The organism is Curvibacter lanceolatus ATCC 14669 (assembly GCF_000381265.1).
Lineage (GTDB): Bacteria > Pseudomonadota > Gammaproteobacteria > Burkholderiales > Burkholderiaceae_C > Curvibacter > Curvibacter lanceolatus.
Genome location: NZ_KB906272.1, coordinates 55,732 through 112,433, shown reverse-complemented (window position 1 = coordinate 112,433; position 56,702 = coordinate 55,732). Strand labels below are relative to the sequence as shown.

The 56,702-nt window shown below is 66.2% G+C and carries 46 protein-coding genes and 1 tRNA gene (1 of these 47 running past the window's edge); 24 read left to right on the top strand and 23 right to left on the bottom strand.

Going from position 1 to position 56,702, the window contains the following annotated elements; genetic code table 11:
- Window positions 1-81: 81 nt before the first annotated feature.
- Window positions 82-1,268 (top strand): IS3 family transposase gene (locus tag F624_RS0125270; RefSeq protein WP_425387338.1). Its coding sequence is split into 2 segments (ribosomal slippage): window positions 82-337 and window positions 337-1,268, totalling 1,188 coding nucleotides; the frame shifts between segments, so codons are not numbered across the junction.
- Window positions 1,269-1,422: 154 nt separating this feature from the next.
- On the opposite strand, the gene F624_RS36550 is transcribed toward F624_RS0125270, so the two are convergent.
- From F624_RS36550 to F624_RS0125245, 6 genes are all read right to left on the bottom strand, one after another.
- Window positions 1,423-1,707, bottom strand: coding sequence for a zinc ribbon domain-containing protein (locus F624_RS36550; RefSeq protein ID WP_420536273.1), 285 nt, complete (start codon window positions 1,705-1,707; stop codon window positions 1,423-1,425).
- 8 nt (window positions 1,708-1,715) lie between these two features.
- Window positions 1,716-2,636: a thiolase family protein gene (locus F624_RS0125265; RefSeq protein WP_019577170.1), complete on the bottom strand. Its 921-nt coding sequence runs from the start codon at window positions 2,634-2,636 to the stop codon at window positions 1,716-1,718.
- Window positions 2,637-2,851: 215 nt separating this feature from the next.
- Window positions 2,852-4,459, bottom strand: coding sequence for an ATP-dependent acyl-CoA ligase (locus F624_RS0125260; protein WP_084679656.1), 1,608 nt, complete (start codon window positions 4,457-4,459; stop codon window positions 2,852-2,854).
- 435 nt (window positions 4,460-4,894) lie between these two features.
- Window positions 4,895-6,214, bottom strand: coding sequence for a tyrosine-type recombinase/integrase (locus F624_RS0125255; RefSeq protein ID WP_031256236.1), 1,320 nt, complete (start codon window positions 6,212-6,214; stop codon window positions 4,895-4,897).
- Between the two features lie 436 nt (window positions 6,215-6,650).
- Complete coding sequence (locus F624_RS0125250; RefSeq protein ID WP_019577166.1) at window positions 6,651-8,522, bottom strand: subtype B tannase; 1,872 nt, start codon at window positions 8,520-8,522, stop codon at window positions 6,651-6,653.
- A 250-nt stretch (window positions 8,523-8,772) separates the two neighbouring features.
- Window positions 8,773-10,059 carry an MFS transporter gene (locus F624_RS0125245; RefSeq protein ID WP_019577165.1) on the bottom strand — a complete coding sequence of 429 codons (1,287 nt, stop codon included), beginning with the start codon at window positions 10,057-10,059 and terminating at the stop codon, window positions 8,773-8,775.
- A gap of 130 nt (window positions 10,060-10,189) precedes the next feature.
- Here F624_RS0125245 and F624_RS0125240 point away from each other — a divergent pair, with 130 nt between their 5' ends.
- Window positions 10,190-10,822, top strand: a complete 633-nt coding sequence (locus tag F624_RS0125240; protein WP_019577164.1) for a TetR/AcrR family transcriptional regulator — start codon at window positions 10,190-10,192, stop codon at window positions 10,820-10,822.
- A gap of 7 nt (window positions 10,823-10,829) precedes the next feature.
- Here the strand turns inward: F624_RS0125240 and F624_RS0125235 are convergent, their stop codons facing one another.
- The gene (locus F624_RS0125235) at window positions 10,830-11,249 is read right to left on the bottom strand and encodes a Rap1a/Tai family immunity protein (protein ID WP_019577163.1); all 420 of its coding nucleotides are present in this window, start codon (window positions 11,247-11,249) and stop codon (window positions 10,830-10,832) included.
- A 680-nt stretch (window positions 11,250-11,929) separates the two neighbouring features.
- Between F624_RS0125235 and F624_RS0125230 the strand changes: the two genes are divergently transcribed.
- A tRNA-Arg gene (locus F624_RS0125230) sits at window positions 11,930-12,006 on the top strand.
- A gap of 154 nt (window positions 12,007-12,160) precedes the next feature.
- Here the strand turns inward: F624_RS0125230 and pap are convergent.
- Window positions 12,161-13,729: a polyphosphate:AMP phosphotransferase gene (gene pap / locus F624_RS0125225; RefSeq protein ID WP_019577162.1), complete on the bottom strand. Its 1,569-nt coding sequence runs from the start codon at window positions 13,727-13,729 to the stop codon at window positions 12,161-12,163.
- Between the two features lie 30 nt (window positions 13,730-13,759).
- Window positions 13,760-14,011 (bottom strand): hypothetical protein, encoded by a 252-nt coding sequence (locus tag F624_RS0125220; RefSeq protein WP_019577161.1) that lies wholly within the window; start codon window positions 14,009-14,011, stop codon window positions 13,760-13,762.
- A 230-nt stretch (window positions 14,012-14,241) separates the two neighbouring features.
- Here F624_RS0125220 and greB point away from each other — a divergent pair, with 230 nt between their 5' ends.
- Window positions 14,242-14,811 carry a transcription elongation factor GreB gene (greB, locus tag F624_RS0125215; RefSeq protein WP_031256232.1) on the top strand — a complete coding sequence of 190 codons (570 nt, stop codon included), beginning with the start codon at window positions 14,242-14,244 and terminating at the stop codon, window positions 14,809-14,811.
- 17 nt (window positions 14,812-14,828) lie between these two features.
- Here greB and F624_RS0125210 read toward each other — a convergent pair whose 3' ends face one another.
- From F624_RS0125210 to F624_RS0125195, 4 genes are all read right to left on the bottom strand, one after another.
- Window positions 14,829-17,102, bottom strand: coding sequence for a RelA/SpoT family protein (locus F624_RS0125210; protein ID WP_019577159.1), 2,274 nt, complete (start codon window positions 17,100-17,102; stop codon window positions 14,829-14,831).
- A gap of 96 nt (window positions 17,103-17,198) precedes the next feature.
- On the bottom strand, window positions 17,199-17,399 hold the full coding sequence (rpoZ, locus tag F624_RS0125205; protein WP_019577158.1) for a DNA-directed RNA polymerase subunit omega: 201 nt from the start codon (window positions 17,397-17,399) through the stop codon (window positions 17,199-17,201).
- 16 nt (window positions 17,400-17,415) lie between these two features.
- On the bottom strand, window positions 17,416-18,036 hold the full coding sequence (gmk, locus tag F624_RS0125200) for a guanylate kinase (protein ID WP_019577157.1): 621 nt from the start codon (window positions 18,034-18,036) through the stop codon (window positions 17,416-17,418).
- Between the two features lie 34 nt (window positions 18,037-18,070).
- Window positions 18,071-18,988, bottom strand: coding sequence for a YicC/YloC family endoribonuclease (locus F624_RS0125195; protein ID WP_031256230.1), 918 nt, complete (start codon window positions 18,986-18,988; stop codon window positions 18,071-18,073).
- Between the two features lie 71 nt (window positions 18,989-19,059).
- Between F624_RS0125195 and F624_RS0125190 the strand changes: the two genes are divergently transcribed.
- The 5 genes from F624_RS0125190 (at window position 19,060) to hemW (ending at window position 23,712) form a co-directional block, all read left to right on the top strand.
- The gene (locus F624_RS0125190) at window positions 19,060-20,070 is read left to right on the top strand and encodes a serine/threonine protein kinase (protein WP_019577155.1); all 1,011 of its coding nucleotides are present in this window, start codon (window positions 19,060-19,062) and stop codon (window positions 20,068-20,070) included.
- Window positions 20,067-20,969: a PP2C family protein-serine/threonine phosphatase gene (locus F624_RS0125185; protein ID WP_019577154.1), complete on the top strand. Its 903-nt coding sequence runs from the start codon at window positions 20,067-20,069 to the stop codon at window positions 20,967-20,969. Before F624_RS0125190 ends, F624_RS0125185 begins: the two co-directional genes overlap by 4 nt.
- Window positions 20,970-21,120: 151 nt before the next feature.
- Entirely contained in the window at window positions 21,121-21,861 is a 741-nt protein-coding gene (gene rph / locus F624_RS0125180) for a ribonuclease PH (RefSeq protein WP_019577153.1), read from the top strand.
- Window positions 21,862-21,895: 34 nt separating this feature from the next.
- Window positions 21,896-22,510: an RdgB/HAM1 family non-canonical purine NTP pyrophosphatase gene (gene rdgB, locus F624_RS0125175; protein WP_019577152.1), complete on the top strand. Its 615-nt coding sequence runs from the start codon at window positions 21,896-21,898 to the stop codon at window positions 22,508-22,510.
- Window positions 22,511-22,533: 23 nt separating this feature from the next.
- Entirely contained in the window at window positions 22,534-23,712 is a 1,179-nt protein-coding gene (gene hemW / locus F624_RS0125170) for a radical SAM family heme chaperone HemW (RefSeq protein WP_084679660.1), read from the top strand.
- A 14-nt stretch (window positions 23,713-23,726) separates the two neighbouring features.
- Here hemW and F624_RS0125165 read toward each other — a convergent pair whose 3' ends face one another.
- Entirely contained in the window at window positions 23,727-24,149 is a 423-nt protein-coding gene (locus tag F624_RS0125165; RefSeq protein WP_019577150.1) for a YidB family protein, read from the bottom strand.
- A gap of 98 nt (window positions 24,150-24,247) precedes the next feature.
- The gene (locus F624_RS0125160) at window positions 24,248-25,156 is read right to left on the bottom strand and encodes a LysR family transcriptional regulator (protein WP_019577149.1); all 909 of its coding nucleotides are present in this window, start codon (window positions 25,154-25,156) and stop codon (window positions 24,248-24,250) included.
- A 77-nt stretch (window positions 25,157-25,233) separates the two neighbouring features.
- On the opposite strand from F624_RS0125160, the gene F624_RS0125155 reads away from it, so the two are divergent.
- From F624_RS0125155 to F624_RS0125120, 8 genes are read left to right on the top strand one after another with little or no spacing between them, the layout of a single operon-like run.
- Complete coding sequence (locus tag F624_RS0125155; protein WP_019577148.1) at window positions 25,234-26,454, top strand: CaiB/BaiF CoA transferase family protein; 1,221 nt, start codon at window positions 25,234-25,236, stop codon at window positions 26,452-26,454.
- A gap of 13 nt (window positions 26,455-26,467) precedes the next feature.
- Window positions 26,468-26,956, top strand: coding sequence for a MaoC family dehydratase (locus tag F624_RS0125150; protein ID WP_019577147.1), 489 nt, complete (start codon window positions 26,468-26,470; stop codon window positions 26,954-26,956).
- A gap of 29 nt (window positions 26,957-26,985) precedes the next feature.
- Window positions 26,986-27,978, top strand: a complete 993-nt coding sequence (locus F624_RS0125145) for a Bug family tripartite tricarboxylate transporter substrate binding protein (RefSeq protein ID WP_019577146.1) — start codon at window positions 26,986-26,988, stop codon at window positions 27,976-27,978.
- Between the two features lie 26 nt (window positions 27,979-28,004).
- Window positions 28,005-29,009: a Bug family tripartite tricarboxylate transporter substrate binding protein gene (locus F624_RS0125140; RefSeq protein WP_019577145.1), complete on the top strand. Its 1,005-nt coding sequence runs from the start codon at window positions 28,005-28,007 to the stop codon at window positions 29,007-29,009.
- Window positions 29,006-30,268, top strand: a complete 1,263-nt coding sequence (locus tag F624_RS0125135; RefSeq protein ID WP_019577144.1) for a CaiB/BaiF CoA transferase family protein — start codon at window positions 29,006-29,008, stop codon at window positions 30,266-30,268. Before F624_RS0125140 ends, F624_RS0125135 begins: the two co-directional genes overlap by 4 nt.
- 37 nt (window positions 30,269-30,305) lie before the next feature.
- A complete protein-coding gene (locus F624_RS0125130) occupies window positions 30,306-31,481 on the top strand; it encodes an acyl-CoA dehydrogenase family protein (RefSeq protein WP_019577143.1) in 1,176 nt (391 codons plus the stop codon).
- A 37-nt stretch (window positions 31,482-31,518) separates the two neighbouring features.
- Entirely contained in the window at window positions 31,519-32,541 is a 1,023-nt protein-coding gene (locus F624_RS0125125) for an acyl-CoA dehydrogenase family protein (protein WP_019577142.1), read from the top strand.
- Window positions 32,542-32,560: 19 nt separating this feature from the next.
- Window positions 32,561-33,364 (top strand): crotonase/enoyl-CoA hydratase family protein, encoded by an 804-nt coding sequence (locus F624_RS0125120; protein WP_019577141.1) that lies wholly within the window; start codon window positions 32,561-32,563, stop codon window positions 33,362-33,364.
- Window positions 33,365-33,382: 18 nt separating this feature from the next.
- Here F624_RS0125120 and F624_RS0125115 read toward each other — a convergent pair whose 3' ends face one another.
- The 4 genes from F624_RS0125115 to F624_RS0125100 all read right to left on the bottom strand — a co-directional run bounded on the left by F624_RS0125115 (window position 33,383) and on the right by F624_RS0125100 (window position 42,130).
- Complete coding sequence (locus F624_RS0125115; RefSeq protein WP_019577140.1) at window positions 33,383-34,864, bottom strand: efflux transporter outer membrane subunit; 1,482 nt, start codon at window positions 34,862-34,864, stop codon at window positions 33,383-33,385.
- Entirely contained in the window at window positions 34,861-36,186 is a 1,326-nt protein-coding gene (locus F624_RS0125110; RefSeq protein ID WP_157443632.1) for an efflux RND transporter periplasmic adaptor subunit, read from the bottom strand. Before F624_RS0125110 ends, F624_RS0125115 begins: the two co-directional genes overlap by 4 nt.
- Window position 36,187: 1 nt before the next feature.
- A complete protein-coding gene (locus F624_RS0125105; protein WP_019577138.1) occupies window positions 36,188-39,409 on the bottom strand; it encodes an efflux RND transporter permease subunit in 3,222 nt (1,073 codons plus the stop codon).
- 222 nt (window positions 39,410-39,631) lie between these two features.
- On the bottom strand, window positions 39,632-42,130 hold the full coding sequence (locus F624_RS0125100) for an EAL domain-containing protein (protein ID WP_051107514.1): 2,499 nt from the start codon (window positions 42,128-42,130) through the stop codon (window positions 39,632-39,634).
- Window positions 42,131-42,613: 483 nt separating this feature from the next.
- Between F624_RS0125100 and ccoG the strand changes: the two genes are divergently transcribed.
- On the top strand, window positions 42,614-44,050 hold the full coding sequence (gene ccoG, locus F624_RS0125095) for a cytochrome c oxidase accessory protein CcoG (protein ID WP_031256220.1): 1,437 nt from the start codon (window positions 42,614-42,616) through the stop codon (window positions 44,048-44,050).
- Here the strand turns inward: ccoG and F624_RS0125090 are convergent, their stop codons facing one another.
- From F624_RS0125090 to thiD, 4 genes are all read right to left on the bottom strand, one after another.
- Window positions 44,051-45,430 carry a sigma-54 interaction domain-containing protein gene (locus F624_RS0125090; RefSeq protein WP_019577135.1) on the bottom strand — a complete coding sequence of 460 codons (1,380 nt, stop codon included), beginning with the start codon at window positions 45,428-45,430 and terminating at the stop codon, window positions 44,051-44,053.
- Window positions 45,431-45,531: 101 nt separating this feature from the next.
- On the bottom strand, window positions 45,532-45,711 hold the full coding sequence (locus F624_RS0125085) for a hypothetical protein (protein ID WP_019577134.1): 180 nt from the start codon (window positions 45,709-45,711) through the stop codon (window positions 45,532-45,534).
- 125 nt (window positions 45,712-45,836) lie between these two features.
- Window positions 45,837-47,153 carry a glutamate-1-semialdehyde 2,1-aminomutase gene (gene hemL, locus F624_RS0125080; RefSeq protein WP_019577133.1) on the bottom strand — a complete coding sequence of 439 codons (1,317 nt, stop codon included), beginning with the start codon at window positions 47,151-47,153 and terminating at the stop codon, window positions 45,837-45,839.
- Window positions 47,137-48,069: a bifunctional hydroxymethylpyrimidine kinase/phosphomethylpyrimidine kinase gene (gene thiD, locus F624_RS0125075; RefSeq protein WP_019577132.1), complete on the bottom strand. Its 933-nt coding sequence runs from the start codon at window positions 48,067-48,069 to the stop codon at window positions 47,137-47,139. Before thiD ends, hemL begins: the two co-directional genes overlap by 17 nt.
- 92 nt (window positions 48,070-48,161) lie before the next feature.
- Here thiD and F624_RS34380 point away from each other — a divergent pair, with 92 nt between their 5' ends.
- The 6 genes in view from F624_RS34380 to F624_RS0125050 are tightly spaced (at most 50 nt apart) and all read left to right on the top strand, a layout consistent with a single transcriptional unit that may run on beyond the window.
- Entirely contained in the window at window positions 48,162-48,335 is a 174-nt protein-coding gene (locus F624_RS34380; RefSeq protein WP_084461699.1) for a rubredoxin, read from the top strand.
- A 50-nt stretch (window positions 48,336-48,385) separates the two neighbouring features.
- Window positions 48,386-48,784 carry a response regulator gene (locus tag F624_RS0125070; RefSeq protein WP_019577131.1) on the top strand — a complete coding sequence of 133 codons (399 nt, stop codon included), beginning with the start codon at window positions 48,386-48,388 and terminating at the stop codon, window positions 48,782-48,784.
- A complete protein-coding gene (locus F624_RS0125065) occupies window positions 48,784-49,149 on the top strand; it encodes a response regulator (protein ID WP_019577130.1) in 366 nt (121 codons plus the stop codon). The genes F624_RS0125070 and F624_RS0125065 overlap by 1 nt, the downstream gene beginning before the upstream one ends.
- 23 nt (window positions 49,150-49,172) lie before the next feature.
- On the top strand, window positions 49,173-49,718 hold the full coding sequence (locus F624_RS0125060; RefSeq protein WP_019577129.1) for a chemotaxis protein CheW: 546 nt from the start codon (window positions 49,173-49,175) through the stop codon (window positions 49,716-49,718).
- Window positions 49,719-49,743: 25 nt separating this feature from the next.
- A complete protein-coding gene (locus tag F624_RS0125055) occupies window positions 49,744-52,062 on the top strand; it encodes a methyl-accepting chemotaxis protein (RefSeq protein ID WP_019577128.1) in 2,319 nt (772 codons plus the stop codon).
- A gap of 38 nt (window positions 52,063-52,100) precedes the next feature.
- Window positions 52,101-56,702, top strand: partial view of an Hpt domain-containing protein gene (locus F624_RS0125050; protein ID WP_019577127.1) — the 5' portion only. It continues 1,911 nt past the right edge of the window; 4,602 of the gene's 6,513 nt are visible here — the first part of the coding sequence; the start codon lies at window positions 52,101-52,103; its stop codon lies off the right edge, out of view.

Genomic DNA, 56,702 nt, shown 5'->3' with positions numbered 1-56,702 from the left:
TGAGGTTGCCCTCGAATTTCGGAGTTCATAGCTCAGCCCGGAGAATGCCGGGAAAGGAGAGAAGAGATGAACGCTGGAGTGATGAGCAGAGCCAAGTACACCTTGGAGTTCAAGCAAGAAGCCGTCAGGCAGGTCAAGGCAGGACGGCCTGCTGCAGTGGTGGCCAAGACCCTGGGCATGCCCAGCGCTAGCTTGACCAACTGGGTTCGGGCGGACGCAAAAGGGCAGCTTGGGGTGTCGACAGATGGCAAACCTGCCGCGGTGGTGAGCCCCGAACAGGCCGAGATTGCACGGTTGAAGGCTGAAGTTGCTCGCCTGAAGATGGAGCGCGATATTGCAAAAAAAGCGGCGGCGTACTTTGCACAGGATGTGCTGCAAAGTACGCCTGGATTCACTCGATGAAGCAACGCTGGCCGATCACGCTGATGTGTGAGGTTTTGCAGGTCAGTCCCAGTGGGTATTTCAGCTGGGACAGGGCTGGCAAGAGAGGCCACGGTGGGCCCACGCGATTTCACAGCGACGAGGCCTTACTCGCCCACATGCGAGCCATCCATGCCCAGGTCAACGGCGAATACGGCTGGCCACGCATGCACAAGGAGTTGTTGGCCAGAGGCATCAGGGTCGGCAAAGACCGGGTGCGCAAGCTGATGCACCGACACGGCATCCGAGCCAGGACGAAGCGCAAATTTGTTGTCACAACCGACAGCAAACATCGGTTGCCAGTGGCGGCCGACCTGGTTCAACGCCAGTTCAATCCACAGACCCCAAATCGCTTATGGAGCGGAGACATCACGTATATCGCCACGGGCGAGGGGTGGTTGTACCTGGCGGCAGTGCTGGACCTGCACAGCCGTCAGGTGGTGGGCTGGAGCCTTCAAACGCACATGCAAACGAGCCTGGTCAAAGATGCATTGCTGATGGCCTGCTGGCGTCGCCGACCTGCCAAGGGCCTGATCTTTCACAGCGACAGGGGCAGTCAATATTGCAGCGATAGCTTCCAGGCCACACTCAAGGAGTGGGGCATTGTCAGCTCGATGAGTCGCAAGGGAAATTGCTGGGACAACGCCCCAACTGAGAGTCTGTGGGGCCATTTGAAAACGGCGTGTGTTCATGGTCGAAAGTTCGCGACCAGAGCCCAAGCAAGGCAGGTGATTTTGGAGTGGATCGGGTTCTACAACCATTCCCGGCTACATTCGACGTTGGGCTACATGAGCCCCATGCAGTACGAAAATCGCTGGTTGGCGGCGCAGCACAAATCTGCCGCTTGAAGACCGGTTATGCACTCCGATTTTCAGGGGCAACCTCAAGATTTCTTGCAGCACCAGCAGCAAGGGGCCGGTGCCCGCTGCGGGACGCGCCACGTAGGCGCTCAAGCCTTGAGGGTTGATGGCAGTTAGGTGATTCATAACGAACGCTCTCTTTTCAATGGGAGGGAATGAAAACGGCTCCATCGGCCTGTTGGGTAATGGGCACCAAGGAGTGCAATGTTGGGGGCACTTGCGCCACTGCCATGACCGTCACGCCAGCCTCGGTTTGAAGTTCAACCAAGCAGTGCCAAGGGCAGTCTTCGGGTACGCGGTGCACTGGCACGACGCCGCTCACGCGGGCCGTGTAGACGGCTTGGTCTAGGAATTGGTACCCGCCGCAGCGGTGGCAGCGCAGCCGCGCTGGAAAATACGAGACGCCACAGTCGGCGCATACGGTCATCAACAGCGTCATGATGTGGCCTCCAAGATGACGGCATTCGCGCACATGCCATAGCGGTACTCCACCATGCCATAGCCCGACACGATGGCGGTTCGGGCGTTCGGCTGCGAGCGCACTCCACACCGCCCAGTCAACTGGCGCACCACTTCCACCAGCCCATGCATGCCCCCTGCTGTACCAGCCTGACCGGCAGACAGTTGCCCGCCTGAAGTGTTGAGGGCCAGGCGGTCTTCTGCCACGGTGTCGCGCAGAAATTGCTGCACGCTGCCTTTGATGAAGCCCAGGTCTTGCAATTGCACCAGTGACATGACTGGGTAGTCGTCGTAGACGGATATCAGGTCGATGTCTTGCTGACGCAAACCGGCTTGACTGAACAGGCGGCCCTGGATGTGGGCCAGGCCCGTGCTTAGGCCATCGCCTTCTTGATGGTCCATGTTTTGGCAGGTCTGCATGGCCTTCACCCGCACGCCGGTTTGCCCTGGAGGCAGTTCATCCACATGGCGTATCAAAAGGGCATTGGCGCCCGAGACCACTGGCACACAGTCGAAGATGCCCAGTGGGTCCGCCACGAGCGGGGCGTTCAGGTAGTCGTCCTGCGTCATCTCGCTGCGGTAGAGAGCCTGAGGGTTGCGGCTGGCTTGACGGCGTTGCGCACGCACCAACTGCCCGTAGTCGCTGCGGGTCAGTCCGTGTTGCGCCATGTGACGCTGGGTTAGCAGCGCAAACAGCGAGTTGGGGTTGGCGATGCGCAGCGGCCGCAGCAGGGTTTGGGTGGTGCGGTTGTAGTTGGCGACCAGGTCCTGGAAATCAGCCGGCTGGAATGAATCACCCGCCAGCAAGACAATGTTACGGGCCAGCCCGCACTCGATGGCTGCCACAGCGTGCTGCAGCAGGTTGATACCCGACACCCCCCCGTTGGAGTCATCCATGAACCATGATAGTTGCAGGCCTAGGCGCCATGACAGGTCTACACAGCGGTCAGGTTTGAGCGTGAAAGAGGCTACGCCCAGGCCGTCAATACGGTCCGCACTGAGTCCCTCTTGCGTCAGCAAAGCTTCAAAAGCTTTACCCAGCCAGGCGGTCGTTGATTCGGGTGACCGTCGCACATATGGCACCTCGACGGCACCTTGGAGGATGGCTTTGTTCATCGTTGGATCACATGGCCCGTGGTGGCGAGGTCCCAGGTGTCGGCGGTGCGACCCTCGGCGCGCAGCTTGTACTTTTGCACCTTGCCGTTTTCAGTTTTGGGCAGCTCCTTTTGATACCGCAGGAACCGTGGGATCGCGAAGTACGGCAGGCGTGGTTCGCACCACTGGATCAGTGAAATCGGTTCGATGGCCTCACCGTCGCGCAGCACGACCGCGCACATCACCTCGTCTTCAGCCAGTTCTGACGGCACGGCAAACGCGGCCACTTCGGCCACGGCCGGGTGGGCGCTGACAACTTGTTCGACTTCAAAGGACGAGATGTTTTCGCCGCGGCGGCGAATACTGTCCTTCATGCGATCCAGGAAGCGGAAGTAGCCATCTTCGTCGCGCAGCACGCGATCGCCGGTGTGGAACCAAAGGTTACGCCAGGCTTCACCGGTCTTTTCGGGCATCTCGAAGTAGCCCGAGGCGAACGCGAAGGGTTCATCGTTGCGCAGAACCAACTCGCCAGGCGTCCCGTGCGGAACTTCGTTGTCGAACTCGTCGACCACGCGGGCCTGAAAGCCCGCTGCAACTTTGCCCATCCAACCGGGGCGGGGTTGGTCGAGCGGCGTGCAGATCACAAAGTTGGACTCGGTTGAGCCGAAGCCATCTAGTACCTGGATGCCCGTGCGCTCCACAAACTGTTCGTAGTGCAGTGCTAGCGCCCCCGGTGCCAGGGCCACACGCACTTGGTGAGCGCGCTCTGATGCGTCGGTGTCGCGTGACAACAGCATGGGCACCATAGCGCCCAGCAAAAAGGTCACGGTGGCCTCCGCGGCGATCAGGTCATTGAAGAAGCGGGATACCGAGAACTTGGCCCCAATCACCATGCGTCCTCCCGACAGGAGGGCTTGGTAAAAGGTGTTGAGGGCATTGATGTGGAACAGTGGCAGGCAGGTGTACAGAACGTCCTTTGCGTTCACACCGATGTTCAGAATAGAGTGGTGTCCCCACCAGTAAAGCTGAGCGTGGGAGCAGATGACGCCTTTCGAGGGACCCGAGGTTCCAGAGGTGTAGATCACCACCGCGGCATCGGTGGCATGGCCCGGATTGGCTGGTTGCACCTGTGCGCGAGGCGCGTCGTGGAAAGCCGTCACCTGCGGCAGCTCGTTATTCGTGTCGCCGCCGTCCAGTGACCAGATGGCTTCCAGGTTCTCCAGGCTGGCGGCCTCTGCAAACTGCGCACTGGCGATCTGGTTCAGCAGGGCCGTCTCGGTGATGAAAACGCGGGCGCGGGAGTTCTTCAGGTAGTAGGCAAGTTGCGAACCGCGGGATGCCGTATTGACGGGGACCAGTACCAGGCCAGACAAAGCGCATCCAACCAATACTGCGATGAACTCGGGGCGGTTGGTGCATTGAAGCGCCACGCGATCGCCGGTGCGCAGGCCTTTGGCACTGAACGCTTGGCTGAACTCTCGGCCTGCTGCAAGCAGGTCTTCTGCAGTATGTTTTTTGTCACCGTGTGCCAGTAAAACAGTGCCTGGCATCGTTTCGACGCGATGTTTCAGCAGCGCAATGAGGTGTCTTTGGTTTGGGGTTGGGAGCCAAGGATGGGTGGGCATTGCGGAAGTCCTGCGTGTAAAAGTATATTGTATATTGTATGTTATTAAAAAGTTTTACCCCCTAGAGCAAGAATTGCTGTTTTGGGCGGGCAGGTCGGCGCTCACACCCGGCGACACACGAGGTTGACAATGAGGCTGTTGGCGAAGGCCGCCTTCGCGGTGGAAACTTCGTGGCTTTGCTGGCGACAACGATGTCGGCCTTGACGGAGTCGCGGTGGCTGCGTCAGGGGCGGCTACAGGACAGAATGATCATGATCTCGCCTGCTGAGTCTTCTCGTCCCGTGGCCACCTACATTGAGGGGACACTCGAGCCGGTTCCAACATGCCTCGGGTTTTGTTAGGGGGCATCCTCTGCCACTCTGTCCCAACAGTGCCGTGCTGACGTTTGGCCGTCCGATTTGGGCTGCCAGGGACGCGATGATCCGGGGCGCCGAGTTAAGCCGGATTGGGCGCTTTCACCTTACCTTGTTCAAGAATCCACGACTCGATACGCTCGTGATGAACCCGCAACAGATCGAGCGGGCGCACTGTGTAGTGCTTTTCTGCTGTGGCACTTGGCTTGTGGCCCATGATCTGGGCAACAACCCCTGCAGGGATGTCCAGCCACTCGGTGAGAGATCTGAACGAGCGGCGAAGGCCATGCAAAGTCAAATCCTCGATACCTGCGGCTGCACAGGCTTTGTCATGCGCGTTGCTGGGCTCGGACATGGGGATGCCATCCACTTTGCCGCTGGCGAAAACGAAGTCACTGCGGCGCGGAAGCGCCTCCAGGAGGGTTCGGACATACGGCGTCAACGGTATCAATCGCTCACCCTCTACCTTGTCACGGATCGTTAGGCTGTTCCACTTGGTGTCGAGGTCTTTCCATTGCAGTGACCGAATTTCACCCGGTCGAGCGCCCGTCAACAGCATAGTTTGTAGGTAAGCCGCCGGTGCTGCTCCACTCATCCCTCGGACAGCCTCGAACCACGCCGGCAGTTGTTCGCGTAAGAGTGCATCTTGTTTGACGCCGGGTTTGCCGAGTGCCTCTCTTGCCTTCTTTGTCTTTGCTGGATTGCGTTCCGAGACCAGAGCGGAGAACTCTGGGTGTTCGGCGCACCAAGCGAGAAAGGCTCTTAGAAGGCGCCATGCCAACCGAGCTGTTGTGGGGCGAGTCGTTGCTTCGTTTTTTGCCCAGTTCTCGATGGTCGCACTGTCCAAGGTCCTGAGTGGGCGAGCCAAGAGATCAAACAAAGGGCCAGGTTGGGTAATGCCTCTGCCGCGGGTGCCGCGGGATGCTGCGATGCCACCTGCTTTGCTCAACCGTTGGTGATCGTTGCGATGGTGTTCTCCCCAGAGCGGACTGCGCTCCTCGATGTAGGTTGTCCAGGCTTCTTGCGCGGTGGTCGCAAGAGTTACCGCTGCAGCCTTTTGCTTCGCCTTTTCTGCCTCGCGTTGACGAGCAAGTTCTCGCGGATCGTCACCGTTGTCCAATGTGACCGCCAGACGGCGCGCCTCGGCTCTTGCCTGGTCGATAGTCCATGTCTTCACGTCGCCGATCGTTCGACGGATGGTCTGACGGTCTAGTTTGGCCTCGAAGACGAAAGATTTGGCACCGGTGTTGGTGACCCTGACCCTCAAGCCCGGGACCTCCGAGTCGCGGAGGAAGGCCTGTGCTTTTTGGTCTGTTCGGCAAGTGAGTCGCTCGATGACTCCGACTGTGAGATTGATGCGCTTGCTCAGGTCGGGCGCTTCATTGTTTCTAGGGCGAGCCATGTTGAAGATTCCTGCTGTGTTTGGCTACACGGCGTTCCGTGTAGCCACTGTGTAGCCAGAATACAGCAATTTTGCGGAATATTGATCAACAAAAATTTTGTGCTTTAGATGAGGTGTTTCTTGTAAGGTGTTGATTTTTATAGATATCATCAATCTATTGGAATGCCTATCAACACAGGTATAGCGGGACTCATAATCCTTTGGTCGCGGGTTCAAGTCCCTCACGCCCTACCAAGCTAGATAAGGAAACCGCGCTATCGAATAGGTAGCGCGGTTTTTTCTTGGGTGGGCCGTGTAAGGCGATTTGTAAGTTGCTTGGACGGATGGGGTGGCAGGGCAACGTCCAGGGCGGCTACTTGGTCACGATTTGGCCGGGGCTGGCTGGCGCCCCGGGCCCATCAACGGCCTGGCTGAGTTGCTCCGCCGCACTCCAGCCTCAGTTCCCTGTCGCCAGCCGCTGGTCAATCCAGCTGAAAGCGTCCTGCACGTCGTAGTTGCCTGCGTGGCCCTGGTCCCAGAACAGGGCGTAGTCCACGTTCTTGACCTTGGTGTCGGCCTTGAGGGCGCGGCTGATGTTGTAGGCCACGGTGAAGGAGGTGTCGCGATCGCGTGCGCCTACGCGGATGCGCCAGTGGGGGGTGATGCCGTCGGTCTTGCCGATGTAGGGCAGGGCGTTGATCAGCTTGTACTGGTTCAGCAGGTAGGCCTGTTGCGGGTTGTTGGCCCAGGTGTAGCCGGTGCTTTTCAGGCCCACGTTGCTTTGCGCCGCGTTGATGGCGTCGCCGCCGTTGTTGTTGTTCCAGGCGTACTCGGTGAAGTTGGAGTACACCTGGGCCGCCGTGCCGAACAGATTGGATTCACCGCCGCTGTAGTTGCCGTAGATGGTGGCGCCGGCCTTGGTGGTGTCGCTGGTCGCGGTGGTGGCCAGGGCCGGGGTCTGGCCCAGTTGGTCGAAGGCCGGTACGGCCTTGAGGCGGGCTTGCTTGGCGACGAACTTCAGGTAGTTCGAAAAGTTGAAGAACGTGACGGCACCGCTGGCATCCACATTGATGAAGTCGTTCTTGTAGTACAGGGTGCCGCTGCCGCCGGCCACGCCATTGGCCGCTGCGCTGCCGTTGGCGTTGTAGGCAACCAAGGTCTTGCCCGACTTGACGTAGGCACTCGCCGCTTTCGTGATCTCGTTTTGCAGGGCGGCCAGCATGTTGTCGGTGGTCAGTGCGCTGCCATCGTCGTTCTTCAGGCCCAGGCTGGCCTGGTAGGCGACAAACTTGTTCATGAGGGTGGCGCTGCCGCTGGGGTCGGGGTTGGAGGCGCGCACCAGTTCATTGCCGTTGGCATCCACGATCAGTCCAGTCTTTTGGTCTGCCGACACCAGGCTGCGGGTGTTGAGCACGTTGAACATCCACTCGTAGGCCAGGTCGGCGCTGCCCAAGTCCTGGATCGGGCAGTAGGCCACGATGGCGTAGACCTTGTCGCTGAGGGTGGTGCTGTTGCCATTGAGGTCGATGCCCGCGGCACCCACGGCCTTGAGGTAGGGCAGGTAGTCGGTGCTGTCGCCGGTGGCACCGAGTTGGGTGCTCTGGGCGCCACCGCCACTGGTGCCGTTGACCACGATGCGGCTGGCATTGCCGGGCATCAGGCTGTCGTTGAGGCGAAGGTAGCGCACGGCAGCCTTGGCATCCACGATGGCAGCCGGTGCCTTGCCCTGGTAGAGGCCGTCGGTGTAGACGCCCGCGGGTGCCAGCGCGCCCCGGCTGCGCGACGCCATGTTGACGTACACAAAGCCACGCGCCAGCGCAGCGCCTTTTTTGTCGGTGTCGCTGTTGCTGACGTAGCTGCCGCCGTTCACGATGTCGGCGCCGCTGTAGTTGGCGCTGGTGATCGCGTCCGTGCCGTTCCAGCCCCCCTTGCCCCCTTGGTAGCTGGCCAGCCAGCCGGCGTTGTTGACGTTCAGCAAGATGGCGTTGTCCTGCCGGGCGGCATCAACCTCACGCACAAAGATGTTCATGTTCTGGTAGCCGCAGGTCAGGTTGTCGACCGCACCGGCAGATTGCGTAGGCGCCAACTGCATGGGCTTGGCGACATAGCAGACCTCGCGGTACCAGCGCACCGGCGTGCTCACGCCGTCGAGGGTGACGGTGATGGTCGTGTATTTGGACTTGTCGAAGGCCAGTTGGCTGTCGTAGACGCCGCCGAACAAGCTGCTGCCGCCACCGCCACCGCCGCCACCACAGGCGGTCAGGATGCCGGCGGCCGTGAGGGCCGCGACGGTGCCGGCCAGGGTGCGCAAGGGAAAGTGCTGGGTCATGTTTGTCTCTTCAGATGTTGTGGTGGTCGGGCATCACGGCCCAGGGCGGGCCCGGGTGGGGCTGGCCGCTGGTGTGCTCTCCGTCTTCTTGCTCGGGTGCTTGTGCCCTGCAAGTGGACGGATTCTTGAGAGATGCCGAACATCTGAAAAGATGCCGAAACAGTGGGCGTGAACTCCCTTGGTTATCGCGCCGGGGTGGGGGGCAGGATCGGCCCTGGTGCGGGGGCGCTGCCGCTGGCCTAACCGGGGGTCAGCGCTGGGGTTTGCTGGCGTGCGGGACCGCAGGCTGCAGCCGCATGATGATCACGGCCGCCATCAGGCAAGCCCCGCCGGCCACGAACAGGGCCGGGGTGTACGAGGCGAGCACCGAGCGCGACAGCCCCGCGCCGTAGGTGGCGGTAGCAGCCCCCAACTGGTGGGCGGCAAAGACCCAGCCAAAGACCACGCTGGCGCGTTCGGGGCCGAACTCGGCGGCGGCCAGCTTCACGGTGGGCGGTACGGTGGCAATCCAGTCGAGCCCGTAGAACACGGCAAACATCGACAGACCGACCAGGGTGAACTCGGAGTACGGCAGCCAGAACAGCGAGAGCCCGCGCAAGCCGTAGTACCAGAACAGCAGCTTGCGGCTGTCGTAGCGGTCAGACAGGTAGCCCGACAGGGTGGTGCCCACCAGGTCGAACAGCCCCATCATCGACAGCACCGACGCAGCCGGCACCGCCCCCAGGCCGTTGTCGCCGCACAGCGAGATGAAATGGGTCTGGATCAGGCCGTTGGTGCTCAGCCCGCAAATGAAGAAGCTGGCCGCGAGCACCCAGAACGAGGGCACCCTGGAGGCGCTGGCCAGCGTGCGCAGCGGCAGGCCCCAGTCGGCTTTGGCTGCAGGGGGCTGGATGGGCTCACCTGCGGGGGCGCCGTAGGCATTGAGCTTCAGGTCGGACGGGTGGTCGCGCATGAACAGCAGCATCAGCACAAACACCCCCAGCGAGGCCGCGATCACCGGGGCCAGGGCCCAACGCCAGCCGTATTGCTCGATGAGCCAGACCACCAGCGGCAGGAACACCAACTGCCCGGTGGCACTGCTGCCGGCCAGCAGGCCCATCACCAGGCCCTTGCGCTGCACAAACCAGCGGTTGGCCACCGTGGCGCCCAGCACCATGGCGGTCAGGCCGGTGCCCACGCCCAGCAGCAGGCCCCACAGCGCAAAGGCCTGCCCCAGGCTGTGCATGAACACCCCCAGCAGCAAGGCGCTGGCGATCACCGCCGCAGCAATGGCCACCATGCGCGACACGCCATAGCGCATCAGCACCATGGCGGCAAAAGGCCCCAGCAGCCCATACAGTGCAAAACGGATGGCAAAGACCGATGACAACTCGGTGGTGGTCCAGCCAAACTCCTGGCCCAGCGGCTGCATCAAGGCGCCGGGCAGCCCCAGGGCGGCCGAGGTGACCAGCATGGCCAGAAAAGTCAGTGCCGCGATCACCCAGGCGTAATGGATGCCCAGGTGTTTCAGATACAAAGCCAGACGGGGTGCGAGCATGCGGTGGCGTCCTTCAGGGTGAAGGGCTGCTTCGCCGATGGTTGAGCGAGGCGGCTGGCTTCAGGTTGTGTGGGTTGAGGGTGTTTATGATAATGGTCGATATCAAAAAGTGTCAACGAGGTGTTCAGCCATGAAAGTGACCAAGGAGCAGGCGCAGCAAAACCGGCAGGCCTTGCTGGATGCGGCCGGCAGGCTGTTCAAGAAGCACGGGATCGACGGCATCGGCGTGGCCGAGGTGAGCCGGGAGGCGGGCTTGACGCCCGGTGCGCTGTACAAGCACTTTGCCGACAAGCAGGACCTGGCGGCCCAGGCTTTCAGCCATGCATTCCGGCGGGGCTTTGACCGGGTCAATGCGCCACGGCCCGGGGCGGAACGCGATGTGGAGACCTACCTCAAGGCCTACCTCAACCCACGCCGGCGAGACGACCTGGAGGCCGGGTGCCCCTTGATCGCCACGGCCTGTGAGACCGGGCGCCAAGGCGAACAACTGAGCCAGAGCTTTGCCGAGGCCTTTGTCGAGTTCCGTTCCGGCGTCGAGTCGGTGCTGCCTGACACGATGGATACAGCCCAGCGGGCCGCGCTGGCCAGCGTGTTCGTGGCCGCCTTTGTCGGGGCCAACGCGATCTCGCGCGGCGTGGTCAAGGCCGATCGCGCCCTGGCCGACGAGGTGCTTGATCAGGTTCGTGGTGTGCTGGCTTCGCTGGCACCGACACCCGGCTGCGCCGAACCCGGCGCGTTTTCACCTGAATCCGAACCCCGCTGAGGCAGGTTCAGTTCTTGTTTTTGCAGCGATAGGTGCGCAGGGCGGCTTCGCGGATCAGGTAGTCGGCTGGCAGGCCCCATTTCTCGGGGTGATCGCGCACGTGTTTGGCGACGATCTGGTACATCTGCATTGACGCAAAATCGTCGGGTGTACACAGAAAGTCGCGGTCCCCCAGGGTGGCGTCCCAGACGCCCATGACATAGCCCATGAACATCAGGATGTCGCGCCCATCCTTGGCGCTTTGAAGGCCCTGGCGCTGCCGCTCGTAGGCCTCTGACCAGCGATTGAGTTCGGCGCCATCGATAAATTCGGCGCACGCCCCCGTGCATAGCAGGCCTCCGAGCAAGGCGGCGAGCCCTTGGCGTAACCAGGTTCTGGTGGGGCGGGTGGCATGGGCGTTGGCGTGGCGGACAAAACGTGGGGGCATGAGTGCTCGGTCAATCAGGGCGAATGCCCAGGGGCGGGGCTGGGCTGAGACATCGGCATGCCATTGCCATCTGTCTTGCCATTGGAGGCTGCTACGGGGGCGGTGTCGGCGTGGGCCAGTTCCTGGGCAGGGGGGCGGCTGGTCTCTGGTGGGCGGGCTGAGGGCAGAGGGGTTGAGTTCCAAAGCAGCATCAGCCCGACGGTGCACATCAGTGTGGCGGCCATCAAGGCGATCGCCACAGTCTGAAGAATGCGGTTGGTCGGCTCGTTGCTGGGGTGAGCGCCTGTGCCGGCTTCCCCACGCCAGGCTTTGCAATGGGGGCATACGAACGCATCGGATGCGAACTCCGTACCACATTCACGGCAAGTCACCGTTGCCATCGACCGCTCCCTGTCTGGCTCATTTCGCCACCTCCTTGTGAGGCTCGATTTTGCCCAATTCCGGCGCCTTCAGGGCCTTGTGGTGCAGTATCGCTGGTGACATCTGCGACCGAACTGGCGCCGGCAGGGAGGGGCAAAAAAATTTCGGGTTTCCCCGAAGGGCCTCGAAAGTCGTGCATAATAGCGGTCTTCGCACAACGAAGCGCTTCTGGCCTGAAGCAACGCGATGCAAAGCAAGTAAGAAAAAATTTTCAAACTTCGCAAAGCACGCTGAAAAATCAGGTTAGAATACAAAGCTCAGCGGCTGTAGCTCAGTTGGATAGAGTACTTGGCTACGAACCAAGGGGTCGTGGGTTCGAATCCTGCCAGCCGCACCAAACGACAAGCCCTAGAACAGAAATGTTCTAGGGCTTTTTCGTTTCTGCCTTCAGCTTGGGCCCTGTGCTGCAGCCCGGGTCAGGTGCAAGCCCGGGTCATCCGGGGCTTGGCTCGTTGGCCGGGCATGGCCGGCCCGGCCTGGCTTCTCGGGCGTCAGTCCTTCTTGGGTTTCTTGCGGGCAGCGGCCAGGGGTTTGGCCTCGGCCTTGCGTGTCTTGGCCTTCACCGCTTTGGCCGGCTCCAGTTCGGCCTCGAGCCGCTCGCACAATGTCCGCAGCACCTTCACGCGGGCGTGGTTCTTGTCATTGGCTTCCACCAGGGTCCAGGGAGCGTTGCCTGTGCTGGTGCGCTCCACCATGTCGCAGATGGCCTGCTGGTAGGCATCCCATTTTTCGCGGTTGCGCCAATCTTCTTCGGTGATCTTGAAACGCTTGAAGTCAATCAATTCGCGCTCTTGGAAGCGGCGCAGCTGTTCCTCCTGGCTGATCTGCAGCCAGAACTTCACCACGATGGTGCCGGCATCGGCCAGCTCGTGCTCGAAATCATTGATCTCGGAGTAGGCGCGCTGCCAGTCGGCCTCGCTGCAAAAGCCCTCAATGCGTTCCACCAGAACGCGGCCGTACCAGGTGCGGTCAAAGATGCTGACGTTGCCCTGGCGGGGCAGGTGGCGCCAGAAGCGCCACAGATAGGGTTGCGCGCGCTCTTCCTCGCTGGGGGCTGCCACCGGGATCACCTGGTATTGGCGCGCATCCAGGGCCGCGCCGATGCGGCGGATGGCGCCGCCCTTGCCCGCCGCATCCGGCCCCTCGAAAGCGCAGACCAGGGCACGCTGGCGAAAGCTGGGGTGGCGGACCAGCTCGGCCAGGCGCCCCTGCCAATGTGCCAGCTCGGTCTTGTAGGACTTGGCGGCCAGGGTGCGGGCCAGGTCGAGTTGCGACAGCACATTGCGCCCGTCGGTGTCCACCCGCAGCAAGGGCGCTGCGGGCGGCGGTGGTGCGGTGATGGCGGCGGGCTGGCCCAGGCGCTTGCGCAGCGCCTTGAGCACCAGTTGCCCCACGGTCAGTGAGCGGTAGCGGTCGTCATTGCCTTCCAGCACGATCCAGGGCGCCTGGGCCGTGTTGGTGATGCGCAGCAGGTGGCCAGCGGCATCCTGCAGCTGGTCGTAGGTTTTGAGTCGATCCCAGTTCCAGCGGCTCACCCGCCAGGCCGTGCGCGGGTCACTCTCCAGGGCTTTGAGGCGCTCGCGCTGCGCGTCCTTGGTGAGGTGGAACCAGAACTTCAGGATCAGGGCGCCCTCCTGGGCCAGCATGGCCTCGAAGCGGTTGATCTGGGCGGCCCGCGCATCCAGCTCGGGCAGGGTGATCTCGCCGGCGATGCGTTGTCGGATCGGGTCGGAGTACCAGGATCCGGCAAAGATGCCCAGCCTCCCCTTGGGCGGCAGCGAGCGCCAATATCGCCACATCGGGGGGCGTTCGCGTTCTTCGTCCGTCGGCTCCGAAAAGGCCAGGGTCGACAGGAACCGCGAGTCCATCCATTCGTACAGCAGGTTGATGGCTTCGCCCTTGCCGGCGCCGTCCTGACCGCTGATCAGCAGCAGCACGGGGAAGGGCTTTTTCTCATACAGCTCAGCCTGGGCCTGCAACAGGCCTGTGCGCAATTCGGGGACGGCCGCCTTGTAGGCGGCTTTGCTGATCTTGTGGCCCAGCTCGGCAGATTCAAACATCGGGACAGGCTCCTGTGGGCAAGAAGGGGGTCAGGGCTTGCCGATGGGGCGCCCCTGAGGTGGCAGGCGCTTGGCCGTCATCACCAGCACCAGGCAGTCCTGGGCGCTGAGCATCGGAAACCGCTCTTTCAGCGCCCGGTAGGCCAGGTGATCGTGGGAACTGGCGCTGCCCCAGCCATTTTGCTGCGAAAAAAACGGCGTGAGCATCTCAAAGGCTTCGAGGAAGATGACGCGCAGATCAGCCCGCGCGCGGCGCTCTGCTTGAGTGGCTTCGGTGGGCATGGTGTTCTTTCCGGGGCGCAACGCCATCCAGGGACAAGGTCAGCACTGACTGTATCGAGTGCAGCCCGGCCTGTGTGGGCTGCCGGATTGATGTGGGGCAAGCTCGGGACAAATCGTTCTCGGCCGGGTGGATTGTTCTGGACGGGCGGTGGATTCGTGCACACTCGGGCCCATGCGGCCCAGCACGGGCCTGGGGCCAAGAAATGGCCGCGATGGTTGAAGAGGAGATCATGAGCAAGGCGTTCACGCGAGAGTCGGATGCAGGGGCAGACGATGACGAAGACCTGGGTCTGCCGGCCCTGCCTGCGGGCACACGCAACTACATCACGGCCGCGGGCTACCAGCGCCTGCGTGACGAACTGTTCCAGTTGATCGACGAAGAGCGACCCAAGGTGGTCGATGTGGTGCACTGGGCGGCCAGCAATGGCGACCGTTCGGAAAACGGTGACTACCTTTACGGCAAAAAGCGCCTGCGCGAGATCGACCGCCGCATCCGCTTTCTGACCAAGCGCCTGGAGATCGCCGAGGTCACCGACCCAAGCGTGCACCACGGCAGCGATCAGGTGTTCTTCGGTGCCACGGTCACCTACGAAGACGACGAGGGCGTACAGCGCACGGTCACCATCATGGGCATCGATGAGGCCGACAGTGCCTTGGGGCAGGTGAGTTGGATCTCGCCGGTGTCGCGCGCCTTGCTCAAGGCCCGTGAGGGTGACGTGGTCAAGCTGATCACGCCCTCGGGGCCGCGTGATATCGAAATCCTGCAGGTGGTCTACCCGGCGCCGGCACCGGCCGCCTGAGTCGGCCTTGAAAAGCCTCAGGCCCCGGGCTTGATGCGCGCGGCCCGCAGCACGGTGGGCGTGCGCTGCAGATGGCGCAAGGCAGCATCCAGGTGCGGTGTGTCCTGCACCGACACCAGAAAGCGCAGCTCGGCGGTGCTGGCCGGGCCCTCATCGCCCATGTCCACATGGGTGATGTCCACCTCGGAGGCGGCCAAGTCGGCGGCCACGCGGGCCAGCACGCCCTTGCCATTGGTCACGGTGACCACCAGCCCGGTCTCGAACGGGCGCACCGGTTCGTCGGCCCAGTCCACCGCAATGAAGCGTTCGCTGTCTTTGTGCTGCAGGCGCTTGGCGGTGGCGCAGTCGGCGGTGTGCACCACCAGGCCCTCGCCACGGCCCAGGTAGCCGACGATGGCGTCGCCCGGGATGGGACGGCAACAGGGGGCGTACTTGACCGAGGCGTTTTCGCTGCCATCGAGCAGCACGGCGCCCTGCGACAGCTTTTCATGCGAGGTGTAGCGTTCGCGCGTCAGCAGCAGGGCATCGCGCTTTTCGCCGCCCTCGGTCATCAGCACGGTCAGGCGCTTGGCCACCATGCTGGCAATGCGCTTGCCCAATCCGATGTCGGTCATCAATTCGCTGCGCGTCTTGTTGCCGGTGAAGCGCAGCAGCTTGTCCCAGATGCCCGGGAAGTGCGGGTCACGGGTTTCCGGCAGGCGGTCGATGCCCTCGGCACGCAGGGCCTGGATCAGCAGCTTTTCGCCCAGCGATTCAGACTCTGTCTGGGCCAGTGTCTTCAGGTAATGGCGGATTTTGGAGCGAGCCCGCCCGGTGCGCACAAAGCCCAGCCAGGCCGGGTTGGGCGAGGACACGGGCGCCGTGACCACCTCGACCACATCGCCGTTCTTGAGTTCGGTGCGCAGCGGCACCTGCTCGCCATTGATCTTGCCCGCCACGGTGCGGTCGCCGATGTTGCTGTGGATGGCGTAGGCAAAGTCGACGATGGTGGCGCCCCGCGGCAGCGCCATGATCTGGCTTTTGGGTGTGAACACATAGACCGCGTCGGGGAACAGGTCGACCTTGACGTGGTCCCAGAACTCGGCGGCATCGCGGGTTTCGTTCTGGATGTCGAGCAGCGACTGCAGCCATTGGGTGCCCAGGCGCTCGGACGGATCGCCTTCGTGGTCGGAGGCCTTGTACAGCCAGTGGGCGGCCACACCGGCTTCGGCCACCATGTGCATCTCCTCGGTTCGCATCTGGAACTCGATGTTGATGCCCGAGGGGCCCACCAGCGTCGTGTGCAGCGACTGGTAGCCGTTCACCTTGGCAATCGCGATGTGGTCCTTGAACTTGCCCGGCACGGGCTTGTACATCTGGTGCAGCACGCCGAGCGCCGTGTAGCAGTCGGTGATGCCCGGCACGATGATGCGAAAGCCGTAGATGTCGGTCACCTGGGCAAAGCTCAGGTGCTTCTCGTCCATCTTGCAGTAGATCGAAAACAGGGTTTTTTCGCGCCCGGCCATGCGGATGCGCATGCCCAGCGTGGCAAAGGCGGCATCGACATCGGCCTGCACCTTCTGGATCAGGTCACGGCGTCGGCTGCGGGCCTTGGCCACGGCCTTGGCCAGGATGGCGTAGCGCCAGGGGTGCAGGTGGCGAAACGACAGGTCTTGCAGTTCGCGGTAGGTCTGGTTCAGCCCCAGGCGGTGGGCAATCGGGGCGTAGATCTCGAGCGTCTCGGAGGCGATGCGGCCCCATTTGCTCTTGGGCATGTCCGACATCGTGCGCATGTTGTGCGTGCGGTCGGCCAGCTTGATCAGGATCACCCGCACATCGCGCGCCATGGCCAGCAGCATCTTGCGGAAGGACTCGGCCTGGTTCTCTTCGCGGGTGTTGAACTGCAGCTTGTCCAGCTTGGTCAGTCCGTCCACCAGTTCGGCCACCTGCAGGCCGAAGCGGTCGACCAGTTCGGCCTTGGTCACGCCGCAGTCTTCCAGCGCGTCGTGCAGCAGGGCCGCCATCAGGGCCTGGGCATCGAGCTTCCAGACGGCGCACTGGGCCGCCACGGCGATGGGGTGGGTGATGTAGGGTTCGCCACTGTTGCGCAACTGGCCCAGGTGGGCGGCGTCGGCAAAGCGGTAGGCCTGGCGCACCTGCTCGATGCCGGCGGGGCCGAGGTAGCCCAGGCCGTCGACCAGGGCGGCAAAGCTTGCGGCGGCGGCATTGGCGGCAGCCGTCGTGGCGGAGCCGGCGGCCGCGGCAGCACTTTTCGGGGGCGTGGCAGAGGAAGAGGGCAGCACCGCAGTCATGCTTCTAATGTAGCGCTGTCAGAGATGAGTGGGAGAAAGGGCAAAAAAAAGCACCGCGGCTGCGGTGCTTTTTCGGCGCCAGGGGCGCGAACAGGTTCAGGGAACCTTCTTGAGCATTTCCAGGCCGATCTTGCCTTGAGCGATTTCGCGCAGGGCGGTGACGGCCGGCTTGTTCTTGCTTTCGATCTTGGGCGAGTGGCCCTGGCTCAGCATGCGGGCACGGTAGGTGGCCGCCAGAACCAGCTGGAAGCGGTTCGGGATATTGACCAGGCAATCTTCAACGGTAATGCGTGCCATGAGGGTTCTCCGCCGGCTAGGCTATGTTCAGTGAGTGGAAGGTGTCAGCCCGGGCGCGTCGCTGGGCTGCATACTTGAGACGCTGGGCGTGCACCACGGCTTTCATGTCGAAAAGGGCGCGCTCAAACAATTCGTTGATTATAACGAAGTCGAATTTCGAGGCCTGCGCCATCTCGACCGCGGCGTTTTTCAGGCGCAGTTCGATCACGTCCGGGGCGTCTTCGCCGCGGCGCTCCAGGCGCGAGCGCAGCTCTTCCCAGCTGGGGGGCAGGATGAAGATCAGGATGGCGTTGGCAAACGCCTTCTTGATCTGGATCGCGCCCTGGAAGTCGATCTCCAGCACCACGTCGGCGCCTTCGGCAATGCGCTCTTCGATGGCCTTTTTCGAGGTGCCATAACGGTTGCCATGCACATGGGCCCACTCGATGAAGGCGTTGTTGGCCACCATCGAATCAAATTCGGGCTGGGACACGAAGAAGTATTCGCGTCCGTGCTTTTCCTGGCCGCGCGGCGGCCGGGTGGTGTGCGACACGGACGGCTGGACACGCGAGTCCAGCTCCAGCAGTGCCTTCACAAGGCTGGACTTGCCGGCCCCGCTGGGGGCGGCCACGACAAACAGGTTTCCTGGGTAATCCATGATGAGGTCAGGGTCTGGGTTGGGCTCGGGGGGCTTATTCGATGTTCTGGACTTGTTCGCGCATCTGCTCGATCAGCACCTTCATGTCCACGCTGATGCGGGTCAGTTCCAGGGCGGCCGATTTCGAGCCCAGGGTGTTGGCCTCGCGGTGCAGTTCCTGAATCAGGAAGTCGAGCCGTTTGCCCAGCTCGCCGCCCTTGCCGAGCAGGCGCTCAAGTTCGTCCAGGTGCGAATCCAGGCGGGTGATCTCTTCGGCCACATCGATGCGGATGGCAAAGGCCGTGGCTTCGGACAGGGCGCGGTCCTGGGCGGCCTCGGGCAGGGTGCTGCCCTCGGTCAGGTTCATGGCCTCCTTCCAGCGCTCCAGAAAGCGCTGGCGCTGCTGTTCCACCAGCTGCGGCACCAGCGGGGTGGCCTGGGCCGCCAGGGCCCGCAACTGGCTGATGCGGTCTTGCAGCATGGTGCTCAGGCGGGCGCCTTCGCGCTGGCGCGCCGACAGCAGCTCCTTGACCACCTTGGCGGCCAGGGCCTGCACCTCTTCGGCGCTGGGCAGCAGGGTATGGGCGTCCGAGCCGCCCAGGCGGATCACGTCGGCCACGCTCAGCGGCGTGGCCTGGGGCAGCCAGGCCCGAACCTGGTCCTGGATGGCATTGAGCTTTTGCAGCTGGCGGGTGGTCGGCTCTTTCAGGCCGTCGCCGCCTTCTTGCTCCAGCGCGGCGCGCACCTCGACCTTGCCGCGCTTGAGCTTGGCGGTCAGCAGCTCGCGCAGGGCGGGCTCGTGCTGTCGCAACTCTTCGGGCAGCCGGAAGCTCAGGTCCAGAAAGCGGCTGTTCACAGCGCGAATTTCCAGGCCAAACCGGGTGGTGGCACTGCTTTTGGCGTCGCCGCCGACCTCAGGGGTGGCCACGTCCTGCTGGGCAGTGGCGTAACCGGTCATGCTGTAAACTGGCATTGGGTTCTATTACATAAATCAATACAGGGATTATCCCGCCTGGACGGGGTGCCCGTCCCGTCTATCTCCACATGTCGAAGGTCAAACCGGCACCGCTTCCACCGGATACCGTCATCGGTGGCTACCGCGTGGTGCGTCGTCTGTCTGCGGGCGGCTTCGGTGTGGTGTACCTGGCCCTCGACATGGAAGGCCAGCAGGTCGCCGTCAAAGAGTACTTGCCTTCATCGCTGGCCACACGCGGCGCTGGTGAGTTGCTGCCCCGGGTGCAGCCCGAAAAACTCTCGCTGTACCGGCTCGGCCTGAAAAGCTTTTTTGAAGAGGGGCGCTCGCTGGCCCAGATCTCCCACCCCTCGGTGGTGAGCGTGCTGAATTTCTTCCGCGAGAACGAAACCGTCTACATGGTGATGAACTACCTGGAGGGCGCCACCCTGCAGGACTTCATCATCACCGCGCGCGACCTGAAAACCCAGAAGGTGTTTCGTGAGTCGACCATCCGCTCGCTGTTCGACGAGGTCTTGCGCGGCCTGCGCATCGTGCACCAGCACAAGATGCTCCACCTGGACATCAAGCCCGCCAACATCTTCATCACCGACGACAACAAGGCGGTGCTGATCGACTTCGGTGCCGCCCGCGAAGTGCTGTCCAAAGAGGGCAACTTCATCCGCCCGATGTACACACCCGGCTTTGCCGCCCCCGAGATGTACCGGCGCGATGCGGCCATGGGCCCCTGGACCGACATCTATGCCATCGGCGCCTGCATCTACGCCTGCATGCAGGGCTACCCGCCCAACGAGGCGCCTCAGCGCATCGAAAAAGACCGCCTCTCGCTGGCCCTGTCGCGCCTGCGCGGGGTTTACTCCGACAACCTGATCGAGGTGGTCGAGTGGTGCATGGCGCTCGATCCGCTGGCCCGTCCGCAGTCGGTGTTTGCGCTGCAAAAAGAGCTCAGCCGCGAGGGCGAGCGCCGCTACACCAAGCTCTCCGTGGGCGAGAAGGTGCGCTTGCAATTCGACACCCTGGTGTCCGACAACAGGAAGAAATCCGGCCGTGAAGCCACGGACGTGGGTGTCAAACCGAAATGAAATTCTCAGTTTTCCAGGTCAGCCGCCGCGGAGGTCGTGAAAAGAACGAAGACCGCATGGGCTATTGCTACACCCGTGACTCGGCCCTGTTCGTGCTCGCCGATGGCATGGGCGGGCACCCCGAAGGCGAGGTGGCGGCCCAGATCGCCCTGCAGACCATCTCGGCGCTGTTCCAGCGCGAAGCCCAACCCCGCCTGGCCGACGTGACCGAGTTCCTGACCACCGCACTGATGGCCGCGCACCACCAGATCCTGCGCTACGCCGCCGACAAGGGCATGCTCGACACCCCGCGCACCACCCTGGTGGCCGGGGTGGTGCAAAGCGGCAGCGCCAGTTGGGTGCACTGCGGTGACTCGCGCCTGTACCTGGTGCGCGACGCCGAACTGCTCACCCGCACCCGCGATCACTCCTACCTGGAGCACCGCAGCCCGACCATGATGTTGCCTGAGCGCATCAACCGCAACGTGCTGTTCACCTGCCTGGGCTCGCCCACCAAGCCCGTCTTCGACGTCACCGGGCCGGTCATCCTGCAGCAGGGCGACAAGATCATGTTGTGCTCCGACGGCTTGTGGGGCAGCGTCCATGACGAAGACATCGTGCGCCACCTGAGCCGCCTGCCAGTTTCCGAGGCGGTGCCCGAGCTGGTCGAGACCGCCTTGCGCAAGGCTGGCGACAGCAGTGACAACGTCACCGTGATCGCGCTCGAGTGGGAAACCCCCGACACCTTCGAGTCCACCCGCGGCATCTCGACCGACAGCATCAGCGAAGGGGTGTTCGCCTCGACCATCCAGTCGGGTGCCCTGGATAATTTTGTCGACGATCTGGACGATGCCGCCATCGAGCGCTCCATCGCCGAGATCAACGAAGCCATCCGCCGCTCGGCCCAGCGCAAGCACTGAGCCACGCCACGAATGCCCTGGATGGCCCTGGATTGCCCCGGTGCCACGGCAGGGCATCCCGGCCCGGGCTTGAACCCGGGCCTGCGGCGGGTTCCAATCACGCCCTGCCGGCCGCCTGGCCGGCCTGTTTCATCTCAACGGATTCTTCACCATGACGGCCACCCCCACCTCTTTCCAACGCAGCCAGCAGCGTGCCGCAGCCCAATTGCGCCCGGTGCGCATCACGCGCGGCTACACCATGCACGCCGAAGGCTCGGTGCTGATCGAGTTCGGCCACACCAAGGTGCTGTGCACCGCCTCGGTCGAAGAAAAAGTGCCCCCGCACAAGCGCGGCAGCGGTGAAGGCTGGGTGACTGCCGAGTACGGCATGCTGCCGCGCGCCACCCACACCCGCAGTGACCGCGAGGCCGCCCGCGGCAAGCAGACCGGCCGCACCCAGGAGATCCAGCGTCTGATCGGGCGCTCGTTGCGCGCGGTGTTCGACCTCAAACGCCTCGGTGAACGCACCCTGCACCTCGATTGCGATGTGCTGCAGGCCGACGGTGGCACCCGCACCGCGGCCATCACCGGCGCCTTCGTGGCGGCCCAGGACGCGGTCAACGGCCTGCTGGCCGCGGGCAAGATCAGCCAGTCGCCCATCCTCGACCAGGTGGCCGCCATCTCGGTGGGCATTGTCGAAGGCACGCCTTTGCTGGACTTGGAGTACACCGAAGACTCGGCCTGCGACACCGACATGAACGTGGTCATGACGGGCGCCGGCCACTATGTGGAAGTGCAAGGCACCGCCGAAGGTGCGGCCTTCACCCGCCGCGAGATGGACCAGCTGCTCGGCCTGGCCGAAGCCGGCATCGCCGAGCTGGTCCAGCTGCAGAAGCAGGCCCTGGCGGCCTGAAATCGCGATACCCCCAAGATGTGAGAACGCTGTCATGAAACTGGTCCTGGCCTCCAACAACCAAGGCAAGCTGGCCGAACTGCAAGCCCTGTTCGCCCCCCTGGGCGTCGAACTGGTGCGCCAGGGCGAGCTCGGCATCCCCGAAGCGGCTGAGCCCTTTCGCACCTTTGTCGAAAATGCGCTGGCCAAGGCACGCCATGCCAGCGCCCACAGCGGCCTGCCGGCCCTGGCCGATGACGCCGGCCTGTGCGTGGACGCCTTCGGCGGCCTGCCCGGTGTCGACACCGCCTACTACGCCACCCAGTTCGGCTACCCCAAGGGCGACGACAACAATGTGCGCGCCCTGCTCGAGCAGATGCAGGGCATCGAACAACGCCGTGCCGCCCTGGTCAGCACCCTGGTGGCCGTGCGCTCGCCCGAAGACCCCGAGCCCCTGATCGCCGTGGGCCGTGCCGTGGGCCAGATCACCCGCCAGCCGGTGGGCGAGCATGGCTTTGGCTTCGACCCGGTGATGTTCATCCCCGAGTTCGGCCAGACCTTTGCCCAGTTGCCCCCCGAGGTCAAGAACGCCCACAGCCACCGCGGCCGGGCGGCCCAGCAGATGCTGCAGCTCATGCGCGCCAACTGGCTGCCGGAGGCCACCGCGTGAGCACCCCCGACCTGGCCCACTACATGCGCCCGGGCACCCTCAGCCTGCCCGCGCTGCCACCCCTGTCGCTGTACGTGCACCTGCCCTGGTGCCTCAAGAAGTGCCCCTACTGCGACTTCAACTCGCACGAGTTCCGAGGCGAGGGCGGTGAACCCGCGCCCGCGCCTGAAGCGCGCTACATCGCCGCCCTGATGGCCGACCTGGAGGCCTCGCTGCCCCTGGTCTGGGGCCGCTCGGTGCACAGCATCTTCATCGGGGGCGGCACGCCCAGCCTGTTCTCGCCTGAATCGATCGACCAGCTCATCAGCGGCCTGCGGGCCCGCCTGCGCCTGGAGGCCGAGTGCGAGATCACCCTCGAGGCCAACCCCGGCACCTTCGAGAAAGACCGTTTCCGCGCCTTCCGCCAGGCCGGCGTGACCCGCCTCTCGGTGGGGGTGCAGAGCTTCAACGACCAGCATCTCAAGGCGCTGGGGCGGGTGCATGACCGCGCCCAGGCCCTGGCGGCGGTGGAAGAGGCGCGCAGCGCCTTCGACACCTTCAACCTCGACCTGATGTACGCGCTGCCCGGCCAGAGCCTGGACGATTTCTCGCAAGACCTGGACACCGCGCTGGCGCTGGCGCCCCCACACCTCTCGGTCTACCACCTGACCATCGAACCCAACACCTATTTCGCCAAGTACCCGCCCGTGGTGCCCGAAGACGACACCGCCTACGCCATGCTGGACCTGATCACCGAGCGCACCGCCAGCCGCGGCATGCAGCGCTACGAGGTGTCGGCCTATGCCCAGCCCGGCCATGGCTGCTTCCATAACACCAACTACTGGCAGTTTGGCGACTACCTGGGCATCGGCGCCGGGGCGCACGGCAAGCTCAGCTTCGCCCACCGCGTCGTCCGCCAGGTGCGGGTGCGCGAGCCGCGCTTGTACATGGACAAGGCCCTGGCCGGCGAGGCCATCGCGCAAGAGACCGAAGTCAAGCGCAGCGAACTGCCGTTTGAGTACATGCTCAACGCGCTGCGCCTGCGCGAGGGTTTTGCCCTGCAGGATTTTTGCGACCGCACCGGCCTGCCCCTGTCGGCCATCGCTGCCGGCCTGGACGAGGCCGAACGCAAGGGCCTGATCGAGCGCGACTTCGCCCGCGTCAAGCCCACCGAGCGGGGCTTTGATTTTCTGAGCGACCTGCAGGCCTTGTTTCTGGCCTGAGGCTTCAGAACGGATCAGCCCAGCAGGCCTTTGAGCAGGCTCAGCCCTTCGGCCACCAAGGGCGACTCGCCCTGGGCCGGCAACTGCCCCTGGGGCGTCAGCCGATCGACGATCTGGGGCAGCCACTGCGCCAACTGGCCCGACAGCTCGGCCGGGTTCAGGCCCAGCTGGCCGGCCAGGCGCTGCACCGTGTCACTGCCCAGCACGGCCTGCAGCTGATGGGCATCGATGGGCAGGTTCTGCCCATTCGAGATCCACGAGGCGACCACATGGGCCATCCCTTGCTGTTCAAACGTCTTCACCAAGCCGGACAGGCCGCCCGTCTGCGGGTCATTGAGCCAATGCAGCACCACCTCGGGCAAGCCGCCTGCCGCGCCGCCGCCCTGCTGGGCCGCCAGGCCCCCGACGGTGCTCAGTACCTGATCGAACAAACCCATGGTGATCCTCTCTTGGCCCGCAGGCGCTTGATTAACGTGAGATCAGTCTAGTTGGAAGGTCTTGACGCGCCTGTGAACAAATTCCGCAAACCTGTGTTTCATGGCGCGTCGGTGGCTTCCTGGGCCACCCGCATGGCGTGCGCCGCAAACGTGCTCACCAACTGGTTGCCGTGGTCCGGGCGGGTGGCCAGGGCCATGTCGAGTCGGGCGTCGGCCGGGGTGTCGGTCAGGCGCAGCAGCTTCACGCCCCGGCGCATCTGGTGCCGCGCCACGCCCGCCACCAGGGCCAGGCCCAGGCCGCTTTCCACCAGGCTCAGGATGGTGGCCACCTGCATCGCCTGCTGGGCCACGCGCGGGCTGAAGCCCGAGTGCTGACAGCGCAGCATGGCCAGCGCAAACAGCCCCGGCACCCGGGCCTGCTCGTAAAGAATGAAGGGCTCTTGCGCGACCGCCGACAGGGCGATCGCGCTGCGCCGGGCCAGCGGGCTGTTGCCGGGCACGGCCAGCATGAATTCGTCGCGCTCCAGCACGGTGAATTCGCAGTCGCCGGGCGTCAGCACCGGGTAGCGCACCAGGCCCACGTCCAGCCGCCCGGCGGCCAGGCCATCGAGTGCGGCCTGGGTGGTCGACTCGGTCAGCTCCAGCTCGATCTTCGGGTAATGGGCGCGAAAACTCGGGATCAGCCGTGGCAGCAGCGAGTAGGTGGCCGTGCCGATGAAGCCCACCCGCAGCAACCCCCCCAGCCCATGCAAGGCCGCCGTCACCCGTTGGCGGCACTGGGCCGCGTGGGCCAGCGCCTGGCGGGCATCGGCCAGCATGGCCTGGCCGGCCGCCGTCAGCACCACGCCGGCCGGCGTGCGGTCGAACAGGGCGCCGCCCAGCTCGTCCTCCAGCTTGCGGATCGACACCGACAGCGGGGGCTGGGCCATGTGCAGGCGCTCGGCCGTGCGGTGGAAGTTGCCGGTTTCGGCCAGATCGACAAATTGGGCCAGTTGCCTGAGGTTCATTTTGATACTCGAACGGTATTGGAACGACGCTAATCAATATTGGACGCCCTGACAAGCGATTCCTACAGTCGATCGCCATGACGGAGACAAACAAAGCGGCCCAGCCACTGGCGGGCCTGCGCGTGGTGGATGCCAGCGCGGTGGTGATGGGCCCCTACGCCAGCCAGTGGCTGGCCGACCTGGGCGCCGAGGTGATCAAGGTGGAGCCGCCCGAGGGCGACTCCACGCGCCACACCGGCCCGGCCGCCGAGGCCGGCATGGCGGCGATCTTTCTGGGCGTGAACCGCAGCAAGCAAAGCGTGGTGATCGACCTCAAGCAGGCCGGCGGCCGGGCCGCGCTGCAGGTCCTGATTGCCGGGGCTGATGTGTTCATGCACAGCATGCGGCCGCAGAAGCTGGCCCCGCTGGGGCTGGACCCGGCCACGCTGTGCCAGCGCCACCCGCGCCTGGTGTTTGCCGGCCTGCATGGCTTTGCCGACGGCGGGCCCTACAGCGGCAAGCCGGCCTACGACGACATCATCCAGGGCCTGTCGGGCAGCGCCGCGCTGATGCAGGCGCAAAGCGGGGTGGCGCGCTACCTGCCCACCATCGCCGCCGACAAGACCTGCGGCCTGGTGGCCGCCCTGGCCATCGTGGCCGCGGTGGTCAAGCGGCAGGCCACGGGGCGGGGTGGTTTTGTCGAGGTGCCCATGTTCGAGACCATGGTGGGCTTCAACCTGGTCGAGCACTTCTATGGCGAGCATTTCGAGCCGCCGCGCTCGGCCCCGGGCTACCCGCGCGTGCTGGCCGACTGGCGCCGCCCCTACGCCACGGCCGACGGCCACGTCTGCCTGATGCCCTACACCGACGCCCACTGGCGCCGCTTCTTCGAGGCGGTGGGCGAGCCCGCTCTGGCGGTGGACCCGCGCTTTGCCAGCATGGCGGCCCGCACCCGCCACATCGAGGCCTTGTACGAGACCACCGGCCGCCTGGTGGCACGGCACGACACCGCCCACTGGCTGGCCCTGTGTGAGCGCATCGAGGTGCCGGTGGCGCGCATGAACCAGCTCCAAGACCTGCAGCGTGACCCGCACCTGCAGGCCACCGGCTTTTTCGAGCCGATCGACGACCCGGCCATGGGCGCGCTGCGCTTTCCCGGCGTGGCCCCGCGTTTTGATGGCCAGCGCGCCCCGGTCGGCCTGCCACCGCGCCTGGGGGCCGACACGGTGCAAGTGCTGCGCGAGGCCGGCGTGCCACCCGACACCTTGAACGATTGGCTGGCCACCGGCGCAGTGCAGGCCCCTCCAACCCATGCTTGAAACAGGACTCGCCATGCCTCACAACACGCCCCCATCGCCACCCCCTCCACCACCGCTTCTGGGCCAGGGCTTCCACTGGCAGGACCTGTCGGTGGGTCAGGCCTTTCGCACCTTCCGGCGCACCATCACCGAGACGGATCTGGTCAATTTCATCTCGTGCACCGGCATGCTGGAGGCGATCTTCATCGATGCCGAGTTCGACGGCGGCGCCATCGCCGGCCGCCCTGTGCCCGGCGCGCTCACCTACACCCTGATCGAGGGCTTCATCCTGCAGACCCTGATCCAGGGCACCGGCCTGGCCATGCTGGAGCTGCACCAGAAGATCCTGCACCCGGTGCGGGTGGGCGACACCATCCACGCCCGCATCACCGTGACCGAGGTGCGCCCCACCTCGGCCAAGGGTCGGGCGGTGGTCAGCTCCGACATCATGGTCTTCAACCAGCATGAGATCGAGGTCATGCACTACACCGCCAAGCGCCTGTTGGCCGGGCGACCCGAATGACGCATCGAATGACACCCAGGAGCCCCGGCATGCAGCCCAGACCCTTTTTGCGACGCACCCTGGCCGGCCTGGCGCTGGCCGGCTTGTCCTCCCTGGCCCTGGGCCAGGCGGCCCCGGCGTCTTCCCGCTACCCCGACAAGCCCTTGCGCCTGGTGCTGGCCTTTCCGCCCGGCGGCCCGACCGATCTGGTGGCCCGCGTGCTGGCGCAGAAGCTGGGCGAGCAACTGGGGCAGTCGGTGCTGGTCGACAACCGCCCCGGCGCCAACGGCAACATCGCGGCCGAGATGGTGGCCCGCGCCCCGGCCGACGGCTACACCCTGTTCTACAACACCTCGGCTGTGGCGCTCAGCCCGGCGCTGTACAAGAAGCTCAGCTACGACGTGCGCGCCGACTTTGCCCCGGTGGCCCTCACCGCGGTGATCCCCCTGGTGCTGGTGGTGCACCCCTCGCTGCCGGTGCACACGCCTGCCGAGTTCCTGGCCTACGCCCGGGCCCAGGGCGAGCGGCTCACCTTCGGCTCGGCAGGCAACGGCAACATCACCCACCTGGGCGCCTTTCTGCTGCTCAAGGGGCAGGGCCTGCAGGCCACCCATGCGCCCTACAAAGGCAGCGCGCCGGCCCTGACCGACCTGGTGGGCGGGCAGCTGCAGTTCATGACCGACACCGTCAACTCGGCCTTGCCCTTCATCCGCGACAAGCGCCTGCGCGCCCTGGCCGTCACCAGCCTCAAGCGCACCAGCGTGCTGCCCGAGGTGCCCACCCTCAGCGAGACCGTGGCCCCGGGCTTCGAGGTGGGCGCCTGGCAGGGCCTGCTGGTGCCGGCGCGCACCCCGCCCGAGATCGTGAGCCGGCTCAACGCCGAGCTGCTCAAGGCCCTGGCCAGCCCCGATGTGCGCGCCAAGCTGGCCCAACAGGGCGCCGAGCCCCTGGGCTCGACCCCGGCCGAATACGGCGCCTACATCGACAGCGAAATCCGCCGCTGGACCGAGGTGGTGCGCCAGACCGGCGCCGCCCTCGACTGAGCGATGCCGAACTCTGGAGACCCTCCATGCAACGCAAAACCCTGCTCGCCCTGGGCCTGGCCCTGGGCACCTGCCTGGCGCTGAGCCACCCTTGGGCGCGCGCCCAGGCGAGCGCGCCCCATCTCACCCCCTTGCCCGATGCGGCCAACCGGCCCATCCGCTTCGTGGTGCCGTTTCCGCCCGGCAGCGGTACCGACACCTCGGCGCGCTACTTCGCCCGCAAGCTCACCGAACTCAGTGGCCAGCCGGTGGTGGTCGACAACCGGGCCGGCGGCAACGGTTTCATCGCGGTGCGCGCCGTGCTGGCGGCCCCGGCCGATGGCAGCACGGTGTTCGTGGGCAGCAACTCCACCCTGGCCGTGAATGCCGCCTTGTTCAAGTCGCTGCCCTATGACCCGGTGGCCGACTTTGCGCCCCTGTCGATGCTGATGCGCTCACCCGCCTTGCTGGTGGTGCCCGGCCAGGCCGAGCAGCAGACCCTGGGCGACCTGATCAGCGCCGCTCGGGCCCGGCCCGATGCGCTCAACTACGGCGCCGGCTCGGCGGGCTACCAGCTGATGGCCGAGCTGTTCAACGACGCCGCCCGGGTGCAGACCCACCACGTGCCCTTCAAGGGCGCGGGCGAGGCGGTGACCGCCGTGGTGGGCGGCACCGTGCAATTTGCCTTTGCCGAGACCACCAGCGCCCAGGAGCTGATCAAGGGCGGCAAACTCAAGGCCCTGGCCGTGGCCTCCGAGCGCCGCGTGCCGGCGCTGCCCACCATCCCCACCGCCGCCGAGGCCGGCCTGCCCGGCTTCAGCGCCTACACCTGGGTGGCCGCCATGGTCTCGGCCAAGACCCCGCGCGCCGAGGTCGAGCGCCTGGCCGCGCTGTTCACCCGCATCGAAGGCCTGCCCGAGACCCGCGAGTTCTACGAACGCCTGGGCGCCGAGGTGATGTCGGGCGGGCCCGAGGAGATGCGCGCCTTCCAGGCCAGCGAGATCCAGCTCTGGAAACGCATCGCCCAGAAGGCCCGGGTGGAGCTGCAATGAGCACCGACCAGGCCACACCCGCTCCATCCAACGTGGGCGCATTGGCCGGCCTGCGCGTGCTCGACCTGTCGCGTGTGCTGGCCGGCCCCTGGGCCAGCCAGACCCTGGGCGACCTGGGTGCCGAGGTGATCAAGGTCGAGCGCCCGGGTGTCGGCGACGACACCCGGCTGTGGGGCCCGCCCTTCTTGAAGGATGCGTTGGGCGAGGCCAGCCACGAGTCGGCCTACTACCTGTGCGCCAACCGCAACAAGCGCTCCATCGCGGTCGACCTGACCCAGCCCGCGGGGCAGGAGCTGATCCGTCGCCTGGCGCAGGGCAGCGATGTGCTGATCGAGAACTTCAAGGTCGGCGGCCTGCGCGCCTACGGCCTCGATGCCCAGACCCTGTGCGCGCTCAACCCGCGCCTGGTGTACTGCTCGATCACCGGCTTTGGCCAGACCGGGCCCTACGCCGCCCGTGCGGGTTACGACTTTCTCATGCAGGGCATGGGCGGGCTGATGAGCGTCACCGGCCGGCCCGAGGGCGAGCCCGGGGCCGGCCCGTTGAAGGTGGGCGTGGCGCTGACCGACATCCTCACCGGCCTGTACGCCAGCACCGCGGTGCTGGCCGCCCTGCGCGCCCGGGATCAGACCGGGCGCGGCCAGCACATCGACCTGGCCCTGCTCGATGTGCAGGTGGCCTGCCTGGCCAACCAGGGCATGAACTACCTCTACAGCGGCCAGCTGCCTCAGCGCATGGGCAATGCCCACCCCAACACCGTGCCTTACCAGGACTTCCCGACCGCCGACGGCGACATGATCCTGGCCATCGGCAACGACAGCCAGTTCGCCCGCTTCTGCACCGAGGCCGGCCACCCCGAGTGGGCGCAAGACCCGCGCTACGCCAGCAACAGCGCCCGCCTGGCCCACCGCGCCACGCTGATCCCGCTGCTGCGCCAATGCACGGTCAGGCACACCACGGCCGACTGGGTGGCGCGGCTGGAGGCGGCCGGCGTGCCCTGCGGCCCCATCAACAACATGGCCCAGGTGTTTGCCGACCCTCAGCTGCAGTCGCGCGGCGTGATCACCCACTTGCCGCACCCGGTGCCCGGGGCCGACATCCCGCTGGTGGCCAGCCCCATCCGCCTGTCGGACACCCCGGTGCAATACCGCCACGCCCCGCCCACCCTGGGCCAGCACACCCGTGCCGTGCTGGCCGAGCGCCTGGGCCTGGGCGAGGCCGAACTCGATCAACTGACGCAACAAGGGGTGCTGGCATGAATCGCCTCGCCTCATGTCACCTCACAAGGATTGCTGAATGAGTGCCCTCGACTCTCTGGACCTGACCCCCATCCCCGCCGAGGACGAGGCTTTGCGCGCCCCCGTGCGGGCCTTTCTGGCTGAGGCCTTGCGTGGCGTGCCCGGCGTCACCCGGGCGCGCTCCTGGTCGGGCTACGACCCGGCCTTCAGCCGGGCGCTGGGCGCGCAGGGCTGGCTGGGCATCACCCTGCCCACCGCCTATGGCGGCGGCGGGCGCAGCCCCTATGCCCGCTATGTGCTGGTGGAAGAGTTCCTCAACGCTGGCGCCCCTGTGGGCTCGCACTGGATTGCCGACCGCCAGAGCGGCCCGCTGATCCTCAAATACGGCACCGAGGCGCAGAAGCGTCACTACCTGCCGGCCATCTGCCGCGGCGAGGCCTTCTTCTGCATCGGCATGAGCGAGCCCGGCGCCGGCTCCGACCTGGCCAGCGTGCGCAGCCGCGCCACCCGCACCGACACCGGCTGGCGCCTGAACGGCCAGAAGATCTGGACCACCAACGCCCACCACTGCCATTACATGATCGCGCTGGTGCGCAGCTCGGGCGAGGCCGGCGACCGCCAGCAGGGCCTGTCGCAATTCATCGTCGACCTGTCGCTGCCCGGGGTCACGGTGCGGCCCATCACCGATCAATCGGGCGACCGCCATTTCTGCGAGGTCTTCTTCGACGAGGTGGCGCTGGCGCCCGAAGCCCTGATCGGGGCCGAGGGCCAGGGCTGGGCCCAGGTGACGGCCGAGCTGGCCTTTGAGCGCAGCGGGCCCGAGCGCCTGTACTCCAGCATCGTGCTGTTCGACGAATGGCTGGCTTTTGTGCGGCAGGACGCCGCCACCCACCCGCAACGCAACACGGCGGCCCTGCGGCTGGCCGGCCGGGTGCTGGCCCAACTGGCGCCCTTGCGTGCCATGTCGGTGGCGGTCACCGGGCGGCTGGCGCGGGGCGACAGCCCGGTGGTCGAGTCGGCCCTGGTCAAAGACCTGGGCACCGGCGTCGAGCAGCTGATCCCGGCCGCCCTGGCCGACGACCTGGGCACCCGCCTGGCCGAGGGCCAGAGCGTGCCCCTGGGCCTGCTGCACACGCTGAACTATGTGATCCAGGTGGCGCCCTCGTACTCGCTGCGTGGCGGCACGCGCGACATCCTGCGCGGCATGATCGCGCGCGGCCTGGGGCTGCGCTGATGCGCCGCCTGACCACCCCATCGAGAAAGGCCGTTTGATGAACGACGAGCAAGACCTTTTTGCCGCCTCGCTGCGCACCCTGCTGCAGGCCCACGCCGACCCGGCCGTGGTGCGCGCCGTCGAGGCCGGTGGCCCGGCCCAGGCCCTGTGGCAGGCCCTGCACGATTCGGGCTTTGCCGATGCCCTGCTGCCCGAGGCCCAGGGCGGCGCCGGCCTCGGGCTGGGCGAGGCCTTTGGCCTGCTGGCCCTGTGCGGCGAGTTCGCGCTGCCCGTGCCGCTGGGCGAGACCCTGCTGGCGCGCGGCCTGCTGGCCCAGGCCGGCCTGGCCTGGCCCGAGGGGCCCCTCACGCTGGCCGCCCAGGCGCTGGACGACGGGGAGCGCCTCGTCTGCACCGGCGTGCCCTGTGCCCGCGTGGCCAGCCATGTGCTGCTGCGCCACCTCGACCGCTGTGCCCTGCTGCCGGTGGCCGAGGCCCGGGTGGAAGCCGCCGGGCTGGCCCAGGAGGCCACGCTGAGCTGGCCGCTGGCCACCTGGCAGGCAGCGCCCGCCTGGCCCGGCGCCCTGCCGCCGCTGCGCGAGCTGCAGGCCGTGCTGTACGCGGCCCAGATGGCTGGCGCCATGAGGGCGGTGTTCGAGCGCAGCCTGCAGCATGCCAACGAGCGCCAGCAGTTCGGCCGCCCGATCGGCAAGTTCCAGGCCATCCAGCACCAGCTCAGCGTGATGGCCGAACTGGTGTTCGCCTCGCGCATGGCCGCTCGCCTGGGCTGCCAGGGCCCCGTGCAGGCGCCCGATCCGCTGCGCGCCGCGCTGGCCAAGGCGCGCTGCAGCGAGGCCGCGCCCGAGGTGGCGGCGCTGGCGCATGCCATCCATGGCGCCATCGGCTTCACCGCCGAGTTCGACCTGCAGCTCTACACGCGCCGCCTGCACGCCTGGCGCCAGGCCGGCGGCAGCGAATCGCACTGGCAGGGCGTGCTGGGCGAGGCGCTGGTGAACGGGCACGAGGGCCTGACGCTGGACCTGCTGCGCCAGCTCACCGATGCCAGCCCGCTCAACGCATGACCTGTTACCGGAGTTCCCCATGACTGATTCGACCCCTTTCCTGAAATCCGAACGCGAGGGCGCGGTCCTCATCCTCACCATGAGCCAGCCCGCCACGCGCAATGCGCTGACCGGCAACACCGCGGTGGCCGAGTTCGTGCAGGCCTGTGATGAAGTGCGCCGCGACCCGGGCGTGCGGGTGGTGATTCTGACCGGCGAGGGCCCGGTGTTCAGCTCGGGCGGCAACGTCAAGGACATGCAGCGCTACGAGCGCGACCGGCCCTCCCCCGACGCCATCCGCGAGGAATACCGCCAGGGCATCCAGCGCCTGCCGCGCGCCCTGTACCAGCTCGACGTGCCGGTGATCGCGGCCATCAACGGGCCCGCCATCGGTGCCGGGCTGGACCTGTGCTGCATGTGCGATCTGCGCATTGCCGCCGAGGGCGCCAGCTTTGCCGAGAGCTTTGTGCGCGTGGGCATCGTGCCCGGCGATGGCGGCGCCTGGCTGCTGCCGCGGGTGGTGGGCCTGTCCAAGGCTTCCGAGATGGCGTTCACGGGTGAGGCCATCGGCGCCGCCGAGGCCCTGGCCTGTGGTCTGGTCTCGCGCGTGGTGCCGGCGGATCAACTGATGGCGGCGGCCCGCGCCCTGGCCGGCAAGATCGCCGCCAACCCGGGCGGCGTGCTGCGCATGACCAAGCGCCTCCTGCGCGAGGGCGAGCGCAGCTCGCTGGAGTCGTTGCTGGAGCTGTCGGCCGCCTACCAGGCCCTGGCCCACACCACCGAAGACCACTTCGAGGCGGTGCGTGCCTTTGTCGAGAAGCGCGCGCCGCGCTTCCAGTCTTGATTCAGGCGGGCTGCTCGTTCAGTCCTGAGCCACACGGGCGGCAGCGGCCAGGCCCTGCGGGGTGTCGGTGGCTTTCCAGCCGCCGCCCAGGGCCTTGATCAACTGCACCGAGGTCAGCAGCTGCTGGCTCTGGTTCTGCACCTGCTGGCGCTGGTAGCCCAGCAGCGTCTGCTGGGCCAGCACCACCTCGAGCAGGCTGGAGGCCCCGGCCCGGTAGCGGGCCTGCGACAGCTCCAGCACCTTGCCGGCGCTTTTCACGGCCTGCTGCAGCGAGCGCTGGGCTTCGCGCAGCGCGGCCTGGGTGGTGAGGCTGTCCTGCACCTCCTGGAAGGCCTGCAGCACGGTCTGCCGGTAGGTGGCGTTGGCCTGCTGGTAGCCGGCCTTGGCCACGTTCACCGCCGCCGTGGTGCGGCCGCCGTCAAACAGGGTCTGGGTGGCGCTCAGGCCCAGTGACCACAGCAGGCTGGGGGCCGAGAACAGCTTGCTGAAGCCGTTGCTGTCGTCGCCATACAGGCTGTTCAGGGTCAGGCTGGGGTAGTAGGCGCTGGTGGCAATGCCGATCTGGGCATTGGCCGCGGCCATGGCCCGCTCGGCGCTGGCGATGTCGGGGCGGCGCTCCAGCAGCGAGGCCGGTGTGCCCAGGGGCAGCTGCGGCGGCTCGGGCAGGCGGGTGTCGGCGGCCAGTTGAAAGCTGGGGGCCGGTTGGCCGGTGAGCGTGGCAATCGCGTGCTCGAAGCGGGCCCGGCTGTCGCGCAGGCCCTGCAGCTGGGCCTCGGTGCCCGAGACCAGGCCTTGCTGCTGTTCCAGGTCGATGCCCGAGACACTGCCCAGGTCGTGCCGGGCGGTGACGAAGTCCAGCGTCTGGCGCTGCGCCTTCAAGGTCTGGTTCAGCACGTCGATCTCGGCATCCAGCCCGCGCAGGGCCAGGTAGCTGCTGGTCAGTTGGGCGGTCAGCACCAGGCGGGTGTTCTCGAAATCGGCACCCGATTGCGCCTGGGCGGCCCGGGCGTTTTCCAGCTGGCGGCGCACCCGGCCGGCCAGGTCCACCTCGTAGCTCACGGTCAGGGCGGTCTGGTAGTCGCTTTGCTCGACCGAGCTGTTGGCGCTGGTGTAGCTGCTCAGCGGCCGGTTGGCCGAGGTGCGAAAGCGCGAGGTGCCGGCCTGCAGGCCCACCCGGGGCAGCAGGGCACCCAGGGCCGAGTCGGTCTGGGCACGGGCCTGGTCCAGGCGTGACTGGGCCAGGGCCAGCGTGTTGTTCTGCTTCAGGGCGGTGTCGACCAGGCCCTGCAGCGTGGCGTCGGCGTACAGCAGCCACCAGGGGCCTTTGAGTTCGTCGTCGCGCGGCTGGCCGGCCTGCCAGCCGGCTTCGGCCTGCCAGTGGGCCGGGGCCGCGGTGGCTGGGCGCACATAGTCGGGCCCCACGGCCGAACAGCCGCCCAGCAGGGCCAGGCCCAGCCAGGCGCCGTGCCGCGCCAGGCGGTGCAGCGCGGGGGCTTTCATGAAGCGCTCCGCTCGGCCTTGGCCGGGGCTTCGGGGGTTGTCGCGGGCTTGGTGTCGGGCTTGGCATCCTTGCCGGCGCCGTCCTTGCCGCCTTCCTTGTTGTTGGCCGGCACCGGCGCGTCGCTGGCCACCACGGCGTCCCCCTCGGCCAGCGAGTCGGGCGGGTTGATGATCAGCTTGTCCTGCGGCGACAGGCCGCTCTGGATCTCGATGCGCACGCCCAGGTCGCGGCCCAGGGTCACCTTCTTGAGCTGCACCTTGCCGTCGACCACGGTGGCCACCAGCGTGCCTTCTGGGCGGAACAGCAGGCCGTTGTTGGGCACGGTCAGCAGCGGCTTGTCGGCGCCGGCGGCCTGCAGGGCCACTTGCACATACGAGCCCGGCAGCAGCTTGCCGTCGGGGTTGGGCAGGTTGATCTCCACCTGCAGCGTGCGAGTTGCGGGGTCGATGGCGCCAGCGGTGCGCACCACCTTGCCGGTGAAGGTCTGGCCCGGCAGCTCAGACAGGGTGACTTGGGCTTCCTGACCGGCCTTGATGCGCGGGGCAAAGCTCTGCGGTGCCGACACGTACAGGCGCAGCACATCGGTCTGCGACAGGGTGAACAGCAGCTTGGGCGCGCCGCCGTTGCCGGCGTCCACCAGGCTGCCCACGTCGATGTTGCGCTTGGTGACCACGCCGCTGAAGGGTGCCACGATGCGGTTGTAAGACAGCTGCAGCTCCAGGCGTTGCACCACCGCCTCGCTGGCGGCCAGGTTGGCCTGCACCAGCTTCAGCGTGTTCTGGCGCTCATCGAGTTCCTGTTGCGACACGGCATCGCGGGCGCGCAGACCCTGCCAGCGCTCGAACGAGGTGCGCGCCAGTTGCAGGTTGGATTGCACCTGGGCCCGGTTGGCCCGGGCCTCGGCCAATTGCTGTTCGATCTCGCCGGTGGCGATCTCGGCCAGCAGGTCGCCCTTGTTGACGCGCGCGCCGATGTCCTTGAACCACTGTTTGACGTAGCCGCTGCTGCGCGCGTAGATGGGCGTCTCGATGTAGCCCTGCAGGCTGCCCGGCAGTTGCAGGGTCTGCTGGCCGCGGCCGGGGCGGGGCGAGACCACGTAGACGTGCACCTTGGCGTTTTCCTGCGTGCTGGCCGCCAGGGCCTTGGCCTGGGCGGCCCGCTCGGTCATCACCAGGGCGGCGCCGGCCCCCAGCACCAGCAGCACGCCCAGGGCGGCCCAGCGCGCGCGCCGCAGCAGCCGGATGCGCTTGATGTTGTGGGCCCCTTCGTGCTGGTGCAGACCGTGGATTCCGATGGAAGAGTGTCGCTGCGCGTGGCTCATATCAGGCATTTCCTTGGGCGGAGAGGGGGGCGGCCGCTTGAAGTCGGCGGGCGGCCCGGCGTTCGAGGGCGCGGTGCACTGCGGCAAACACCACAGGCACGAAGAACAGGGTGGAGACGGTGGCAAACAGCAGGCCGCCGATGGTGGCGCGGCCCAGTGGCGCGTTCTGCTCACCGCCTTCGCCCAGGCCCACGGCCATGGGCAGCATGCCGATGATCATGGCCAGGGCCGTCATCAGCACCGGGCGCAGCCGGGTGGTGCCGGCTTCCAGCGCGGCCGACAGGGGCGGCGCACCGTCCAGCAGGCGCTCACGGGCAAACGAGATCATCAAAATGCTGTTGGCCGTGGCCACGCCCATGGTCATGATGGCCCCGGTGAGCGCGGGCACGCTGAGCGTGGTGGCGGTCAGGAACAGCATCCAGGCAATGCCGGCCAGTGCGGCCGGCAGGGCGGTGATGATGATGAAGGGGTCCACCCAGGACTGGAAGTTGACCACGATCAGCAGGTACACCAGCACGATGGCCATGATCAGGCCCACGCCCAGGCCCAGGTAGGAGCTTTGCATGGTTTCCACCTGGCCGCGCATCTTCACGCTGCTGCCCCGGGGCAGGTCGGCCTTCATGCTGTCGATGGCCTGCTGCACCTCGGCGGCCACGCTGCCCAGGTCGCGCCCGGACACGCTCACGAACACGTCCACCACGGGCTGGATGTTGTAGCGCGACACCACGGTCTGCTCGCGGGTGGGGCGCACGGTGACCAGGTTGCTCATCAGCTGGGCGGGCGGCTGGGCGGCCGCGGTGCTGCCCGTCGGCACGCTGTTGGTGATGGGCACGCCCACCGGGATCTGCAGCAGGTTGTCCAGCGAATCGACCTGGTACTGCGGGGTCTGCACTGCGATGCTGTAGACCACGCCGTTGGCCGGGTTCAGCCAGAAGGCCGGCGCCGTCTGGAAGCTGCCCGACAGCGAGACCAGCAGGTTCTGCGCCACGTTGTTGGCGTTCAGGCCCAGTTGCTGCAACTGGGCGCGGTCGATGTCGAGCTTCTTGGTCGGCTGGTTGATGCGCTGCTGGATGTGCACGTCCACCGCGCCATCGATTTGCCGCACCTTGCTCTGCAGCACGCTGGCCAGGCGGTAGTTTTCGGCGATGTTGGCGCCGCTGAACTGCACGTCGATGGAGGCCGGCTGCCCGAAGTTGAGGATCTGCGTGATGATGTCCGCCGGCTGGAAGAAGATCTCCACACCGGGGAAGCGCTTGGGCAGTTCGGCGCGCAGGCGCTTCACGTGCTCGTCGGTGGGGCCGTGGCCATGGCGCAGGGCGATCTGCACCTCACCGTCCAGCGTGCCGATGGTGCCCGCGTTGCTGTACGACAGGTTGATGCCGCTGTAGGGCAGGCCCAGGTTGTCGAGGATGGTCTCCAGTTCTTCCGGCGGGATCAGCTCACGCACCGCGTTTTCGATGCGGTCAGCCAGGCGGGCCGTCTCTTCGATGCGGGTGCCCGTCGGGGCGCGGAAGTGCAGGCGGATCAGGCCGGCGTCCACGCTCGGAAAGAAGTCGCGCCCCAGCACGCCATACAGCCCGCAGGAGGCGATGCAGAACACCAGAAAGGCGGTGATGAAGCTGGCGCGGCGCGTCAGCAGGCCGCTCAGGATCACCACGTAGACGCCGCGCAGGTTCTCGAAGCCGGCGTCGAAGCTCAGGTAGATGCGGCGGAAGAAGCCCGGCCGGCTGTCGTCCACGGGCGGGGCGTTGCGCATCAGCAGCTTGACCAGGGTGGGCACCAGCGTGCGCGACAGCACGTAGGAGGCCATCATGGCGAACACCACCGATTCAGCCAGCGGCACGAACAGGTAGCGGGCCACGCCAGTCAGGAAGAACATGGGCACGAACACGATGCAGATGCACAGCGTGGAGACAAAGGCCGGCACGGCGATCTCGCCCGCCCCTTCCAGAATCGCCTGCTCCAGCGGCGTGCCCAGGTGCAGGTGGCGCTCGATGTTCTCGATGGTCACGGTGGCGTCGTCCACCAGAATGCCCACCGCCAGGGCCAGACCGCCCAGGGTCATGAGGTTGATGGTCTCGCCCAGGGCGTAGAGCATCAGGATGGCCGACAGCACCGACAGCGGGATCGACACCGCGATGATGCAGGTGCTGCGCCAGTTGCCCAGGAACAGCAGGATCATGGCGGCGGTCAGGCAGGCGGCGATCAGCGCCTCATGGATCACCCCGCTGATGGCGGCCTTCACGAACAGCGACTGGTCGAACAAGGGGGTGATCTTCAGATCGGGCGGCAGGGTTTGGGCCACCGAGGGCAGCAGTTCGCGCAGCTTGGTGACGATCTCCAGGGTGGACGAGCTGCCGTTTTTCAGCACCGACAGCAGCACGCCGCGGCTGCCGTCCTGGCGCGCGATGTTGGTCTGGGGGCTGAAGCCGTCGCGCACATTGGCCACGTCGCTGAGGGTGATGGTGGTGCCGTTGCTGGAGCGGATGGGCAGGGCGTTCAGGCCCTCCAGGTTGGCGGGCGAGCCATTCATGGACACCGTGTATTCGGTGTCGCCCAGCTTGGCCGTGCCGCCGGGCAGGATCAGGTTCTGCGCATTGATGGCGTTCACCACATCCGAGGGGGTCAGGCCCTTGGCCTGCAGGGCCCGGGTGTTCAGGTCCACCGAGACCACCCGGTTCTTGCCGCCGTAGGGGAAGGGCACGGCCGCGCCGGGAATGGTGATCAGGCGTGGCCGCAGAAAGTTGACGGCGGCATCGAACAGGCCTTGCTCCGACATGGACGGGCTGGCCAGGCCCAGCTGGATCACCGGGATGCTGGAGGCGGAATACTTGATCACCAGCGGTGGGGTGATGCCTGGCGGCATCTGGCGCACGATGGCCTGCACCGAAGAGGTCACCTGGGCCAGCGCGGTCTGGATGTTGGCATCGGGCTGGAAGAACACCTTGATCACCGCAATGCCGGCCAGCGACTGCGACTCGATGTGCTCGATGTCGTTGACCGTGGTGGTCAGCGAGCGTTCATTGACGTTGGTGATGCGGGTGCCCACCTCCTGGGCGGACAGGCCGGAGTAGTTCCAGATGATGCTGATCACCGGGATGTTGATTTCCGGAAAGATGTCGGTGGCCATGCGCATCAGCGCCAGGGGGGTGGCCAGCACGATCAGCAAGGCCATCACGATGAACGTGTAGGGTCGGCGCAGCGCAATATTGACGATCCACATGGGGCAGGCATCCGGTTGGCAGACAGGCGTGGCGTGTTCGGGCCCATCCCCTGATGGTGCTGCCGACGCTCAACGTAACCAAACATTTTGCAGGAGAAGCATGACCCGGGCCGGTGCCGGGCCATGGCAGGCCCGGTAAAGCCCGGGGCCAGCATGGCTTCGTGCTGGTTTCTCTGAAAAAAATGCTGGTACTGATTATTTTGACTTGGATTGGCCCGACGGCTATGGCAGCCAATCAGCTGCCAGCAGACGGGGGGGCAGCGCGGGTGCGTAGTGGTAGCCCTGGGCCTCGTCGCAGCCGAGCGCCAGCAGGGTGCGTGCCTGTTCGGGCGTCTCCACCCCTTCCGCCACGGTGCGCAGACGAAGGGCCTGTGCCATGCTGATGACGGCCGTCACGATGGCCTGGTCGGCGGGTGCGCGCAGCATGTCACGTACGAAGCTCATGTCGATCTTCAGCTTGCCGACCGGGAAATTCTTCAATTGCGCCATCGAGGCATAGCCGGTACCGAAATCGTCCAGTGTCAGGTTGAAGCCCGCGGCCACCAACTGGCTGGCCACGCGCCGGGCGCGCTCGGGGTCGAGCATCATCGCGGTCTCGGTGATCTCCAGTTCGATCGCCTCGGGCCGGGCGCCGGCCGCGCGCACCAACTGGGTCGCCCGGTCCGGAAAGGATTCGTCGCTCATCTGGGCGGCCGATACGTTCACCGCGATCGGCGGGGCCGGCCGCAGGGCGGGCCCGGACCATGCGGCCCACTGACGGCTGGCTTCGTGCAACGCCCAGTCCCCCAGTTGAACGATCAGCCCGCGCTCTTCCGCCACGGGCACGAATTCGCCCGGGCTGATTGGGCCCAGTTCCGGGTCGTCCCAGCGGGCCAGGGCTTCCAGGCCGGTCAGCCGACCGCTGTGCAGATCGATCTTGGGCTGGTAATGCAGGTGCAGGCCGCCGCGGCTCAAGGCCTTGGCCAGGCGCGTGGCCAGGGTGTTGCGGCGGTGCAGTCGTTCACTCATCTGCTGCTCATACAACTGGCAATGACCGCCACCCAACGATTTGGCCTTGAACATGGCCAGATCGGCATGCTTGAGCAGTTCTTCGACCGTGTGCCCCTGGCTGGGGAACAGCGCCATGCCGATGCTCACACCCACCTCGACCGGGGGCGTTGCGGTGCCGATCGGCTGGGCCAGGGTGTGCATCAGGTGGCGGCTGATGTGCCGGGCGTCTTCCAGGCCGTCGATTTCACAGGCCACCATGAACTCGTCGCCACCGATGCGTGCCAGCAACTGGTCTTTGCACAGCAGGGCCTGGCAGCGTTGCGCCACCTCGCGCAGCACATGGTCGCCCATGGCGTGACCCAGGATGTCGTTGATCTCCTGCAGGCGATCCAGGTCGAGGAACAGCAAGGCCAGTTGCCGACCGGCGCGCTCGCAGCGGTCCAGCATCTGCTGCGCCAGCACCAGGCCATGGGTCCGGTTCGGCAGCCCGGTCAGCACGTCGTAGAACGCCAGGCGCTGCAGGTGTTCGGCCGCCAGGTGGCGCTCCGAGGTGTCTAGCAAGGTGCCGTGGCCTTTCAAGGGTTGGCCGTGGGCGTCGTATTCCAGACGGCCACGCGCCTCCACCCAGCGCAGCCTCTGCCCAATCTGGATGCGGTGCTCCACCCGAAACGGGGCGCCGTTCAGGGCGGCCTGCCAGGCCTTCTCCACGCTCTCGCGGTCTTCGGCATGAATGTGCTCCATCAGGCCCTGGAAGGTGCAGACCTCGTCTTCAGGCCAGTTCAGGATGCTGCAGGCCTGGGCGCTGAGCAGCATCACGTCGGTGGCCAGGTCGATCTGCCAGGTGCCGACGCTGGCCACGGCCTGGGCATTGAGCAGGTCACGCGTCAGGCGGGTCTGCTGACGCAGGTCTTCAAACACCAGCAGCAGGTGGGGCTCTCCCCCGTCTGGGGCATCGCGCAAAAGGCTCGCGGTGGCACGCACTGGAATGGCCAGGGCCTGGGGATGCCCGCTGCGGCACAGCGTGAGGGTTTCGCAGACCAGGTTCTGTTGGAAGACCTGCTCCGCCAGGGTGATCAAGGGTGTCACGTCCAGCCAGTCGTGCAGCGCGCTTCCGAGGAGGCTGCCCGCAGGCAGGTTCAACAGGCTTTCCACCGCCGGGTTGGCGAAGACCACGTTCAGGTCCGGGGTGAGCACCAGCGTGCCGCAGGGCAGGCCGGCAAAGGCCGCGCCGTAACTGCCCAGCCGTGGTGATGCGCGCTGGCGATGCCGTTGCAGCGCGTCGGTGGTCAAGCCCATGTCGTGCATCAGCAATTTGCTCAGGGCCAACATCAGCTTCAGCAGTTCGTCGGGGTGCGCGGCGTTGGCCTGCACCAGGCAGGGAAGCACGGTCTGCAGGTAGTGCCGGTAGGCCTCGGCCAGCCAGCTGGGCGGCAGGTCCAGGCGGGCCATGGCCAGACCCATCTGGTCCCGGCTTTGCCGATAGCCCTCGCCATAGGGCCCCTCTGTGAGGCTGGTGAAGTAGGCGGTTTGCAGTTGTTGCAACTGCGTCTCCGAGGCGTCGTCGGGGCGGTGTGCCTGGCTGATGGGCTCTTGCAGCAGATGCTTTGCAGCGGCCTGGAACACCCCGGGGCAGTTTTGCAGCAATTGCTGGTGCAGACGCTGCAGGAGGCTCAGGTCGGCTGCGGCCAGCGTGTGCAAGGGCGGATGCTCTGGACTGTTGACATGTGCCATGGGGCAAGCTCGGAGTGTGCAACGGCCTCGGTGTCTGGATCCCAAGCGTTGAAGATGTTGATTTATTTGAAATATATACTAAATATGAAATGCATCAAGCATTTTTCAATCAACAGATGATTTATATGAAATTAAATATCTGTTTTTGATCTGTATATGATTAATGTGATATTTGGCATTGCGCTTCTTTCCGAAGCGATCCGCTGGGCAGCCCATCCGTTCGCTTGCCCTTGGCAGTGCTTGGCAGTTTGTTGGCGCTTAAATGGCAGTTGATGGCAGTCAAATGACTGCCAGAGGCCGGTCAAAATCCAAGCATCAAGCCTAAGCCTTTGTATTTAAAGTACTTTTCTTGGCCGATTGTCCTGGCACGAAAACTGCCCTTAGGAGGCCTTGATCTGAGTGCCCGGTACGTCTCCGGGCGCGTGTCGGCTCATCCGTGTGGCATCGTGTCTGCGGATGGGCATCTCACTGAACCGGGTTGCCATGGATTCCACGCCTTCTTCCTCGAACAAAGTCATCCCCATCGTTGCGGCACCGTCGGACGAGACCGAGGTGTTTCTGTACGCCGCCACCAAGAAGATCCACCCTCGCTCGGTCAGTGGCCTGTTTGCGCGCTGGCGCTGGGGCCTGGTGTTCCTCACCCAGATCGTCTTCTATGGTCTGCCCTGGCTGGAGTGGGGGCAGCGTCAGGCGGTGCTGTTCGATCTGGGGGCCCGGCGCTTCTACCTGTTCGGCATCGTGCTGTACCCGCAGGATTTCATCTACCTGACCGGGCTGCTGGTGATCTCGGCCCTGTCACTGTTCCTGTTCACGGCAGTCGCTGGGCGGCTGTGGTGTGGCTACGCCTGCCCGCAGACGGTGTACACCGAGATCTTCCTGTGGATCGAGCGGCGCTTTGAGGGCGACCGCATGGCCCGCATCCGGCTGGACGAGGCGCCAATGTCGCTCAACAAGCTGTGGCGGCGGGGCGGCAAGCACCTCGTCTGGTTGGCGGTGGCCGTGTGGACGGGCTTCACCTTCGTGGGCTATTTCACGCCGGTGCGCACCCTGGGCCTGGAGGTCTGGACCAACACCCTGGGCCCCTGGGAGACCTTCTGGGTGCTGTTTTATGGTTTTGCCACCTATGGCAACGCCGGCTTCATGCGCGAGCAGGTGTGCAAGTACATGTGCCCCTATGCGCGTTTCCAGAGCGCCATGTTCGACAAGGACACGCTGATCGTCACCTACGACGAGGCGCGCGGCGAGCCCCGTGGCAAGCGTTCGCGCAAGGCCGATCCGGCCGCGCTGAAGCTGGGTGCCTGCGTGGACTGCGAACTGTGCGTGCAGGTGTGCCCCACGGGCATCGACATCCGCAAGGGCTTGCAGTACGAGTGCATCGGTTGCGGCGCCTGTGCCGACGTGTGTGACACCGTGATGGACAAGCTCAACTACCCGCGCGGGCTGGTGCGTTACTCCACCCAGAACGCGGTGCGCAACGGCTGGACGCGGGCGCAGATCCTGCGCCACGTGATGCGCCCCCGGGTGCTGGTGTACGCCACGGTGCTGCTGGCGCTGACCGTGGCCCTGTTCTCCCACCTGATGCTGCGCACCCCGCTGCGCGTGGATGTGGTGCGCGACCGCGCCGCGCTGTCGCGCATCGCCCCGGGCGGCATGCTGGAGAACGTGTACCGGCTGCAGATCATGAACGCCACCGAAAAGCCCCAGACCTACCGGCTCGGCGCCACGGGTCTGGAGGGCTTGAAGCTGGCCTCCGAGGAACGGGTGGAAGTGGGCCCTGCCGAGTCGCGCTGGGTGCCGGTGCGCCTGCAGGTGCCTTATGGATCGGCCCCGGCGGGTTCGCATACCGTGTATTTCTCGATCGGCGCCGAAGGCGGCGATGCCCATGTGTCGGAGAAGTCGGCCTTCCTGGTGCCGCGCTGATCAGGGCTGGCCGGCCAGCCCAAGCTCTTTGAGGCGCCGGTAGAGGGTGCGTTCGCTCAGGCCGAGCTGGCGCGCCAGGTCCTTGCGGCTGCCCTGAAAGCGCGTGGCCAGTTCGCGCAGCGCGTCGGATGTCTGGCCAGCGGCCGGTGGCGGCGGGGCTGGCAGTGCAGCGGTGGCAGCCGATGGGCTGGTGTGGGTGCCGGATTGAAGTGTGTCCGGCGGCAGGTGGGCCAGGCCGATCACGCCATCGTCGGCGAACAGGCGCGCTCGATCGATCACATTGCGCAGCTCGCGGATGTTGCCCGGCCAGGCGTACTGCTGCATGCAGCGCAGCGCCTCGGCGTCGACCCGGTAGCGCAGACTGCCGGCCGGGCTGCGCGCCAGGATGGATTCCACCAGCAGCGGGATGTCGTCGGCCCGCTCGCGCAGGGCGGGCAGGTGCACCGGAAAGGCATTGATGCGGTAGTACAGGTCTTGCCGGAACTGGCCTTGCTCGACCATGCGCGCCAGGGGCTTGTGGGTGGCGGCCACCAGGCGGAAATCGGCGCGCAGGGTCTCGATGCCCCCCACACGCCGGAAGGTGCCCGATTCGATCAGCCGCAGCAGCTTGACCTGCATGCTCAAGGGCACATCGCCCATTTCATCGAGGAACAGCGTGCCCCCGGTGGCGGTCTCCACCAGCCCTTTCTTGCGCTGGGTGGCACCGGTGAAGGCCCCTTTCTCGTAGCCGAACAGCTCGCTCTCGAACAGGGTCTCGGTGAAGCCCGAGCAGTCCACCGTCACAAAGGGGCCGTGGGCGCGTTCGCTGGCCTCATGCAGGGCGCGCGCAAACAAATCCTTGCCGGTGCCCGATTCGCCCAGCAAGAGCACCGGCAGGTTCGAGGGCGCCACGCGCTGCAAGGCGGCCAGGGCCTGGGTGAAGGCGCTCGAATGCCCCACCAGGCCGTCGGCTCTCACCTGGGGTGAGGCACTGCGCAGCGTGGAGAGCCGTTCGACAAAGGCGATCACCTGGCCCTGGTGGTCCTGGATCGGGCGCAGTTCGACGTCGACATGCTCCAGCCCGCGCGGGGTGTGGTGGATGTGCAGCACGCGATCGGCGCGGCGTCGCTCCAGCGCGTGGCGCATCGGGCAGTGCTCGCCGGCCTGGTCGCAGGGCACGTCGTAGTGGTGCGACACCTCATAGCATTTGCGCCCCAGGGGCGAAGCGTCGGCCACCCCGAACTGGCGCCGGTAGGCGGTGTTGGCAGCCAGGATGTTGTAGGCCGGGTCGAGCACCATCATGGGCGCAGGGTCGTGCTCCAGGAAGGACAGCAGCGCGTTGAGCTCGTCCGGGCTGGGCAGTGCCGCCGTGGGGCGGAGCGGGGGGCGGGTGCGGGGCATGGCAGGCAAGCAAGCAGTGGCTGGGCAGTGACTGCCAATACTGCCAAAGAAATGGCAGTTCAGGGGGAATCAGGCAGCGTGGGCGGGGGCTGAGCCGCCACTCAGGGGCGGCCGGTGAGGATCTGGAAACCCCACATCAACAAGCCCGGAATCACCACCGGCAGGGTCAGGAACAGGAACACCGAGGTGAACTGGGCCAGCACGAACAGGTCGATCAGGGTCTGCTTGGCCCACTCCAGCAGATCGACTTCCCAGAAGCGAAGCGGCTTGTTGTTGCTCATGACGCCCTCTTTTCATGGCCGCAGGGCGCGGTCAGTGCTTCATTTTTAGCACAGTGGTGCGCATCTGCAAGGGCTTTGGCCGCACCAGGCCGCACCCGGCCGGGCCGTGGCCCGGCCTGAGGCGCTCAGCCTGCGGCGGCCAGGGTCTTGAAGACCTCGCGGGCAGCAGCCACGGTCTGGGCGATGTCGTCGGCGCTGTGGGCGCTGCTCACAAAGCCGGCTTCATACAGCGCCGGGGCGATGTAGACGCCGCGGTCCAGCAGGCCGTGGAACAGTTGGTTGAAGCGGGCGCTGTCGGTCTTCATGACGGTGGCGTAGTTCTGCGGCAGCTCCGGCATCAGGAAGAAGCCGAACATGCCGCCCTGGCAGTCGGCGCTGAAGGGCACGCCCTCGGCGGCGGCGGCCGCCTTGAGGCCGTCCACCAGTGACAGGGTGCTGGCCGACAGGGCCTCGAAGAAACCGGGCTTGCGGATCTCGCGCAGCGTGGCCAGGCCGCAGGCGGTGGCCACCGGGTTGCCCGACAGGGTGCCGGCCTGGTACACGCCGCCCAGCGGGGCCAGGTGTTCCATGATGGCGCGGCGTGCACCGAAGGCGGCCAGCGGCATGCCGCCGCCAATCACCTTGCCCATCACCGTGATGTCGGGTTCGAAGCCGGGGATGGCCTGGGCGTAGACGCTCTGGGCACTGCCCAGGGCCACGCGGAAGCCCGTCATCACCTCATCGAGGATCAGCAGGGCGCCGTGCTCGGAGCACAGCTCGCGGCAGCGCTTCATGAAAGGCACCGAGGCGCGCACGAAGTTCATGTTGCCGGCGATCGGCTCGATCATCACGCAAGCCAGTTCCTTGCCGTGCACGGCAAAGGCCTCTTCAAGCTGCTCGATGTTGTTGTACTCGAGCACCAGGGTGTGCTGCACCACCTCGGGCGGTACACCGGCGCTGGTGGAGGTGCCGAAGGTGGCCAGGCCCGAGCCCGCCTTGACCAGCAGGGCATCGGCATGGCCGTGGTAGCAGCCCTCGAACTTGATCAGCTTGCTGCGGCCCGTGGCGCCTCGGGCCAGGCGGATCGCGGTCATGCCGGCTTCGGTGCCCGAGCTGACCAGTCGCACCATGTCCATCGAGGGCACCAGGCTCAGGATCTCTTCGGCCAACTCGACCTCGCGCTCGGTGGGGGCGCCGAAAGAGAAACCTTCGAGGGCCGCCTTCTGCACGGCCTCGAGCACGGCAGGGTGGCCATGGCCCAGGATCATCGGGCCCCAGGAGCCGATGTAGTCGATGAAGCGCTGGTCGTTGGCGTCCCAGAAATAGGCGCCTTGGGCGCGTTTCACGAAACGCGGCGTGCCCCCCACGGCGCGGAAGGCGCGCACGGGTGAGTTCACGCCACCGGGGATCACGCGCTTGGCGCGCTCGAACAGGGGCAGGTTCAGGTCAGTGTTGAGTGTCATGGGGAGGAATCACAAACCCGGCCAGCGTGTCGCTGGCGTCGGGGTTCTCGTTGTCGTCTTCACCTTCTTCGGGCTGGGCCCAGAACAGGCGATCGGGGATCACATGGCCCATGCCGGGGCGGAAGCCCGCATCCAGGCAGCGGTCCAGGTAGCTCAGGGCCTCGCTGGTGGCTTCGCCCAGGTCGATGCCGGTGGCCACCAGCGCGGCCAGCGCGGCCGACAGGGTGTCGCCAGCGCCGGCGAACACGGCGTCGAACAGCTCGAACTGCACATGGCCCAGCACGCTTTGCGGGCTGGCCAGCACGTTGTCCACATGCTGCTCGGGCAGCGGAATGCCGGTGACCAGGGTGTAGGGAACGCCTTGTTTGGCGGCGGCAGCGGCGATGTCGCGTGCGGTGGGGGAGCGGTCGCTGTTCCAGTCGGGCAGCAGCCAGCGCCACAGGGTGCTGTGGTTGCCAACCAACACCGAGGTCTGGGGCAGCAGCAGTTCGGAAAACGCGTCCAGGTAGCTGTCGATCTTGTCTTCCTGCCACCACGACAGGTTGGGCATGTAGGCCACCACCGGGATGTCGGGGTAGTCGGAGCTGATCTCGGCGATCGCGCTGAGGTTCTCCGGGTCGCCCACAAAGCCCACCTTGATCACCTGCACCGGCACGTCTTCCAGCATGGTGCGGGCCTGCTCGGTGACCACCTCGTCGTCGAAGGCGGCGTGGTCAAAGATTTCGGAGGTATCGCGGATGTAGCTGCCGGTGACCACGGGCAGGGCATGCCCGCCGACCGAGGCGATCGTCGTGATGTCCGCGGTGAGACCGCCGGCACCGCTCGGGTCGCTGGCGTTGAACACCATCACGCAGGCCGGCGTGCTGTCTTCGTCGCTGGCCGCAGGGGTGCTGGGGGGGGGTGTGAGCGTGGTCATGAAGTCCGGAAATGGGCAGTCTGCTCAGGGTAGCAGAAGCGGCCGCGGGACTCGATACAATCATTGCATTCTATTCGAAGGCCCCTTAAGCTGTGACTGATAACAAAACTTGGATGTGTCTGATTTGTGGCTGGATTTACGACGAATCCACCGGTGCTCCCGAGCATGGCATTGAGCCAGGCACCCCCTGGGAAAAGGTTCCGATGAACTGGACCTGCCCCGAATGCGGAGCCCGCAAGGAAGACTTTGAAATGGTCCAGATCTGAACCCGTGACTCCTTTGCTGGCGTCGATCTGGCGACACGAGGAATGCACTGATGTCCATTGACAGTTCAGGTCTCAAGGTGCTGGTGGTGGACGACAGCAACACCATCCGCCGCAGCGCCGAAATCTTTCTCAAGCAAGGCGGCCATGACGTCCTGCTGGCCGACGACGGCTTTGATGCGCTCGCCAAGGTCAATGACTACGAGCCGCAGCTGATCTTCTGCGACATCCTGATGCCCAAGCTGGATGGCTACCAGACCTGTGCCATCATCAAACGCAATGAGCGCTTTGCTGCGACGCCGGTCGTGATGCTGTCCTCCAAGGACGGCGTGTTCGACAAGGCGCGCGGACGCATGGTGGGTTGTCAGGACTACCTCACCAAACCCTTCACCAAGGACCAGTTGCTGCAGGCCGTGCGGCAATTCGGTATGCCGACTCTAGGAGCGTTGTGATGTCGATTCACAAAGTGCTGATCGTTGACGATTCGAAGACGGAACTGATGTTCCTGTCTGATTTGCTGCAGAAAAGCGGTATGCAGGTCCGCACCGCTGAAAACGCTGACGAAGCATTCAAGCGCCTGGCTGAAGAAAAGCCCGACCTCATCCTGATGGATGTCGTGATGCCCGGCCAGAACGGCTTCCAGCTGACACGCTCGATCAGCCGCGACCCCAAGTACGCCGACGTGCCCATCATCATGTGCACCAGCAAGAACCAGGAAACCGACCGGGTCTGGGGTTTGCGGCAGGGCGCCCGGGGCTACATCACCAAGCCGGTCGATCCTGCCGAGCTCAAGGCCAAGATCAACGCGCTGAACTGATCGCCCAGACCTGCGACCCCCCAATGGCCAATCGAGATGCTCTCCGCGAACTCCAAAGCCGTCTGGCTGCCCGACTGCAAGCTGCGCAAGCCGAAGGGCCCTCGATTGCCTGGCTGGCGGTGCACGCCGGAGCCGGGCGTTACCTGATGCCGCTGGCCCAGGCGGGTGAGATCTTTCCATGGTCGCCGGTGCAGCCGGTGCCTTACACACGGCCCTGGTTCTGGGGCGTGGCCAATTTGCGTGGCCATCTGTCCGGTGTGGTCGACCTGGCCGCTTTCCTGGCGGAGGTCTGGCCTGCGGCGCCCGCCCTGCGCCCGCGCTCTGAACTGGCCCAGGCCGATTGCAGCCTGCTGGCGCTCAATGCAGCCCTGGATGTGAACGTGGCCCTGGTGGTCGACCGCCTGGCCGGTTTGCGCAGCCCCGAAGCTTTCGTCTCCAGTGCGCCCCCTGCCGAAGATGCCCCGGGCTTCTTCGGCGCCCTCCACACCGATGCGCATGGCGAGACCTGGCAGGAAATCCAACTCCTGTCACTCTCGCAGTCCGCGCAGTTCCTCAGTATCAGTGCCTGAGTGCCTCAGCCATCAAGGTCGTTCCATGTCATTTGCGGATCAAATCGGAAAGCTGTTTGCCAAGAAGAAGTCGCCGGCGGAGGCCGAGTCTTCGGTGGCCGTGGGGCTGGGGGGGCCAGATACCCTGCACGAGTTGCCCCTGGATTCAGCCCAGGACCTGAGGCAGAACGCGGGTGGCCTGGTTGATTCCCTGGCGCCAGAAACCGAACTGGACAACCGCCAGGTCAATTTCTCGGAAACCCGGCTGGCCGAATCCGAGATCAAGGACGCCACCGAGGGCCAGATCGAGCTCCCCCTGCTGGGGCGGGGCACTGTGGCCCGGCACCAGCGTGTGCTGTTCATCCTGCTGGGTGTGGCCTTGCTGGTGCTCGCGGCCATTGCCGGTGTGGCGCTGAGCCAGGCCGACAAGGTGGCCCAGCAGCTGGCCGCCTCGGGGCAGTCGCTGATGCAGTCGCAGCGCCTGGCCAAATCGGTGTCGCAGGCCCTGGTGGGCAGCCCGCAGGCTTTCCCTGACGTGGTCGAGAGCTCGGGTGTGCTCGTGAAGACCGTGCGTGGCCTGACCAGTGGCGACGACCAGATGCGCCTGGATCCGCTGGGCAGTGATTTCAAGCCCGATCTGGACAAGGTCATGCCCCTGATGGAGCGTGCCGAGCGCAACGCCGCCGTGGTGATGAGCCAGCAGAAGATCCTGACCCAGGTGGGTGAGGCGCTGCGCACCATCAACCGCCAGTCTGCCGACCTGCTGGAGATCGCCGAGACCATCTCCTCGCTCAAGCTGCAGCAGAACGCACCGGCGTCCGAGATCTCGGCCGCCGGCCAGTTGGTGATGCTGACCCAGCGCATCGGCAAGTCGGCCAACGAGTTCCAGACCACCGAGGGCGTGAGCCCCGAGGCCGTGTTCCTGCTGGGCAAGGACTTGAACTCCTTCCGCGAGATCGCCCAGGGCCTGCTCAATGGCAGCCCCGAGCTGCGTCTGGCGGCCTCCAAGGACGCCCAGACCCGTGAACAGCTGGAGAGCCTGATCAAGGTCTATGACCAGACCCGCAGCCAGGCCGGTGCCATTCTGGGCAACCTGCAAGGCCTGGTGTCGGCCCGTGAGGCGCAATCCGCCATCCTGAACGACTCCGAGCCGCTGCGCCGGGGTCTGGAAGACCTGCAGGGGCGCCTGTCCTCGCAGACCGGTCTGAGCCTGACCTCCATCCTGTCGCTGGTGGTGGCCTCGTTCTTTGTGTTGATCTGTGCCTTCGGCCTGGCCCGTGTGCAGCTGCTGGACAGCCGCAACCGCCAGACCGCTGCCGAGTTGCAGCAGCTCGAAGCCCAGCGCCAGGAGCAGGAGGCCAAGCGCGTCAACGACGCCAACCAGGCCGCCATTTTGCGACTCATGAACGAACTGCAGACGGTGGCCGAAGGCGACCTGACCCAGGAAGCCACGGTGACCGAAGACATCACCGGCGCCATCGCCGACTCGGTGAACTACACGGTGGAAGAACTGCGCGTGCTGGTGGGCAACGTGCAGAACACGGCCACCCGGGTGGCCCAGACCACGGCCCAGGTGGACAACACCTCGACCGAACTGCTGGCGGCCTCCACCGAGCAGCTGCGGGAGATCCGTGAAACCGGCCGCTCGGTGCTCGAAATGGCCTCGCGCATCAATGGCGTGTCGGCGCAGGCGCAAGAGTCGGCCTCGGTGGCCCGCCAATCGCTGCAGGCTGCCGACTCGGGTCTGCAGGCGGTGCAGAACGCCATCGGGGGCATGAACGCCATCCGTGACCAGATCCAGGAAACCTCCAAGCGCATCAAGCGACTCGGTGAATCGTCGCAGGAGATCGGTGAAATCACCGAGCTGATTTCGGACATCACCGAGCAGACCAACGTGCTGGCCCTGAACGCCGCCATCCAGGCCGCTTCGGCTGGTGAAGCCGGTCGCGGCTTCTCGGTGGTGGCGGAAGAAGTGCAGCGGTTGGCTGAGCGCTCGGCCGATGCCACGCGCCAGATCGCGGCGCTGGTGAAGGCGATTCAGACCGACACCCAGGACGCGGTGGCCGCCATGGAGCGCTCCACCCAGGGTGTGGTGGAAGGGGCCCGACTGTCCGACAGCGCCGGCACCGCCCTGACCGAGATCGACCGCGTGTCGCAACGACTGGCCGAGCTGATCGAGCAGATCTCGTCGGCGGCGTCCAAGGAAGCCACCCTGGCCAACGAGGTGGCCGACAACATCCAGCACATTTTTGCCGTGACCGAACAGACCGGAGAAGGCACCCGGACCACGGCCCAGCAGGTGCGCGAACTGTCGCAGATGGCCGATGAACTGCGTCACTCCGTGGCGCGGTTCAAGATCGCCTGATCGGGGCCGGTCGCCCCAACGCCTGACTGGAACCTTCCATGCGACCCACCGACGCTGTGTCCCCTGCTGCCCTGGATGCGGCAGACCATGACCTGGGCCCTTTGGCCTGGGTGCTGGACGAACTGCGCAAATCCCTTGACGGCTCGATCAAGGCCATGCGCCGCCATGTGCGCGAGGCTTTGCAGAGCCACGGGGCCGAACTGGCCAGCCCCGATGTGAGCGCGCTGCGCCTGGCGCGGCAGCAGATGCACCAGGCCACCGGGGCGCTGGAGATGGTGGGCATGGCGCCGGTGGCGCTGATGATGCGGGCCCTGGAGGCGATGACGCAGAAGTTCATCCAGGCCCCGTCAAGCTGCACAGACGACGCCATCGGCCTGATCGAGCGGGCCAGCTTCGCCATCAGCGAATACCTGGAGGCGGTGCTGGCGGGGCACGAAGTGTCGGCCGTCAGCCTGTTCCCTCAGTTCCGCGACGTGCAGCAGTGGCTGGGCGTGGAGCGCATCCATCCGGCCGATCTGTGGGGCAGTGAGCGCCGGGTGGCCGATCCGGCCCTGCCCGACAGCGTGGTGCCACTCGACTACCACCCCGACGTGCGCTCGCGCTTCGACCACGCCATGCTCAAGCTGGTCAAGACCGGTCGCCCCTCGGGGGCCCGCGCCATGGCCCAGATCGCCTCTGGGCTGGCGAGCGCCGGCACCCAGGGCGGGCGTTTGTTCTGGAAGGTGGCCGCGGGTTTCTTCGAAGGCCTGTCGCTGGGCTTGGTGCCCCTGGATGTCTACGTCAAGCGCGTGATCTCACGCGTGCTGGTGCAGTACTCGGCCCTGGCCCGTGGCGAAGCGGCCGTGTCGGAGCGCCTGTTCCAGGACCTTCTTTTCTACTGTGCCCAGGCCTGCCCGGCCGACAGCCAGCCGGCCCCTTTGCTGCGGGCCGTCCGCGAGGCCTATGGCCTGCAACGCCATGCGCCGGCCGATTACGAGGCGCGCCGGTTCGGTCGTTTCGATCCGGCCGTGCTGGTGCAGGCGCGCAAGCGCATTGCCACCGCCACCGACACCTGGTCGGCCCTGGCCGGCGGCGACCGCAACAAGCTGCGCAGCGCCGTCGACCAGTTTGCGCTGGTGGGTGAATCGCTGTCCAAGCTGCACCCGGGCAGCCAGCCCTTGGGGCAGGCCCTGCAGCGGGCGGCTGAAGCCACCGCACTGAGCGGCGACGCCCCGGGCGCCTCGCTGGCCATGGAGGTGGCCACGGCCGTGCTGTTCCTGCAGGCCTGCTACCAGGAAATGGACATCGACGAAGCCCAGATGAGCGAGCGCTCGCGCGCGCTGGCCGAGCGCCTGGACCGGGTGCTGGCGGGCGAGGAGGTGGGCCCCCTGGAGCCCTGGATGGAAGAGCTGTACCGCCGTGTCAGCGATCGCCAGACCATGGGCAGCGTGGTCGAAGAATTGCGCTCCACCCTCACCGAGGTCGAGAAGTCGCTCGACACCTTCTTCCGCCAGCCTTCGGACAGCCAGGTGCTGACCGCCGTGCCGGCACGCCTGTCGCAGATGCGGGGCGTGCTCTCGGTGCTGGGGCTGGAGCAGGCCGCCCACGCGGCCATGCGCATGCGCGACAGCGTCGAGCGCCTGATGGTCGATGAAGTGACCAGCGACGCCCTGCGCGCCGGCACCTTCGAGCGCCTGGGCAACAGCCTGGGGGCGCTGGGCTTTCTGATCGACATGCTGAGCTACCAGCGCACGCTGGCGCGCAAGCTGTTCGTGTACGACGAAGAGGCTGGCGAGTTGAAGTTCCTGGGTGGGCGACAGCGCCAGCAGTTCGGCCCGGCTGACGCCAGCGAGGCGCTGGTGGAGCCCCCGCTTTTTGTCGATTCACTGGCCTTGGGCGCGCCGTCCTCGGTCCCGCCGCGGCCCCTCGAGGCGCAGCCCGGTGCAGCGCCGTCCTTCCCTGGCCCAGCGTCCCTCACGTCCGCCGAGCCCGCCACTTTGGACACTGGTGCGCTGGACATCGGTGCGCTGGGTGACGAAGTGGCCGCGCCTTCGCTGCCGCCGCCGGCCCGGACCGAGGCACCCGCGATCGAGGAGGATGAACTCATCGACGTCTTCCTGGAGGAGGCCCGCGAGGTCTTTGCCCAGGGGGGCGCCACCATCGATGCCCTGCACCACGACCCGGCATCGCTGGGCGACCAGACCGCCTTGCGCCGGGCCTTCCACACCCTCAAGGGCAGCTCGCGCATGGTCGGGCTGGGCGAATTCGGCGAAGCCGCCTGGGCGCTGGAGCAGTTGCACAACGCCTGGCTGGCCGACCAGAAGCCCGCCAGCAAGCCTTTGCTGACCTTGTCCATCCAGGCCCTGAATCAGTTTTCGCGTTGGGTGGACGACATTGCCGCCCACCAGGCTCAGGCCTGGCGGGCCGCCCCCTTCCGCGAGGCCGCCGATGCCCTGCGGCTGGAGGACCGTCTGCTGCCTCTGCTGCAGGCTGCGGCCGAGGGCCATGAAGCCGCTGCGGTACCGACCGAACTGCCTGAACTGCCTGAGCTGCCGAGCCTGGACCTGGCCGAAGCCGCAGCGCCTGCGCCGCTGCCTGGGGCTGAACCGGCCGCCGCAACCCCGTTCGAGGGTGGGCTGGGCCCCGATTTCGACCTCTCATTCGATGGCCTGTCGCTGCCGCAAGAGCCAGCGGTGTCAACAGACGATGCGCCTCACCAGCTCGACTTCGCTCCGACGGCGATGATGTCCTACAGCGAGGATGCGCCGGTCGAGGCTGCCGCCGAAGCCGAGCCCGCCACGGCTTCGTTTGATGTCGAGGACATTGATTTCGCCCAGTTCGAGGCCGCCCTGGCCGGCGCCCCTGCCGAGCCCGGCCTGCCGGCCCACGATGGGGCTGGCGCTGGCCTGCCGGCGCTGGATCTCGATCTGCCTGGCGACACGGCCGAGGCGGCGTCCCTGGCCGACGCCTTGCCTCATTTCGAGCTCGATTTCCCGTTGGAAGCCGATGCCGGGCCTGTCAGCCCAGCGTTGCCTGCCAGCCCCCTGGACGAAGCCAGCCTGGATGCCGCCGTGGACGCGGCCTTGGACGACGAGCTGTCGCGTGCCCTGGAGGCCCTGCCGGCTGACAACCTAGCCGAGCCGCTGCCCGATCTGCCTCTTGATGTCCTGGATCGCCTGCAGGCCGACGGCCTTGACGAGTTGCTGCCGCTGCCGACCGAGACCGATCTGGCGTTGGAGCCCGCGTTGACCGAGCCGGGCGAAGTCGCCCAACCAGAACAGCCTGCGGAGCCAGAGCCAGAGCCAGAGCCAAAGCCAAAGCCAGAGCTCGATGCCGATGCCGATGCCGATGCCGCCAGCCTCCTGGCGCCTGCCAGCGACGACGAGTCGATCCGGGTCATCGGCGACCTGCGCCTGAGCATTCCGCTGTACAACGTCTACCTCAATGAGGCCGACGAGTGGTCGCGACGTCTGCAGACCTCGCTGGGCGAGTGGGCGCTGGAGCTGCACGAGCCTGTGCCCGACACGGCGGTGGCGCTGGCGCACTCCCTGGCCGGCAGTTCGGCCACGGTGGGATTCAAGGCCTTGTCTTCGCTGGCCCGCACGCTGGAACATGCGCTGCAGCACGTGCAGCTGCAAAGCCGTGGCACCGAGGCCGATGCCCGTGCCTTTGTCGACGCGGCCGATGACATCCGCCGTTTGCTGCACCAGTTTGCCGCAGGCTTCCTCAAAGAGCCGCAACCGGCCGTGGTGCAGGCCCTCGAGGCCATTCTGGCGACCGAGGCAGGTGTCCCCATGCCGGAGAGCCTGGCCCTGGCAGAGCCCTCGGAATGGATCGATGCGCCGGCCCAGGCGTCGAACGAACCCGCCTTTGATGAGCTGACCTTCGACGAGCCCGGCTTCGCCGAAACGGGCGAGTCCCCTGTGGCAGAGCCTCTGGCTGCGCCGGGCGCCATGGATGAAGAAGCCCTGCCCGAGCCCCAGCTTGAAGCGGTGCCTGAAGCTTTCGCTGCGCCTGAGGCGCTGACCGACGACTTGGATGCCGCGCTGAGCCCTGAGGCTTCGCAGGACTTGGCGCCGGCGTTGGCGTCGGAGTCGGTGCCGGATGGGGCGCCGGAGTTGCCGCAAGAGCAGCTCACCGAAGCACAGTTGCCCGCCGACGAGGCCCTGCCCGAGCCGCTGGCGGCCCCTGAGCCTCTGGCCTCCGAAGCCGCTCCCGAGCGGGCCTACGACGACGAGTTTGACGCGGTCGACGTGATCGACCCCGACCTGTTCCCGATCTTCGAAGAAGAAGCGCTCGAACTGCTGCCCCGAGTGGCGGCCAGCCTGCGCCACTGGCAGGAAGATCCGGCCCAGGAGGCGCCCCGGGCCGAGTTGCTGCGCTTGTTGCACACCCTCAAGGGCAGTGCCCGCCTGGCGGGTGCGCTGCGCCTGGGTGAGATGGCCCACCGCATGGAGTCGGCCATCGAAGGCCTGGCCGAAACCGGCGTGGACGCCCTGGCGCTTGAGGCCCTGGTGAACCGCTTTGACGGGCTGCAGGCCAATTTTGATGCGCTGCGTGGCTACAGCGAGGCGGCCACCGAGGCCGATCTGCAGGCCGCCACGCAGGAGTTGTCGGGTGAGACCCCGGCTGCGGCCGTGCCGCGGCCGGCCCTGCCGCCC

Coding starts and splice junctions, on each gene's coding strand:
- F624_RS36550 (WP_420536273.1), bottom strand. CDS start 1,707: ATGACCGTATGCGCCGACTGTGGCGTCTCGTATTTTCCAGCGCGGCTG.
- F624_RS0125265 (WP_019577170.1), bottom strand. CDS start 2,636: ATGGATGACTCCAACGGGGGGGTGTCGGGTATCAACCTGCTGCAGCAC.
- F624_RS0125260 (WP_084679656.1), bottom strand. CDS start 4,459: ATGCCCACCCATCCTTGGCTCCCAACCCCAAACCAAAGACACCTCATT.
- F624_RS0125255 (WP_031256236.1), bottom strand. CDS start 6,214: ATGGCTCGCCCTAGAAACAATGAAGCGCCCGACCTGAGCAAGCGCATC.
- F624_RS0125250 (WP_019577166.1), bottom strand. CDS start 8,522: ATGACCCAGCACTTTCCCTTGCGCACCCTGGCCGGCACCGTCGCGGCC.
- F624_RS0125245 (WP_019577165.1), bottom strand. CDS start 10,059: ATGCTCGCACCCCGTCTGGCTTTGTATCTGAAACACCTGGGCATCCAT.
- F624_RS0125240 (WP_019577164.1), top strand. CDS start 10,190: ATGAAAGTGACCAAGGAGCAGGCGCAGCAAAACCGGCAGGCCTTGCTG.
- F624_RS0125235 (WP_019577163.1), bottom strand. CDS start 11,249: ATGCCCCCACGTTTTGTCCGCCACGCCAACGCCCATGCCACCCGCCCC.
- pap (WP_019577162.1), bottom strand. CDS start 13,729: ATGTTTGAATCTGCCGAGCTGGGCCACAAGATCAGCAAAGCCGCCTAC.
- F624_RS0125220 (WP_019577161.1), bottom strand. CDS start 14,011: ATGCCCACCGAAGCCACTCAAGCAGAGCGCCGCGCGCGGGCTGATCTG.
- greB (WP_031256232.1), top strand. CDS start 14,242: ATGAGCAAGGCGTTCACGCGAGAGTCGGATGCAGGGGCAGACGATGAC.
- F624_RS0125210 (WP_019577159.1), bottom strand. CDS start 17,102: ATGACTGCGGTGCTGCCCTCTTCCTCTGCCACGCCCCCGAAAAGTGCT.
- rpoZ (WP_019577158.1), bottom strand. CDS start 17,399: ATGGCACGCATTACCGTTGAAGATTGCCTGGTCAATATCCCGAACCGC.
- gmk (WP_019577157.1), bottom strand. CDS start 18,036: ATGGATTACCCAGGAAACCTGTTTGTCGTGGCCGCCCCCAGCGGGGCC.
- F624_RS0125195 (WP_031256230.1), bottom strand. CDS start 18,988: ATGCCAGTTTACAGCATGACCGGTTACGCCACTGCCCAGCAGGACGTG.
- F624_RS0125190 (WP_019577155.1), top strand. CDS start 19,060: ATGTCGAAGGTCAAACCGGCACCGCTTCCACCGGATACCGTCATCGGT.
- F624_RS0125185 (WP_019577154.1), top strand. CDS start 20,067: ATGAAATTCTCAGTTTTCCAGGTCAGCCGCCGCGGAGGTCGTGAAAAG.
- rph (WP_019577153.1), top strand. CDS start 21,121: ATGACGGCCACCCCCACCTCTTTCCAACGCAGCCAGCAGCGTGCCGCA.
- rdgB (WP_019577152.1), top strand. CDS start 21,896: ATGAAACTGGTCCTGGCCTCCAACAACCAAGGCAAGCTGGCCGAACTG.
- hemW (WP_084679660.1), top strand. CDS start 22,534: ATGCGCCCGGGCACCCTCAGCCTGCCCGCGCTGCCACCCCTGTCGCTG.
- F624_RS0125165 (WP_019577150.1), bottom strand. CDS start 24,149: ATGGGTTTGTTCGATCAGGTACTGAGCACCGTCGGGGGCCTGGCGGCC.
- F624_RS0125160 (WP_019577149.1), bottom strand. CDS start 25,156: ATGAACCTCAGGCAACTGGCCCAATTTGTCGATCTGGCCGAAACCGGC.
- F624_RS0125155 (WP_019577148.1), top strand. CDS start 25,234: ATGACGGAGACAAACAAAGCGGCCCAGCCACTGGCGGGCCTGCGCGTG.
- F624_RS0125150 (WP_019577147.1), top strand. CDS start 26,468: ATGCCTCACAACACGCCCCCATCGCCACCCCCTCCACCACCGCTTCTG.
- F624_RS0125145 (WP_019577146.1), top strand. CDS start 26,986: ATGCAGCCCAGACCCTTTTTGCGACGCACCCTGGCCGGCCTGGCGCTG.
- F624_RS0125140 (WP_019577145.1), top strand. CDS start 28,005: ATGCAACGCAAAACCCTGCTCGCCCTGGGCCTGGCCCTGGGCACCTGC.
- F624_RS0125135 (WP_019577144.1), top strand. CDS start 29,006: ATGAGCACCGACCAGGCCACACCCGCTCCATCCAACGTGGGCGCATTG.
- F624_RS0125130 (WP_019577143.1), top strand. CDS start 30,306: ATGAGTGCCCTCGACTCTCTGGACCTGACCCCCATCCCCGCCGAGGAC.
- F624_RS0125125 (WP_019577142.1), top strand. CDS start 31,519: ATGAACGACGAGCAAGACCTTTTTGCCGCCTCGCTGCGCACCCTGCTG.
- F624_RS0125120 (WP_019577141.1), top strand. CDS start 32,561: ATGACTGATTCGACCCCTTTCCTGAAATCCGAACGCGAGGGCGCGGTC.
- F624_RS0125115 (WP_019577140.1), bottom strand. CDS start 34,864: ATGAAAGCCCCCGCGCTGCACCGCCTGGCGCGGCACGGCGCCTGGCTG.
- F624_RS0125110 (WP_157443632.1), bottom strand. CDS start 36,186: ATGAGCCACGCGCAGCGACACTCTTCCATCGGAATCCACGGTCTGCAC.
- F624_RS0125105 (WP_019577138.1), bottom strand. CDS start 39,409: ATGTGGATCGTCAATATTGCGCTGCGCCGACCCTACACGTTCATCGTG.
- F624_RS0125100 (WP_051107514.1), bottom strand. CDS start 42,130: ATGGCACATGTCAACAGTCCAGAGCATCCGCCCTTGCACACGCTGGCC.
- ccoG (WP_031256220.1), top strand. CDS start 42,614: ATGGATTCCACGCCTTCTTCCTCGAACAAAGTCATCCCCATCGTTGCG.
- F624_RS0125090 (WP_019577135.1), bottom strand. CDS start 45,430: ATGCCCCGCACCCGCCCCCCGCTCCGCCCCACGGCGGCACTGCCCAGC.
- F624_RS0125085 (WP_019577134.1), bottom strand. CDS start 45,711: ATGAGCAACAACAAGCCGCTTCGCTTCTGGGAAGTCGATCTGCTGGAG.
- hemL (WP_019577133.1), bottom strand. CDS start 47,153: ATGACACTCAACACTGACCTGAACCTGCCCCTGTTCGAGCGCGCCAAG.
- thiD (WP_019577132.1), bottom strand. CDS start 48,069: ATGACCACGCTCACACCCCCCCCCAGCACCCCTGCGGCCAGCGACGAA.
- F624_RS0125070 (WP_019577131.1), top strand. CDS start 48,386: ATGTCCATTGACAGTTCAGGTCTCAAGGTGCTGGTGGTGGACGACAGC.
- F624_RS0125065 (WP_019577130.1), top strand. CDS start 48,784: ATGTCGATTCACAAAGTGCTGATCGTTGACGATTCGAAGACGGAACTG.
- F624_RS0125060 (WP_019577129.1), top strand. CDS start 49,173: ATGGCCAATCGAGATGCTCTCCGCGAACTCCAAAGCCGTCTGGCTGCC.
- F624_RS0125055 (WP_019577128.1), top strand. CDS start 49,744: ATGTCATTTGCGGATCAAATCGGAAAGCTGTTTGCCAAGAAGAAGTCG.